This window comes from Sphingobacterium sp. GQ94 (genome assembly GCF_059758715.1).
Genome location: NZ_JCAXEC010000009.1, coordinates 115,344 through 171,141 on the forward strand (window position 1 = coordinate 115,344; position 55,798 = coordinate 171,141).

The 55,798-nt window shown below is 36.6% G+C and carries 51 protein-coding genes (1 of these 51 running past the window's edge); 31 read left to right on the forward strand and 20 right to left on the reverse strand.

Features of this window, described 5'->3' with window-relative positions:
- From hisH to AC6CHH_RS10185, 5 genes are all read left to right on the forward strand, one after another.
- Positions 1-428, forward strand: partial view of an imidazole glycerol phosphate synthase subunit HisH gene (gene hisH / locus AC6CHH_RS10165; RefSeq protein WP_498282423.1) — the 3' portion only. 163 nt of this gene lie to the left of the window's left edge; the window shows 428 of its 591 coding nt (coding positions 164-591); its start codon lies off the left edge, out of view; it ends in the stop codon at positions 426-428.
- Positions 429-442: 14 nt separating this feature from the next.
- A complete protein-coding gene (locus AC6CHH_RS10170) occupies positions 443-1,195 on the forward strand; it encodes a 1-(5-phosphoribosyl)-5-[(5-phosphoribosylamino)methylideneamino]imidazole-4-carboxamide isomerase (protein WP_498282425.1) in 753 nt (250 codons plus the stop codon).
- Positions 1,195-1,950, forward strand: a complete 756-nt coding sequence (gene hisF, locus AC6CHH_RS10175) for an imidazole glycerol phosphate synthase subunit HisF (protein WP_498282427.1) — start codon at positions 1,195-1,197, stop codon at positions 1,948-1,950. The genes AC6CHH_RS10170 and hisF overlap by 1 nt, the downstream gene beginning before the upstream one ends.
- A 13-nt stretch (positions 1,951-1,963) precedes the next feature.
- Positions 1,964-2,551 (forward strand): bifunctional phosphoribosyl-AMP cyclohydrolase/phosphoribosyl-ATP diphosphatase HisIE, encoded by a 588-nt coding sequence (hisIE, locus tag AC6CHH_RS10180; RefSeq protein ID WP_498282429.1) that lies wholly within the window; start codon positions 1,964-1,966, stop codon positions 2,549-2,551.
- 82 nt (positions 2,552-2,633) lie between these two features.
- Positions 2,634-3,548, forward strand: coding sequence for a WD40 repeat domain-containing protein (locus tag AC6CHH_RS10185; RefSeq protein ID WP_498282431.1), 915 nt, complete (start codon positions 2,634-2,636; stop codon positions 3,546-3,548).
- Here AC6CHH_RS10185 and AC6CHH_RS10190 read toward each other — a convergent pair.
- From AC6CHH_RS10190 to dacB, 5 genes are all read right to left on the reverse strand, one after another.
- Positions 3,520-4,359: a TspO-related membrane protein gene (locus AC6CHH_RS10190; protein WP_498282433.1), complete on the reverse strand. Its 840-nt coding sequence runs from the start codon at positions 4,357-4,359 to the stop codon at positions 3,520-3,522. The genes AC6CHH_RS10185 and AC6CHH_RS10190 overlap by 29 nt on opposite strands.
- A 48-nt stretch (positions 4,360-4,407) precedes the next feature.
- A complete protein-coding gene (locus AC6CHH_RS10195) occupies positions 4,408-4,884 on the reverse strand; it encodes a GAF domain-containing protein (RefSeq protein ID WP_498282435.1) in 477 nt (158 codons plus the stop codon).
- Between the two features lie 91 nt (positions 4,885-4,975).
- Positions 4,976-5,560: a Holliday junction branch migration protein RuvA gene (ruvA, locus tag AC6CHH_RS10200; protein ID WP_498282437.1), complete on the reverse strand. Its 585-nt coding sequence runs from the start codon at positions 5,558-5,560 to the stop codon at positions 4,976-4,978.
- 16 nt (positions 5,561-5,576) lie between these two features.
- Positions 5,577-7,859: an NADP-dependent malic enzyme gene (locus AC6CHH_RS10205; protein WP_498282439.1), complete on the reverse strand. Its 2,283-nt coding sequence runs from the start codon at positions 7,857-7,859 to the stop codon at positions 5,577-5,579.
- Positions 7,860-7,904: 45 nt separating this feature from the next.
- Positions 7,905-9,335: a D-alanyl-D-alanine carboxypeptidase/D-alanyl-D-alanine endopeptidase gene (gene dacB / locus AC6CHH_RS10210; RefSeq protein ID WP_498282441.1), complete on the reverse strand. Its 1,431-nt coding sequence runs from the start codon at positions 9,333-9,335 to the stop codon at positions 7,905-7,907.
- A 128-nt stretch (positions 9,336-9,463) separates the two neighbouring features.
- Here dacB and AC6CHH_RS10215 point away from each other — a divergent pair, with 128 nt between their 5' ends.
- Positions 9,464-11,239 carry an aminopeptidase P family protein gene (locus AC6CHH_RS10215; protein ID WP_498282443.1) on the forward strand — a complete coding sequence of 592 codons (1,776 nt, stop codon included), beginning with the start codon at positions 9,464-9,466 and terminating at the stop codon, positions 11,237-11,239.
- A gap of 100 nt (positions 11,240-11,339) precedes the next feature.
- Here AC6CHH_RS10215 and AC6CHH_RS10220 read toward each other — a convergent pair whose 3' ends face one another.
- Genes AC6CHH_RS10220 through AC6CHH_RS10230 form a run of 3 tightly spaced genes read right to left on the reverse strand, consistent with a single transcriptional unit; the run spans position 11,340 to position 17,509 of the window.
- Positions 11,340-13,253: a SusD/RagB family nutrient-binding outer membrane lipoprotein gene (locus tag AC6CHH_RS10220; RefSeq protein WP_498282445.1), complete on the reverse strand. Its 1,914-nt coding sequence runs from the start codon at positions 13,251-13,253 to the stop codon at positions 11,340-11,342.
- A 19-nt stretch (positions 13,254-13,272) separates the two neighbouring features.
- The gene (locus AC6CHH_RS10225; RefSeq protein WP_498282447.1) at positions 13,273-16,296 is read right to left on the reverse strand and encodes a SusC/RagA family TonB-linked outer membrane protein; all 3,024 of its coding nucleotides are present in this window, start codon (positions 16,294-16,296) and stop codon (positions 13,273-13,275) included.
- Positions 16,297-16,351: 55 nt separating this feature from the next.
- Positions 16,352-17,509: an ROK family protein gene (locus tag AC6CHH_RS10230; RefSeq protein ID WP_498282449.1), complete on the reverse strand. Its 1,158-nt coding sequence runs from the start codon at positions 17,507-17,509 to the stop codon at positions 16,352-16,354.
- A 242-nt stretch (positions 17,510-17,751) separates the two neighbouring features.
- Between AC6CHH_RS10230 and AC6CHH_RS10235 the strand changes: the two genes are divergently transcribed.
- The 4 genes from AC6CHH_RS10235 to pnp all read left to right on the forward strand — a co-directional run bounded on the left by AC6CHH_RS10235 (position 17,752) and on the right by pnp (position 23,096).
- Positions 17,752-18,963 (forward strand): acyltransferase family protein, encoded by a 1,212-nt coding sequence (locus AC6CHH_RS10235; RefSeq protein ID WP_498282451.1) that lies wholly within the window; start codon positions 17,752-17,754, stop codon positions 18,961-18,963.
- 122 nt (positions 18,964-19,085) lie between these two features.
- Positions 19,086-19,364 (forward strand): 30S ribosomal protein S15, encoded by a 279-nt coding sequence (gene rpsO, locus AC6CHH_RS10240; RefSeq protein ID WP_498282453.1) that lies wholly within the window; start codon positions 19,086-19,088, stop codon positions 19,362-19,364.
- A 243-nt stretch (positions 19,365-19,607) separates the two neighbouring features.
- Positions 19,608-20,735: a glycoside hydrolase family 88/105 protein gene (locus AC6CHH_RS10245; protein WP_498282455.1), complete on the forward strand. Its 1,128-nt coding sequence runs from the start codon at positions 19,608-19,610 to the stop codon at positions 20,733-20,735.
- Positions 20,736-20,936: 201 nt separating this feature from the next.
- On the forward strand, positions 20,937-23,096 hold the full coding sequence (pnp, locus tag AC6CHH_RS10250; RefSeq protein WP_498282457.1) for a polyribonucleotide nucleotidyltransferase: 2,160 nt from the start codon (positions 20,937-20,939) through the stop codon (positions 23,094-23,096).
- Positions 23,097-23,222: 126 nt separating this feature from the next.
- Here pnp and AC6CHH_RS10255 read toward each other — a convergent pair whose 3' ends face one another.
- Positions 23,223-23,546, reverse strand: a complete 324-nt coding sequence (locus AC6CHH_RS10255; RefSeq protein ID WP_498282459.1) for a DUF493 domain-containing protein — start codon at positions 23,544-23,546, stop codon at positions 23,223-23,225.
- A 320-nt stretch (positions 23,547-23,866) separates the two neighbouring features.
- Here AC6CHH_RS10255 and AC6CHH_RS10260 point away from each other — a divergent pair, with 320 nt between their 5' ends.
- A complete protein-coding gene (locus AC6CHH_RS10260; protein ID WP_498282461.1) occupies positions 23,867-24,895 on the forward strand; it encodes a LacI family DNA-binding transcriptional regulator in 1,029 nt (342 codons plus the stop codon).
- Here the strand turns inward: AC6CHH_RS10260 and AC6CHH_RS10265 are convergent.
- Entirely contained in the window at positions 24,861-25,295 is a 435-nt protein-coding gene (locus AC6CHH_RS10265) for a methionine-R-sulfoxide reductase (RefSeq protein WP_498282525.1), read from the reverse strand. The genes AC6CHH_RS10260 and AC6CHH_RS10265 overlap by 35 nt on opposite strands.
- A gap of 271 nt (positions 25,296-25,566) precedes the next feature.
- Between AC6CHH_RS10265 and AC6CHH_RS10270 the strand changes: the two genes are divergently transcribed.
- Genes AC6CHH_RS10270 through AC6CHH_RS10345 form a run of 16 tightly spaced genes read left to right on the forward strand, consistent with a single transcriptional unit; the run spans position 25,567 to position 42,657 of the window.
- Positions 25,567-26,856, forward strand: coding sequence for a cytochrome c3 family protein (locus AC6CHH_RS10270; protein WP_498282463.1), 1,290 nt, complete (start codon positions 25,567-25,569; stop codon positions 26,854-26,856).
- Positions 26,857-26,894: 38 nt separating this feature from the next.
- Positions 26,895-29,906 (forward strand): TAT-variant-translocated molybdopterin oxidoreductase, encoded by a 3,012-nt coding sequence (locus tag AC6CHH_RS10275; protein ID WP_498282465.1) that lies wholly within the window; start codon positions 26,895-26,897, stop codon positions 29,904-29,906.
- A 27-nt stretch (positions 29,907-29,933) separates the two neighbouring features.
- Complete coding sequence (gene nrfD, locus AC6CHH_RS10280) at positions 29,934-31,415, forward strand: NrfD/PsrC family molybdoenzyme membrane anchor subunit (protein ID WP_498282467.1); 1,482 nt, start codon at positions 29,934-29,936, stop codon at positions 31,413-31,415.
- Between the two features lie 5 nt (positions 31,416-31,420).
- Positions 31,421-31,957: a DUF3341 domain-containing protein gene (locus tag AC6CHH_RS10285; RefSeq protein ID WP_498282469.1), complete on the forward strand. Its 537-nt coding sequence runs from the start codon at positions 31,421-31,423 to the stop codon at positions 31,955-31,957.
- On the forward strand, positions 31,950-32,579 hold the full coding sequence (locus AC6CHH_RS10290; RefSeq protein ID WP_498282471.1) for a c-type cytochrome: 630 nt from the start codon (positions 31,950-31,952) through the stop codon (positions 32,577-32,579). The genes AC6CHH_RS10285 and AC6CHH_RS10290 overlap by 8 nt, the downstream gene beginning before the upstream one ends.
- A gap of 19 nt (positions 32,580-32,598) precedes the next feature.
- Positions 32,599-33,834 (forward strand): quinol:cytochrome C oxidoreductase, encoded by a 1,236-nt coding sequence (locus tag AC6CHH_RS10295; RefSeq protein ID WP_498282473.1) that lies wholly within the window; start codon positions 32,599-32,601, stop codon positions 33,832-33,834.
- Positions 33,835-33,875: 41 nt separating this feature from the next.
- Complete coding sequence (locus AC6CHH_RS10300) at positions 33,876-35,219, forward strand: cytochrome c oxidase subunit II (protein WP_498282475.1); 1,344 nt, start codon at positions 33,876-33,878, stop codon at positions 35,217-35,219.
- Between the two features lie 23 nt (positions 35,220-35,242).
- A complete protein-coding gene (locus tag AC6CHH_RS10305; RefSeq protein ID WP_498282477.1) occupies positions 35,243-37,117 on the forward strand; it encodes a cytochrome c oxidase subunit I in 1,875 nt (624 codons plus the stop codon).
- 42 nt (positions 37,118-37,159) lie between these two features.
- A complete protein-coding gene (locus tag AC6CHH_RS10310) occupies positions 37,160-38,218 on the forward strand; it encodes a COX15/CtaA family protein (RefSeq protein WP_498282479.1) in 1,059 nt (352 codons plus the stop codon).
- Positions 38,219-38,233: 15 nt separating this feature from the next.
- Positions 38,234-39,142 carry a heme o synthase gene (cyoE, locus tag AC6CHH_RS10315; RefSeq protein WP_498282481.1) on the forward strand — a complete coding sequence of 303 codons (909 nt, stop codon included), beginning with the start codon at positions 38,234-38,236 and terminating at the stop codon, positions 39,140-39,142.
- A 2-nt stretch (positions 39,143-39,144) separates the two neighbouring features.
- Positions 39,145-39,747, forward strand: a complete 603-nt coding sequence (locus AC6CHH_RS10320; RefSeq protein WP_498282483.1) for a cytochrome c oxidase subunit 3 — start codon at positions 39,145-39,147, stop codon at positions 39,745-39,747.
- A 9-nt stretch (positions 39,748-39,756) separates the two neighbouring features.
- Positions 39,757-40,494, forward strand: a complete 738-nt coding sequence (locus AC6CHH_RS10325) for a cytochrome c oxidase subunit 3 (protein WP_498282485.1) — start codon at positions 39,757-39,759, stop codon at positions 40,492-40,494.
- 31 nt (positions 40,495-40,525) lie between these two features.
- The gene (locus tag AC6CHH_RS10330) at positions 40,526-40,903 is read left to right on the forward strand and encodes a cytochrome C oxidase subunit IV family protein (RefSeq protein ID WP_498282487.1); all 378 of its coding nucleotides are present in this window, start codon (positions 40,526-40,528) and stop codon (positions 40,901-40,903) included.
- Between the two features lie 11 nt (positions 40,904-40,914).
- The gene (locus tag AC6CHH_RS10335) at positions 40,915-41,637 is read left to right on the forward strand and encodes an SCO family protein (protein WP_498282489.1); all 723 of its coding nucleotides are present in this window, start codon (positions 40,915-40,917) and stop codon (positions 41,635-41,637) included.
- A 2-nt stretch (positions 41,638-41,639) separates the two neighbouring features.
- Positions 41,640-42,182, forward strand: a complete 543-nt coding sequence (locus AC6CHH_RS10340) for a DUF420 domain-containing protein (protein WP_498282491.1) — start codon at positions 41,640-41,642, stop codon at positions 42,180-42,182.
- 13 nt (positions 42,183-42,195) lie between these two features.
- Positions 42,196-42,657 (forward strand): ABC transporter ATPase, encoded by a 462-nt coding sequence (locus AC6CHH_RS10345; RefSeq protein ID WP_498282493.1) that lies wholly within the window; start codon positions 42,196-42,198, stop codon positions 42,655-42,657.
- 80 nt (positions 42,658-42,737) lie between these two features.
- On the opposite strand, the gene AC6CHH_RS10350 is transcribed toward AC6CHH_RS10345, so the two are convergent.
- A complete protein-coding gene (locus AC6CHH_RS10350) occupies positions 42,738-43,133 on the reverse strand; it encodes a DoxX family protein (protein ID WP_498282495.1) in 396 nt (131 codons plus the stop codon).
- Positions 43,134-43,290: 157 nt separating this feature from the next.
- On the opposite strand from AC6CHH_RS10350, the gene metG reads away from it, so the two are divergent.
- Positions 43,291-45,357, forward strand: coding sequence for a methionine--tRNA ligase (metG, locus tag AC6CHH_RS10355; RefSeq protein ID WP_498282497.1), 2,067 nt, complete (start codon positions 43,291-43,293; stop codon positions 45,355-45,357).
- 59 nt (positions 45,358-45,416) lie between these two features.
- Here metG and brnQ read toward each other — a convergent pair whose 3' ends face one another.
- The 5 genes from brnQ to AC6CHH_RS10380 all read right to left on the reverse strand — a co-directional run bounded on the left by brnQ (position 45,417) and on the right by AC6CHH_RS10380 (position 49,554).
- Entirely contained in the window at positions 45,417-46,703 is a 1,287-nt protein-coding gene (brnQ, locus tag AC6CHH_RS10360) for a branched-chain amino acid transport system II carrier protein (RefSeq protein ID WP_498282499.1), read from the reverse strand.
- A 25-nt stretch (positions 46,704-46,728) separates the two neighbouring features.
- On the reverse strand, positions 46,729-47,571 hold the full coding sequence (folP, locus tag AC6CHH_RS10365; RefSeq protein WP_498282501.1) for a dihydropteroate synthase: 843 nt from the start codon (positions 47,569-47,571) through the stop codon (positions 46,729-46,731).
- Positions 47,572-47,636: 65 nt separating this feature from the next.
- The gene (locus tag AC6CHH_RS10370; protein ID WP_498282503.1) at positions 47,637-48,116 is read right to left on the reverse strand and encodes a DUF4920 domain-containing protein; all 480 of its coding nucleotides are present in this window, start codon (positions 48,114-48,116) and stop codon (positions 47,637-47,639) included.
- A gap of 2 nt (positions 48,117-48,118) precedes the next feature.
- Complete coding sequence (locus tag AC6CHH_RS10375) at positions 48,119-48,706, reverse strand: L-threonylcarbamoyladenylate synthase (protein WP_498282505.1); 588 nt, start codon at positions 48,704-48,706, stop codon at positions 48,119-48,121.
- A 20-nt stretch (positions 48,707-48,726) separates the two neighbouring features.
- Positions 48,727-49,554 carry a 2,3,4,5-tetrahydropyridine-2,6-dicarboxylate N-succinyltransferase gene (locus AC6CHH_RS10380; protein WP_498282507.1) on the reverse strand — a complete coding sequence of 276 codons (828 nt, stop codon included), beginning with the start codon at positions 49,552-49,554 and terminating at the stop codon, positions 48,727-48,729.
- A gap of 101 nt (positions 49,555-49,655) precedes the next feature.
- Here AC6CHH_RS10380 and AC6CHH_RS10385 point away from each other — a divergent pair, with 101 nt between their 5' ends.
- Positions 49,656-50,075 (forward strand): RNA-binding S4 domain-containing protein, encoded by a 420-nt coding sequence (locus AC6CHH_RS10385; RefSeq protein ID WP_498282527.1) that lies wholly within the window; start codon positions 49,656-49,658, stop codon positions 50,073-50,075.
- On the opposite strand, the gene AC6CHH_RS10390 is transcribed toward AC6CHH_RS10385, so the two are convergent.
- Positions 50,060-50,410: a hypothetical protein gene (locus AC6CHH_RS10390; RefSeq protein WP_498282509.1), complete on the reverse strand. Its 351-nt coding sequence runs from the start codon at positions 50,408-50,410 to the stop codon at positions 50,060-50,062. The two genes, AC6CHH_RS10385 and AC6CHH_RS10390, sit on opposite strands and share 16 nt — an antisense overlap.
- 102 nt (positions 50,411-50,512) lie before the next feature.
- Between AC6CHH_RS10390 and AC6CHH_RS10395 the strand changes: the two genes are divergently transcribed.
- The gene (locus AC6CHH_RS10395; RefSeq protein WP_498282511.1) at positions 50,513-50,848 is read left to right on the forward strand and encodes a MerR family transcriptional regulator; all 336 of its coding nucleotides are present in this window, start codon (positions 50,513-50,515) and stop codon (positions 50,846-50,848) included.
- 8 nt (positions 50,849-50,856) lie between these two features.
- On the opposite strand, the gene AC6CHH_RS10400 is transcribed toward AC6CHH_RS10395, so the two are convergent.
- The 3 genes from AC6CHH_RS10400 to mutS form a co-directional block, all read right to left on the reverse strand.
- Positions 50,857-51,348 carry a metallophosphoesterase family protein gene (locus AC6CHH_RS10400; RefSeq protein ID WP_498282513.1) on the reverse strand — a complete coding sequence of 164 codons (492 nt, stop codon included), beginning with the start codon at positions 51,346-51,348 and terminating at the stop codon, positions 50,857-50,859.
- Between the two features lies 1 nt (position 51,349).
- Positions 51,350-52,054 carry a tRNA1(Val) (adenine(37)-N6)-methyltransferase gene (locus AC6CHH_RS10405; RefSeq protein ID WP_498282515.1) on the reverse strand — a complete coding sequence of 235 codons (705 nt, stop codon included), beginning with the start codon at positions 52,052-52,054 and terminating at the stop codon, positions 51,350-51,352.
- 137 nt (positions 52,055-52,191) lie between these two features.
- Entirely contained in the window at positions 52,192-54,798 is a 2,607-nt protein-coding gene (mutS, locus tag AC6CHH_RS10410; RefSeq protein ID WP_498282517.1) for a DNA mismatch repair protein MutS, read from the reverse strand.
- Between the two features lie 138 nt (positions 54,799-54,936).
- On the opposite strand from mutS, the gene mtgA reads away from it, so the two are divergent.
- Positions 54,937-55,680 (forward strand): monofunctional biosynthetic peptidoglycan transglycosylase, encoded by a 744-nt coding sequence (gene mtgA, locus AC6CHH_RS10415; protein ID WP_498282519.1) that lies wholly within the window; start codon positions 54,937-54,939, stop codon positions 55,678-55,680.
- Positions 55,681-55,798 lie beyond the last annotated feature (118 nt).

The following is a 55,798-nucleotide window of genomic DNA, read 5'->3' on the forward strand; positions in this document are numbered from 1 at the left end:
AATTGACAGATTCTGGATTGGCAAACCAAATCCTCTCTTTGAAGAAACCGGTTTTAGGAATCTGTGTAGGAATGCAATTGTTAACTGATTTTTCGGAGGAAGGAAATTCCGAATTATTAGGGTTGGTACCATTAAAGACGTTACATTTTGAGGGTAGAGTGAAAGAAAAGGTACCTCATATGGGATGGAATAGTATTCATTTTGAAAATAATTGCCCTCTTTTTAAGGATATTCCTGATAATTCCTATTTTTATTTCGTTCATTCGTATTTTATTGAGCATGCGCTTGATGAAACAATTGCAATATGTAACTATGGATTGCCTTTTTCAGCTGCGATTCACAGAGATAATTTTTGGGCAGTTCAATTTCATCCTGAAAAATCAGGAAAAGTTGGCGAACAATTGTTGTTAAATTTTAATAACTTTTAATTGATTTTAAGAATATGTATATAATACCTGCTATCGATGTATTGGACAAACAGGTTGTCCGTTTAAGAGAAGGAAATTATAATGAGGTTACTCAATACCCTATCTCCCTAGAAGAACAAATCAAAAAATATCATGCTAATGGCACAGATATCGTGCATATCATTGATTTGAATGGAGCTAAAGGCGATTTTAGCAATCAAGAATATCTGTTTGAAATTATAAAAAGAACAGAAATGAAAGTCCAATATGGGGGAGGAGTAAGAAGTATAGAAAAAGTGAAGGAATTAGTTGATGCCGGAGTCTACCGCGTAATTGTCGGCACACAGGCTATTACCAATCCAACATTTTTAGAAGAACTTAGCAAATTAAATGAAGGAAGAACAAAATATGCTGATCATATTGTTATTGCCATTGATGTTCTTGATGAGGTTATTAAATATTCTGGTTGGTTAGAAAGCTCCCCAATCAAATTGATCGAATATATAGATAAATGTTTGGCCTTAGGTTTTTACCGTTTTTTATGTACAGACATTAGCAAAGATGGTAAGTTAGGTGGAGCAGGCGTTGAGCTATATAGTAAGCTTTTGAAACACTCCCCAATTATTAAACTGATTGGCTCAGGTGGAATAAGCTCATTAAAAGATATTGAAGCATTAAAAGAGCTTGGTCAAATGGAATCAGTTGTTGTTGGTAAAGCCATCTATGAAAACCACATTACCATTGAGGAAATTAAAGAATGGAATTTAAAAGCATTAATTAGTTTCTAATGCTAGCAAAACGTATCATTCCTTGTTTAGATGTGAAGGATGGCCGTACGGTTAAAGGTGTCAATTTTGTTGATTTACGAGATGCCGGTGATCCTGTAGAGCTCGCATGGCAGTATTCTGAGCAAGGGGCGGATGAATTGGTTTTTTTAGATATTACAGCGACCCATGAGCGACGTAAAACAACTGTAGATCTTGTGAAAGCTGTAGCTCGTCAAGTTAATATTCCATTTACAATTGGGGGAGGGATTAACGAATTGGCTGATGCGGATATTTTGCTCAATGCAGGTGCTGATAAAATATCTATCAATTCTGCAGCTGTCCGGAATCCTAAACTTTTAGATGAATTCGCGAAAGCTTTTGGAGTTCAATTTGTTGTACTTGCCGTTGATACCAGAGTAGTAAATGGTAAAAATTATGTGCACCTGCGAGGAGGAAGGGACATGACAGACATCCAAACGGAAGATTGGATTTTTGAGGCCCAAGAAAGGGGGGCTGGTGAAATTCTGTTAACTTCAATGGACCATGATGGAACCAAAAACGGTTTTGATATTGGTCTTTTGAAGAAAATTAATGACCATATTCATATTCCTTTAATTGCTTCGGGAGGAGCAGGTGAACAGCAGCATTTTGTGGATGTATTTCAACATGCACATGTTGACGCCGCATTGGCAGCCTCGGTATTTCATTACGGTGAAATTTTAATTCCGGAACTAAAAGAAACACTACAAACTAATGGAATTCCAATTAGGTATTGATAAATAGGTAAAAATGACTATTGATTTTAATAAAAGTGAGGGTTTAGTACCAGTGGTCGTTCAAGACTTCCAAACATTAGAGGTTTTGATGTTAGGTTATATGAATGAGCAAGCTTGGGAAAAAACTCAACAAGAGAATAAGGTAACATTTTATTCGAGAAGTAAGCAAAGGTTGTGGACTAAAGGTGAAGAAAGTGGTAATTTTTTACATGTAGTAAGTACACACATTGATTGTGACCATGATACAATTTTGATCAAGGTAAATCCGGAAGGTCCGACCTGTCATACGGGTAACAGGTCTTGTTTTAATACGGAATTTAATCAAAACTTCTTGTTACAATTGGAAAGAATTGTCCAATATAGAATTGATTTTCCCTCAGAAGAGTCCTATGTAAATAGAATGCGAACCAAAGGTATTAATAAAATTGCTCAAAAAGTTGGTGAGGAAGCTGTAGAGACTGTCATTGCGGCATTAGCTGAAACTCAAATTGATTTTATCAATGAATCTTCAGACCTCCTATTCCATTTAATATTACTGATTAAAGAAAAGGGATTGAGCTTAGAAGATATTGCTAAAAATTTAGAGAGCAGACATCAATAGTTATGTGGTTTAAATGAAATAAAAAGGGAAACAATTTAGTTTCCCTTTTTATTTTGATATCGGTCCGTTATCTTTGGTTAACATGAGCAGTAACCCAATTGATATTACATTAATTTCGACCCTAATAGGGCATCAGAATCCGATATTTACCTTATCCAAACCCCTAAATTCCGCTGTACTATATTCAGCAGGTAATGACAAGGGAGTTGTAGAATGGGATTTAAACACCATGAAGTTCAACCGTATTCTTTGTCAAGTTAATTCCTCTGTATATTCTTTGCTTGCTATACCAGAAAGTAATTTATTGGCAATAGGTATGCGATCTGGAAAGATTATGATTGTAGATCGAGAAACTCAGACTCTGAAGGCACAACTAAGTACGGAGCTCGGCGCTGTTTTTTCCATTCAGTATATGAGCCGTAAAAATGAATTAATTGCGATTGGCGAACAAGGAGTTGCTTATGTATGGAATATGATCACCTATGAGTTGCTTTATAGATTTAAAATAACAGATACCACTGTACGCGTCATTGCATTAAATCCACAGGAATCCATTTTGGCATTTGGAGATAAACAGGGATTTATTCACATCTATTCGACAGAAGATTTTCAGTTAATTGGAAAACAAAAAATACATGAACTTCCTGTCACTAGTTTAATTTTTCATCAAGATCAATTACTCTCAGGTGGAAGGGATGCTAAATTAAATAAATTGAACCCTATGACTCTAAAGGTTATAAAATCCTTAACAGCTCATATGTTTACTCTTTATGGCATTGATCATGTAATTAATCAAGATCTTATCGCGACCGTTAGTAGAGATAAAACATTGAAAATTTGGCGATTGGAGGATTTTAGTTTGGTGAAAAATGTTTCAAGAGATAGAGGATACGATAGCCATATATTATCCATTAATGCTTTATTATGGGATAATCAAAATATCTATACAGTGAGCGATGACAAGACGGTTAAGATATGGAAGGTGGATATTCATTAAGCTCTTTATTGACCATTCTAAATGGTTTACATCTGTAAAAATTATAGAGGGTAAATAAAGCGGATAGCGTAAATACCAGATATAACCAAGGTTTAATATTTGGAAGGTCTAAAAATGTAGGTGAATTCTTCTGAAGGTATACGATGCCATAAATTCCCCAGGTCAATATTGAAGAAACTGCGGGCAAACGGTTTATATAAGAATAAAATAAAGTGAATGCTGAAATACCCAAAAGTATAATAATACTTGCATAAAATAGCATGTTTTGGCTTACAAAACTAGGTAAATGTTGCATCAACGCAATGGGCAGCATAAAAAGCAATACAACCATTAACCAACCTGTGTACATACCAAATGCTAACCGTGTAAAATACCTTGTGTAGGAATATGTGGTTAGTTTTTTAAGTTCCAAGCGTTTATTGATAAGTAGGATACTGATAATGGTTCCAATATTGAATAGAAGTGCAGTTATAATTTGGTTATTTACGGTAAAGACCATGCTCATCCCGCATAGAAACTGATTCCAAATAAATAGGTAGTCGATTTTTGATATTTTGCGAATGGTTTTAAAGCTGCGGTCTGATTTTCCAGTTCCATTATACATCAAGTAGGTTGATAGACTTAAGCTTGCTGCAATAAAAATCCAGATTGTAAAGGTGAAATCAATGGGACTTAAATAGGTTGGGTATTTATTTATTGTCGAACTTATTGATTGCCCAAAGACTCTACGTACATCAATGAGAATAATCCAAGAGAAATTAACACAGGTAATAAGAAAATTTAATAAAGCTAGAGTTCTAATACCGGTCATGGTTATTCGTAATTGGTTTAAGATTGTAATTACGAATATAGTTATTTTCTACGTATTTACGTATACTTCCAGAATCTGTGTTAAATATTTTGAATCGATGTCATCAAACGTGTTTAGTTCGTCGCTGTCAATATCTAAAATTCCGATACAAGCGTTGTTTCTAAAAAAAGGAATAACGATTTCTGATTTTGATTGAGAACTGCAGGCAATATGTCCGGGGAACTTCTCTACATCTTCCACAATGATAGTCTCCCTTTTTGCCCAAGCACTACCACAAACACCTCGATTGTAGGCAATTCTTGTGCAGGCCACTGGTCCTTGAAATGGACCTAATATTAATTCATCCCCTTGAACTAAATAAAAACCTACCCAAAAAAAATTAAATTGTTGTTTGATTGCTGCGCAAACATTTGCCATGTTAGCCACGGCATTTGTCTCACCGGTAAGCAAACCTTTAATTTGTGGGAGCAAAGAGCGATACTGCTCTTCTTTGGTACCCTGAATGATTTGTAGATCCTCTGCCATTGACACCTTTTTTAAAAGCACTAATATACAATATTTTGAAATAGCAAATTGACACCTGTATAAAGCATATTGTTGAAAGTTTCCTTTCTCCTTACAAGCGTTTTAAGGCTGCTTTGATAAGTTGTTCCACACTGAGCTCGGGTTCAATAGCGATAATCGATTGGATGACCTTGTCAGCTTGTGGTTTAGGGAAACCCAACATGATTAATGCGGTCATAGCTTCCTCGATAGAAGATGGCTTACTAATCGCCATTGGCATTAACGCATCAGGGCCTTGTTTTTTTAATTTATCCTGCAGTTCCAAAATAACTCTTTGTGCAGTTTTTGGTCCAATACCTTTAATTTTTTGAATCACACTTACCTGGCCATTTACAATAGCGTGTTGAATTTCCTCTGGGTTGATGGATGATAGCATCATCCTTCCTGTATTTGGACCAATTCCTGATACAGATATAAGATGATGAAACAAATGCCGCTCTGCCTGGGTTGCAAATCCAAAAAGAGTCTGGGAATCTTCCCTGACTTGATGAGATGCATACAGTTTACACTCTTGTTGGTCCTTGATCTGACTATATGTTGTCAAAGAGATATGAAGGTAATAGCCAATCCCACCCACTTCAATAATGACGTGGGTAGGGGCTTTAAATACTAGTTTACCATTAAAATATTCATACATAGTTATAAATGATTAACTATATTTTGTTTGTTTTTTCATGTTCAATCGCATCCACAACAGCAATGGTAACCATATTGACAATTTCGCGAACAGAGCTGTCTAATTGCAAAACATGCACTGGTTTGTTCATGCCTAATAAAATCGGTCCAACAGCTTCAGAATTACCGACCTGTTGTAATAATTTATAAGCTATGTTACCGGATTCTAAATTTGGGAAAACTAACGTATTTGCAGGTTCGCCGCTTAGGGTTGAAAACGGAAAATTGCTCTCTAACATTTCTTTACTAAGTGCAAAATTAGCTTGTATGTCTCCATCAACGACCATGTCAGGATGTTGCTGATGTAAAATTTGAACAGCACCTCGTACCTTATCGGAAACTTCCCCTTCATTAGAGCCAAAGTTTGAATACGATAGCATGGCTATGCGTGGTTTGGTGTTGAAACGCTTAACAGCTGAGTCTAATAAAATCGCAATATCAGCTAGTTCTTGTGAATTTGGATTTGAATTCACTGTTGTATCCCCAAAAAATAAAGGACCTTTGGTGGTCATCATGATGTACATTCCTGCCAAACGACTTCCTGGTTTTGCGCCAATGACTTGTAATGCAGGACGAATAGTTGATGCATAATTACGTGTTAAACCAGAAATCAAAGTATCAGCCTCTCCAAACTCCACCATACTCGCGGCAAAATAGTTCCTGTTGACCATCAATTTATTTGAGTCTAATTTACTGATGCCTTTTCGTTGTCTTTTTTGATAAAGGTGCTCAGCGAATTTCTCGAAACGTTCAGTTTTAATTTCTGACTTCGGATCAATAATCTCCAACCCTTCTAATTCAAAACCATGTTCTTGAATTAGATTTTTAATTTTTTCTTCATCACCAAGTAAGATAGGGAAGGCAATTCCTTCTTCTTTTACTATTTGAGCAGCACGTAATGTTTTATAATTATCCGCCTCGGCAAAGACAACTCGTTTAGGATTTGATTTTGCTTTTGCAGTAATATTTCTAATCAATCGATCATCTTTGCCAATTCGTTTGTACAATTCATCACGGTATAATTCCCAGTCCTCAATTTGAACACGTGCAACGCCAGACTCCATAGCTGCTTTCGCTACAGCAATAGATACTTCAGTAATTAGGCGTGGGTCAGTAGGTTTTGGAATTACATATTCCTTGCTAAAGCGTAAGTTATTTGTATTGTAAGCAATGTACACCTCCTCCGGTACTGGTTGTTTAGCTAATTCTGCAATTGCCTTAACGGCAGCAATTTTCATAGCCTCATTTATCACGGTAGAGCGAACATCTAATGCGCCTCGAAAGATATAAGGAAAGCCGAGTACATTGTTTACTTGATTTGGAAAGTCAGATCGACCAGTTCCCATAATCAAGTCGTCCCTGGTGGCAATAGCTAAATCATAATCAATTTCAGGATTAGGGTTCGCCATTGCTAATACAATAGGATTAGGGGCCATTGATTTTAACATTTCAGGAGTTAAAACATCTGCCTTGGAAAGTCCTATAAACACATCACTTCCATCCACCGCATCGCCTAAAGTATGTAAGTTTTTATCGGTCGCCCATTCTGCTTTTGTTTGCTCTAATGACTCTCTATCCGACCGTATTACACCTTTGCTATCCAACATGACGATATTCTCCTTTTTAGCGCCAACGGCAACATACATCGCCGTACAAGAAATGGCGGCAGCACCAGCCCCATTGACAACTATTTTGACATCGCTAATCTTTTTGTTTTGGATTTCGCAGGCATTGATTAATGCTGCTCCCGAGATAATTGCTGTCCCATGTTGATCATCATGCATCACTGGAATATTCATTTCAGCTTTCAATCGACGTTCAATTTCGAAACATTCCGGAGCTTTAATATCTTCTAGGTTTATCCCTCCAAAAGTTGGTTCTAGTGCTTTTACAATTTTTACGAATTCATCAACATTTTTGGTGTCTAACTCAATATCGAAAACATCGATGTCAGCAAAAATTTTGAAAAGTAATCCTTTACCTTCCATCACCGGCTTTCCTGCCTGTGCTCCAATGTCTCCTAGCCCTAATACGGCTGTTCCATTTGAGATGACAGCTACCAGATTGCCTTTTGCTGTATATTTGTAAGCGTCATCACTATTTTTGGCAATGGCCAAGCAAGGTTCTGCAACCCCTGGCGAATACGCTAGTGATAAGTCTCTTTGTGAACTGTGCGGTTTTGTTGGTACAACGGCGATTTTTCCTGGCCGCCCCATCGAATGGTATTTTAATGCGTCCTTTTTTCTGTTGATGTTACTCATTACAATTTTGGTTAATTCTATTTTTGACCCTTACCCCGTAATGGTCTATTTTAATGCATCTAATAATTTAAACATGTTTTGGCGCATCCTACTGGATGATCCTTGGTAATTGTTAACCAATAGAGCAAAGGTGTATTCGGCTCCCTCACTAGATTTCTGATATCCCGTATATCCTAAAGTTCCTCCAATTGTCCCACTTTTCATTTGGGTGCCATTGATCTTTGGAAGAGAAGTATAAAATTGCTCAAACCAAGGTCTTCCTCTTGCATATTGCATAATTTGGCTCATAGCCTTTGTTGTCACCCTATTTTGAGGAGATAATCCAGATCCATCAAAGATATTGATTTCGCTTGGGCTTATCTTAAGTTTATTTTGCCAGTATTTAGAAAGCAATTTAACAGCTTCTTCAGTCTCAAATTTATTGGCTGTAATTCCGCCAACGACTTTGATCAATGCCTCACCATATAAATTGATACTTTTTTGATTAAACCAGTGAACAATATCGGTTAATTTAGGTGAATGAACCGTCAATATTAACTTACGATCGGCTGGGATTGTCTGTTGATGAGTTGAATGGTTTAATCTTGTTAAAGTTGTAAGGGTGTCCAATACCCTAATTGAATCCTTAAGCAATGAATTAGAGAGATCATTAACTAATGCAAGTGCAGGATCTGGATTGGATATTTCGATTGTTTTTTGAAGATTTGATCCATAGGTCCCCCTTAAATAAATCACCTTGGAGTATGGCGCTGAATAGGCATATACATTATCTCCGGAACCGTGAGTTCCCGTGGTTACTTCATTTATTAATTCGAAATAAGATGGAACTCCGGAGGTGTCCAAAGTTGCTGGTTGGCCTGTTTTTGTTGGAGTAAAATCAACCCCTAATTTGTTCTCTCGCCAATTTAAAGAGGATATTCCTGCACCATAATAATTTCCGATATCAGTCCACATCCATGTTCCTGGTGTTCTATAACCATTGTATAATTTGTCGTCAGCAATTATTTTACCATTAATTTGTTTGATTCCCAGTTTTTGAATTGCCTGTTTCCATTTGTTCAATACTACCTGGGCACTATGTTCAGGATATCTTTCACTACCTAGTGTAGGGTCTCCCGAACCCTCGATGATGATGTCACCATTTAATGTACCTAATGAGTCTATAGTTCCAGAATAATATAAATGGGTATCAAATTTAAAATCTGTGCCTAGGAGATCTAAAGCTGTGATGCTGGTGATCACTTTAAGTGTAGATGCGGTTGGTAACCCTATCTTATTATTTTCTTGAAAAATGGGTTCTCCAGTTTTCGCATTAATTACCGTAAAAGAAGCAATTCCATTTTGTAAGGACGCATCCTCTTTAAAGGACTGGAACGCTGTCTGAATTTTTGACTTTATTCCCTGTGCCTGAATCGACTCAATGCTAAGAATACTAAGCACGGTCATGAAATAAATAATTGAAAAAATTCTATTCATATTTAGCAAATATCGTAATCTAAGGCACAACTCGTACACAAAATATGTAAAATTTCAAATCTATAATAATGTGAGGGCATAAATTACTAGACTTTTCATAACTTGCGAATTATATTAAAAAAAACATAATGAATTACATCGATAAGTTGACTTTCATCCGTCAGTTGATGAAAGAAAAGGGTGTAGATGCCTATATTATTCCATCCTCCGATCCGCATATTAGCGAATATCTACCTGAAAGATATAAATGTATTGCTTGGACTTCTGGTTTTACGGGTTCAGCTGGTACATTAGTCATAACCCAAGATTTTGCAGGTTTGTGGACTGATTCTAGATATTTTGTTCAAGCCAATGAGCAATTAGCTTCAACAGGTTTTGAATTGGTGAAATTAGTAGTGCAAGGAAAAGCAGAATATGTGACCTGGCTGTCTCAACGGTTAACTTCAGGAAATACCGTTGCATTTGATGGGAATCTTGCCTCTGTGGCGGTAGCACAGGCTGTTCAGACTGAATTGTTGCCATTAGGCGTTGTGGTCAATGGAAAAATTGATTTGCTCGATTCCGTTTGGGAGAATAGACCTGAGCTTCCTGTTGAACAGGCTTATTTATTGTCTGAGCTGATTACCGGTCAATCCACCAAAGACAAAATCGATCTGATAAGAGAAAAGTTAAAAGAAAAACATGCGGATGCACATTTCGTCTCCTCATTAGACGATTTGGCTTGGATTCTGAACATTCGTGGGAATGATGTGCCGTGCAATCCTGTTGTGTTGGGATTTTTGTTAATCCAAACAGATCAATGCACCTTATTCATTGAAAAAAGTAAACTCTCTAGTGCGGATGTTTTAAAACTTAATGAAAGCGGAGTGGGTATTGAAGAATATCATCAAGCTTATCAGGCTATTCAGAATTTAGACGCAAAATGCCTTCTATTAGACCCAAAACGGACGTGTTTTGCTATTCACGATGCAGTAAACGATACGGTAAAGATTTTGGAGGATATGAATCCTTCGACAATGCTAAAGGCTGTAAAAAATGCTACGGAAATAGCAAACACTAGGAATGCTATGGTAAAAGACGGAGTTGCTTTAACGAAGTTTTTTAAGTGGTTAGAAGAAAATGTTGCTAAAGGAGAATTGTCTGAAATTTCCATTGCCGAGAAATTACAACACCTTCGTTCTCAATCTCAAGGATTTGTTGATATTTCATTCGACACGATTGCGGGATATAAAGAACATGGAGCGTTACCTCATTATAAAGCAACAGATACCAGCAACTCAATTCTTAAAGAAGAAGGTTTATTGTTGGTCGATTCTGGAGGTCAGTATATCGATGGTACAACCGATATAACTCGAGTTGTATCATTGGGTAACATTCAACAGCATGAACGAGAAGATTATACGCTGGTACTAAAGGGAACCATTGAGGGATCTCAGACCATCTATCCAAAAGGAACCAGAGGATATCAAATTGATGCTATTACTAGAAGACCAATTTGGGAAAACCTTAGAAACTATGGACATGGTACAGGTCATGGTGTTGGATTCTTTTTGAATGTTCATGAAGGACCACATGTATTCAACTCAGCACCAATAGACATTACTATTGAACAAGGTATGATTACCTCGATAGAACCTGGTTTATATAGAGAGGGTTCTTATGGCATTCGAATCGAAAATCTGGTTCTTAGTAACATCATTGAAAGCAATAATTTTGGTGATTTCATGAATTTTGAAACCCTTACAATTTGCTATATTGCCACTGATTTAGTAGATAAAACATTCTTGGATCAAAAGCATGTTGACTGGTTGAATCAATATAATGCTTGGGTTTTTAAACAACTTTCGCCTCATCTTTCAGCAGATGAAAAGACTTGGTTGGAGAATAAAACTAAAGCCATATAACTAATTGAATTTGACTCAATAAATTGTATTGGCTTTAATTCACAAATACCATAAAAAAACTCCCCTGTTATTTTTAACAGGGGAGTTTTTTAGATAGATTTTAGTTCTTTTTTGCCCACCACAATGGTGTTGAAACAGCGTCTTCTCCTCCCAATAAGCTAACCGCTTGGTTATACTTCTCTGGAGAGGCTTCTCTTAAACTTGAAGGATAAGGGATGCGTTGTGGAAAGAAGGTTACTTTATTCGTCATGAAGTTACTTGCATTCAGATCTGCTAGATTTGGAAGCGGATTTTCAATGGCTGGATTTTCAAAGAATGGTAAACCCAATCTTCTATGATCATTCCATGCTTCTAATGGCAACCAAGGCATATTGGCTATATATTTTTGTGTAATGATTTTTGTTAAAGCATCATTCCGCACTGAACCGTTTTTATAAATGGTATTTACTGGATAAGCCATATTTGCAGTTCCAGGGGCACCGGTGTATCCATCAACAAATGTTATATTATGGGAGTTTCCTGGCTCTGTGGTATGCGTGAATTTAACAGAAGTTCCCACTCTGTTGTAATCAGAGGAGTTTAGATAAGCATTAAGATGTTGGGAAACTTTCCAATACTCAAAGTTAGCCTTAATTCCTTCTTCATATGCTAATTGCGCTGTGATACCGGTATTCCATCCCTTGACTGCGGCTTCTGCCAGAAGAAAGTAAGATTCCCAAGCAGCAAAAAAGATGCGTTTGCTTTGACTACCTCTAAAATTTTGGGCTAATCCTGGAACTTTTCCAACTTGAACATTGCGGATTCCGTTGGCGGTGCCTTTTGACCCAAAGTCACCAATTGCTGCTGTACTCCATGTGTTTTTAGTGTCTACAGTAATATCTCCTGATGTACGCTTCATCGTGGCAGTTGTTGTTTTTGCGTCATCTGTCCAAGATGGGTAGTTCGAAAATATACTACTATTAACATCACCTGGAATGAAGAATGTTTTGTAAGCTCTTGGGTCAATACTGTATGGAAGACCATCGAAGAAATATCCCGCTGAGGGATCATTTGTTTTTACAGAGTAGTGTTCTAACATGCGTTTACCAGCATAATTGGCCGGCTTGATGTTGGGATGGAAAGAAGATGTTAATTGTTCATCTGATTTTATTCCACCCAGACCTAAATAAAGATTGTTTAAGGTAGAGGAAAGCACCTGACCATTCCATTCTCGGCTCATTACACCAGATAGGGGATCCCATCCTGGTTTTTCTGCAATGGCAAACATGTCAGCTTCAGTTTTGATGTACTGTCCTTTAGAGGCAGCATCTTCAAATTCAGCTTTCGCTTTAGCCGGATCGACCTCAGAAATTCGCATCGCTAAGCGCATTCGTAGGGAATTCCCATATTTAGTCCACTTATCCGTGCTAAAACCATAAGCATTGTCAAATTTTGCTAAACTACTTGGGACTTCATTTGCTGGGTCTAATTTTGAGGTTGCATCCTTAATTTCAGTCAATAAATACGTGTAAACCTCTTCTACAGAATTATAATCTGGATTATCACCTTTGAACCCATTGATAGGGATAGGTCCAAAATTATCGGAGAGTTCACTCATTAAATAAGCTCTCCAAATTCTGCTGATTTGGACCATATTGTTCACATATTGTTCCGCCTCATTATTTGCAATCCTTTGTTCTCCAATTTCAATTGCTTTATTAACGCTCGAGAGCCATTTACTCGCATATCCTCTGCCCCAATATTCGTTGGACCACCCGTCATTATGTGTGCCCACAGCTATTCCGTTTGATAGATGCTGCCTAGCTGCATTTTTCCAGTACAAAACAAATATACGTTCAGCGATATTTGGATCTTGCTGCGCTCCGATCAAGGCATCATTGAATAAGTATTCAACTTGTATTTGCGTCTCATTCACCTTTAAAGGGTCGACGTTCATCTCTTCGAATTTCGAACAAGATGAAAGGCCTGCCGTTAATGCTAAACAGAACCCTACTTTTGTTAATATATTTTTCATTTTCTTATCTTCCTTTAAATTAAAATCCTAGAGTTAAATTGACAAAGAATGATCTTGATGTTGGTGTAGAGAAGTTCTCAAAACCTGTAGCATTGCTGCTGATCGAGAATACAGACTCAGGATCAATACCGTTCGCATAGCTTTTGATCATCCATGCATTATTTACTGTGAAAGCAATCCTTGCCCGTTGCAAAACCTTACTTTTTAGTACAGATGATGGTAGGTTATAGCTTAACGTTATATTTCTTAAGCGGATATTGGTTGCATCATAAATATTCTGCTCATTGATCCCTAGATTCCCTGAATTAGTAACTTGGTTCCAGTACTGCTGAGGTGTTACCTCTTTGGTGTTTTCACTGTAGCTTTCGCCATTTTGAATGGCTCCACTTACAATAAAATTATCACGGGATCCATTTGGCGCAGTAATTTCTGCCAAACCGTTCCTTTGTAAGTTCAAGTTTGTTCCCGAAAAGAATTCACCACCAAATCTTCCGTCAATCTGGAAACTCAATCCAACATTCTTGTAGGCAAAACTATTGGTCCAGCCAATCAACGCTTTAGGGGCTTGGTTACCCAGTAAAACTGATCCAGTCGCTTGAGGAAGACCCTCTCCGTTTAACAACAATTGACCATTAAGTGGGCTGTTTTCATCTTCAACACGCAGAAATTTTGATCCATAGATATTACCATACAGCTCGTTTTCGACTGCACGAACAGCTAAGTTGTCAAAACCACCTAAATTATAGGTATTAACATCTTCTGTTAGTTCGATGATTTTGTTGGTATTTTTTGAAAAATTTAATGAAGAATTCCAATTCACCCCTGATTCAGATTGTAAAATTTTACCATCAGCAGTAATTTCAATACCTGTGTTTTGAATATTACCCGCATTGATTCTCTCTGCTCTAAATCCGCTCATTGGATCAGTTGGTATATCTATAATTTGATTGGTCGCATTGTTTTTATACCAGGCAAAGTCTAGACCTAAACGACTATTGAATAACCGAGTGTCAAATCCAAATTCAATGGTTTTGATTAATTCATTTACAAGACTTGCATTGAATTTTATATCGTCATAACTTCCTGTCGTATTAGAATTTGGATCTTTACCAACGGAAAAGCTGTTGTATAGACCATATGGTGAAGTATCATTACCCACTTGCGCATAAGAACCTCTAACTTTTAAGAAGTTAATAAAACTTGGCAGGTCTCCTCCATTTTTAGTAATCATATCAGAAAGCACTAAGGATGTGCTGACAGAAGGATAAAAGAATGGTTCTAATAAGGCAGATGACCAATCTTCTCTACCTGTTAAAGAGATAAACCAGTATCCACCATAACTTAGTTCCGCAGTTGCATACAAGGAATTAATTTGTTTTTCACGATGGAGTTGTGAAACAGATGGGTTCCCGATTCCATTGCTTACAGAAAAGAAATTTGGGACTTGAAGTTCACCAGCATTTACGCTTAACATTGTTTCGTTGGATTGCATTATTTGTCCAAATAGCGATCCTGAGATTCCCCATTCACTTCCTCCTAATTGTGCTTTGTTCGCATGTAATGCAAGCGTGTAGTTTTTCTCGGAAAAATTAGATTTGCTATTCGAATAGCGACCTGAAGAAGTTAACGGGCTTCCACTGTAAGTACGGTTGTCAAATTTAGTCGCGTAAGTATCCATTCCTGCACGTGCTTCTACATCTAGCCAATCTGTCAACTTGTATTTGATGTTGGCATTCATTAAATATCGATCTCTAATGTCATTATTTAATTGGTAGTTTGCTAACCAGTAAGGATTTATGCTATTTGTGGTTCCGTACCAATTCATCTTACCCAGATTATTGATTGGATTCTTATAATCCAGAATGTTTAATGATCTTGGCATTGTGAATAAGGTAGAATATGCATTGGAGTTATTCTGCCCTGATGCCGGTCGATTCAATGCATTGTTGTTCATGTATTGAATCTTTACATCGGTAGTCCATCTTTTGTTCTCGCCGAAAGTTGAGGTCACCTTAGACATGAGGTTTAATCGCTCTAAGCTAGAACCAGGGATTTTGCTTTGGTCATTTAAATAGGTTGCCGAAGTGTAAACACTGGTATTATCATATTGTTGTTGAAAGGAAATATTTTGCGTGTGATTTACCCCCGTTTTAAAATAATTCTGGATGTTCTCGTGTGCCCGATATGTTGATCCCATTTCTGGTCCCCAACTAGTTCCGCTAATTGCATCAAAAATACCATCAGAACCTTGTGCAAAAGAATTTTGCAAACTTGGAAGTGTAAATAAAGATTCTATACCTAAGGTAGAAGAATAGGTAATACCAGTCCCTTTTTGTGCCTTTCCTGATTTGGTGGTGATGATAATTGCTCCGTTACCGGCTCTTGAACCATAAAGAGCCGATGCTGCCCCACTTTTTAAAACTGACATGCTTTCAATATCTTCTGGGTTGATATCTCCTAAGCCGTTACCCATATCTGTACCTGGATTCCAAAAATCATTATTTGTTGAACCAATAAAATTATTCATTGGAATACCATCTACTATAATTAAGGGTTGATTGTCACCTGTTAAGGAGTTATTACCACGTAAAGTAATTTTTGTTGACGAGGCTGGTCCAGCTGAGCCCTTAATCACTTGTAGTCCTGAAACCTTACCAACTAATGCATTGGCAACATTGGTTTCTTTGGCATCTGTAAGCTGTTCGGATTTGACTTCTTGGAATGAGTACCCTAAAGATTTACGCTCTTTTTTGATACCCATTGCTGTTACTACTACTTCATCAATGTTTCCTGCATCTTCTTGTAAGGAGACGTTGTGAATTGTAGAATTTACAGTTATCGTTTCGCTAGTGTATCCAATAATGCTAAAACGGATTTTGTCTCCATTTTTAACCTCTATGGAATAATTACCATTTTGATCCGTTTGAGTTGCTTTATTACCTCCGATGAGGGAGACGCTTACTCCAGATAATGCTCCATTTGAACCTGTTACTTTTCCAGTAACGGGTTGTTGTGCAAATAAAGAGGTTATGCATAAAAACATAACTATCGATATACTGCAACATTTTGAGTAAAATTTGGTCATTTGATGATGATTTTTAATTTATAATTTCTGTTTTTTTTCGTTTATATATGCTCTTGTCAGCATTTGCAATGGTGATACATGCTGAACCTAATAATTGAATGTTTTCTGTGTTTGAGAATTCCAGTATTGTATGTTGCGATAACCTCTGTATGCTGAATTCAAAAATGGCGCTTTGGACTTGAGGTAATAATGCATTTTTTGCCTTTGCACCGCGGCCACTAATGACGACCTTTTCTGGATTAATAATATGAATTAGGGTGGCAATTCCTTTGCCTAACATATATCCAATCCGATGTATTGCTTCTAAAGCAAGTTGGTCCCCTTGATTTGCTGCACTTAATAACTGATCACCCGTCACTGTTTGATTTAATTGAAACAGGGGTCGCAACGAAGAATCATCTCCTGACTGCAGTTTTAGAATAGCAAAGTCAACAGCTGCTAGTAGCGATGCTTCTACCTCTAAACAGCCTTTTTTTCCACAAGAACATAATTTGCTGACATTGGATAGTGGAATATGACTAAATTCACCGGCATAGCCGCTATGGCCGCGATATAGTTCATTGCCGAAGATCATACCTAGCCCTACACCCCAATTTAAGTTGATTACCATTACATTCTTTGAATTTCTTCCTTCCCCAAATTGATGTTCTGCAATAGCAATTGCGCTCGAATCATTCTCCACAAAAGTGGGTAAGTTGAATTCTTTCTGAATGTTTGTTTTTAGATCGTAAAATTTAGAATCTGTAGTATAGGATTCGTTCTTGCCGGTATTGCTATCTACAAAACCTGGAATAGTTACTCCAATTCCGTAAATGTTATTTATATCTTCCTCGCCCAACACTTCGTGGATTAATTCAGTTAAGATTGAAAAGGAATTTTCGGCTCGTATGTCTATTTCCCTTGTAATGATTTCTGATTTAAAGGTGTTGTTGAAATTAACTATACCTATTGAGGTGTAAAATTGGTCAATGGCAACACACAGCAATAAAGGAAGGTTGTCAGCGCTAGGAACAAATTGAGCAGCCCTTCTGCCGCCTGTCGATGGGGCCAGACCGTTTTGTTCAACAAGTTTACTCTCCAATAACTTATTAATTGTACTGGTTATATTGGGTACGCTTTTACCGATTGCAGCACTTAATTCTGCAATGGATTGAGGGTTTGAATAATACAAACACTTTAGTATCGATAATTTTAGGTTTTCCAAGTAATAGAGTGTTAATTTAGTGTAAAGTTATATTAAAAAAATTGTAACCTCCAATTACTTTTTAATTTTTTTAATAAGTATACTTATCATTCTTGATTTTTATATCTATGTTTCTCCATTTGAAGGAACAATTGAGCGTCTTATAAGGTTAAATTCGTTGGTGTATAATTTTTTAAGGTGAAAGATGTACCTTAGATTATTGTAAAATTATGAAACAACGATATTATTCTTTAGATGTTTTCAGGGGAGCTACAGTTGCCTTGATGATTATGGTAAACAATCCAGGTACTTGGTCGCATATGTTTTCTCCATTAAAGCATGCTCCTTGGCATGGGTGCACGCCTACAGATTTGGTCTTTCCTTTTTTCTTATTTGCAGTCGGTAATGCGATGTCATTTGTGATTCCTAAGCTACAAATGTCGGGTGATCAAGAATTTTGGAAAAAAATTATTAAACGAACGATTCTAATCTTTTTGATCGGATTAATCTTAAACTGGTTTCCATTTGTACAGTGGACCGAGGAGGGACTTCAATTTAGAGAATGGGTTAGTTCTATTGATCCAAGTAGAGGTGTTAGAATCTTAGGTGTATTACAACGGATAGCTATTGCTTATTTCTTTGCTTCTATTTTGGTCTATTATTTTAAACCGAAAAAGTTAATTCTGATTTCAGGAATCATTCTTATGGCCTATTGGGCTATGTGCGCTTGGCTCGGAACGGCAGATCCTTATTCTTTGGAAGGCTGGTTCGGAACAGATATTGATAAACAAATCTTGGGTGTAGCCCATCTTTATAAGGGCGAGGGTGTTCCCTTCGATCCCGAAGGGTTGGTAAGTACATTACCAGCAGTTGTTCAAGTCGTTTTTGGTTATTTGGCAGGCGTATTCATAAAAAGACAAGGTCAGGTCGAATGGTTATGGACAAGGGTTCCTCAAAGTAATGAGAGTCATTTTAAATTATTGTCGGGTTTATTTGCTACAGGTTTTATTCTTCTACTTTTAGCTTGGTTCTGGTCATTAGGATTTCCAATAAACAAAAAAATCTGGACAAGTTCCTATGTACTTTATACTTCAGGTCTTGGTATATTGTGTTTAAGTACAATGATTTGGTATATAGAGGTACAACAAGTTAAAAACAAAGTAACTCAGTTTTTTGATGTGTTCGGTAAAAATCCATTATTCATTTTTGTTCTAAGTGGCTTGTTACCAAAAACCTTAGCTCTAATTCGAATTCCAAATGGCGTAAATGAACAGGGTCAACAGATTTTCATAACACCATTTAGCTGGTTTTATAAGAATGTTTGTGCAGCAATACCTGGACCCCCTGAATTGGGGTCATTCGCATATTCACTTTGTTTCTTAGCATTTATGTGGGCCATTTGTTATTGGTTAGACCAGAGAAAAATTTATATTAAAGTATAATCCTGAACCCGGGAATTTCAACGGAAGGTAAACAGTTTGAAAATAAAATTTTTATTTCGATTTACAGATACTATCTTTGCAGCTAATTAATTAAATTTTTAACGCTTCAATATTATTCAAGAATGTATTTAAGTAAAGAATACAAAGCTGACATCTTCGCGGAATTTGCGGGTACAGCAGTAAACACTGGTTCTGCAGAAGGACAAGTTGCTTTATTCACTAAAAGAATTGCTCATTTAACTGAGCATTTGAAAAAAAACAGAAAAGACTTTAACACGCAACGTTCTCTACAAAAACTAGTAGGTAAACGTCGTTCATTATTAGCTTACCTGTACAAAAAAGACATCGCAAGATACCGTGCTATTATCAAAGGCTTAGGTTTACGTGATATCATCAAATAAGCTTTTAGTTACATTATTAAAAAGCTCCGTTATCGGGGCTTTTTTTTTGTTACTAAAGTTGATATCAACTTTAGTAACTAAGGATACTTTAAATTCTTTTATTGGAAAGCAACCAGGTAATTGAACTTCCATTTTTCCTTTATAATACCTATATTGATTTTTGAAAACTTTATTTTATTCGATGCTAAACCGAATAATCTATAAGTAGATAATCGATTATTTAATACAGACCAACCTACAAAAATGAATTATTTAAGAGAAAAGTGTCTTTTTTTTACCTTCATGCTTGTTTTTTTGCTTGGAGATTCCCAAGCACAATCAAAATATTTTAAAAAATGGCCAAAAGGCAAATCTCCAGAGGAAATAGGACGATTGTTGTCTGGCCGATTTGTTCAATCACCACATTCTAATTGGGGTAAATCTGGCCCAGCAAATGAAATAACATATCCTGAAACCTGTGCTTGGTATGGAGCGTTGCTTTTTGCGAATATTACTAAAAATGATTTACTATTAAAGGCATTACAAGGGAGGTACGAGGTCGTCTTGTCGACAGAGAAGAGGTTAATCCCAAAAGCGGATCATGTCGACCATACCGTTTTTGGCGCTATTCCCTTGGAATTATATCGACAAACCGATTCTGTTAAATATTTAACCCAGGGTTTGATTTACGCAGATAAGCAATGGACACTTCCTGAAAACCCTCTGCCAGAATTTATCGAATTACATAATCAAGGGTATACATGGCAGACACGTTTATGGATTGACGATATGTTTATGATTTCTGCCATTCAGTCTCAGGCTTACCGGGCTACGGGTAATCAGAAATATATTCATCGAGCTGCTAAAGAAATGGTAATGTATTTGAGTAAATTGCAGAATAAGAATGGATTATTTTATCATGCACCCGATGTTCCTTTTTTTTGGGGTCGTGGGAATGGTTGGTATGCCGCTGGTATGGCCGAGTTGCTACGTTCTTTACCTGTAGAAAATACATATAGGGCAGAAATTTTAGCAGGTTATACAAAAATGATGAACACTTTATTGCATTATCAAGATAATTCGGGGATGTGGAAACAACTACTAGATGAACCTACCTCATGGAACGAGACTTCCGGTACAGCAATGATTACCTATGCAATGGCATTGGGTGTTAAAAACGGTTGGTTGAGTGAAAAGAGGTTTGGTCCTGTTGTGCGGAAAGCTTGGTTAGAGCTTACGAATTATATTAATGAAAATGGCGATGTCCGCGAGGTGTGCGAGGGGACAAACAAAAAAAATGACAAACAATATTATTTAGAGCGAAAACGCTTAATCGGAGATATGCATGGACAGGCTCCTGTTCTTTGGGCTGCTTTCGCGTTATATCAATAATTTTTTTCTTATACTATTCTGGAAAGCGACCTGCCAGTGCTATAGTGTTATCAGCTTGTTGTTAGGGGCACGAGCTGTCGGTTTAATTATTTTTTTTCAATATGTTTAAAACTTAAATTTTATTTACCTTTGAACGATTAAAAAGGTCAAAATAAATTTGATGCATCATAATAGACGCAAATGCATCTCAAAGAAAACACAATGAATTATAACGAAAAGAAAGTAACAATTGAATTAGGTGGCGGATTAGCCCCAATTGAATTGTCAACTGGTAAATTAGCCAAACAGGCTGACGGTTCAGTTGTTTTGAAACAAGGATCAACCATGATACTTGCTACTGTGGTATCATCTAAAGAACCTAAAACAGGTGTAGATTTTCTACCGCTATCAGTTGATTATCAGGAAAAATATGCTTCGACTGGACGTATACCAGGAGGCTTTTTACGTCGCGAAGCAAGACTTTCGGATTACGAAGTTTTGATTTCGCGTTTAATCGATAGGGCTTTACGTCCATTATTTCCAGATACATACCATGCAGATACGCAAGTTATGGTAAGTTTAATATCTGCCGATAAAGAAATCATGCCAGATGCATTAGCAGGTCTTGCCGCCTCGGCAGCAATTGCAGTTTCTGATATACCTTTCAATGGACCAATATCTGAGGTGCGTGTAGCTAAAATTGATGGACAGCTTGTTATAAACCCAACTGTAACTGCATTACAAAATGCAACTTTGGAGTTTATGGTAGCGGGTTCGGCAAGAGATATCGTAATGGTTGAAGGTGAAGCTAAAGAAATTTCAGAACCTGAAATGGTTGAGGCAATTGCTTTTGCACATGAAGCGATAAAGAAACAAGTAGCCGGGCAAATTGAACTAGCCAATTTGGTTGGCGCTCAAAATAAACGTGATTTTAATCATGAACCTTCAAATCCAGAATTAAGAGACGCTATTTTCGCAGCTACTTATGATCAGGTTTATGAGGTTGCTAAATCAGGATCGTCTAAGCATGAACGTTCTGAGAAATTTTCTGAAATTGGTAAAACATTCTTTGATACCCTAGGGGAAGAAATTGACACTGATACAGAATTTTTAATGAAAAAGTATTTTCATGATGTTCAGTACGATGCGGTACGTAATTTAGTTTTGAATGAAGGTATTCGCTTAGATGGCCGTGATGTTCGCACGGTTCGACCTATTTGGTCAGAAGTAGATTATTTACCTGCTGCACACGGATCGGCGGTATTTACACGTGGTGAAACTCAATCTTTAACTTCAGTTACATTAGGTGCGAAAGATGCTGAACAAATGATTGACGGAGCATTTTTCCATGGATACAATAAATTTATTCTTCATTATAATTTTCCTGCATTTTCCACAGGTGAGGTGAGGCCTAATCGTGGACCTGGTCGTCGTGAAGTTGGTCATGGTAACTTGGCTATGCGCTCATTGAAGCAAGTTCTACCTTCGGACGCAGAGAATCCTTATACTATTCGGGTTGTTTCTGATATTCTTGAGTCTAATGGGTCGTCTTCAATGGCAACCGTTTGTGCGGGTACGTTAGCCTTAATGGACGCTGGTGTTAAACTTAAAGCTCCGGTTTCCGGAATTGCAATGGGATTGATTACAGATGAAAAAACTGGAAAATTCGCAATACTTTCGGATATCTTAGGTGATGAAGATCATTTAGGAGATATGGACTTTAAAGTTACAGGTACAGAGAAGGGCATTGTTGGCTGCCAGATGGATTTAAAAATTAATGGTCTTAAGTGGGAAGTTTTAACACAAGCCTTGGATCAAGCAAAAGAGGCTCGCTTACATATCTTAGGTGAGATGGCTAAGACCCTTCAAACTGCTCGTGAAGACTATAAAGCACACGCACCTCGCATTATTCAAATAACCATTGATAAAGAGTTTATTGGTGCTGTAATTGGGCCAGGAGGTAAGATTATTCAAGAAATGCAACGTGAAACTGGAGCAACAATCTCTATTGAAGAAGTAGAAAATAAAGGTGTTGTCCAGATTTTTGCTGATAATAAAGAATCTATTGACGCAGCTTTAACGCGCATCAAGCAAATCATCGCAAAACCTGAGATAGGTGAAATTTATGAAGGTAAAGTGAAAACGATCATGCCTTTTGGCGCATTCGTTGAAATTATGCCGGGTAAGGATGGTTTACTTCATATTTCTGAGATTGATTGGACTCGCTTAGAGACCATGGATGGTGTCTTTAAAGAAGGCGATATTGTAACGGTTAAGTTATTAGATGTGGACAAACAAGGTAAACTGAAGCTTTCGCGTAAAGCGTTATTACCTCGTCCTCCTCGGGAAGACAAACCTAGGGAAGTTGAAAAACCTCAATAGAAATAATTATAAGAAAAAAATGGAATCATACTTGGTTCCATTTTTTTCTTTAAATCAATTTGTAATATATTATTTATAGCTGTAGATTAGATGCCTAATGATTATGGTGTTTAAACTAGTTTCTGTTTAAAGCATCATTACCTCCGGGATCTCGGATACCTTTTTGTAATAATTTATCACCTCATCAGCATCCTTAACGAAGCATTCGACGGAAATTGAAGTATACTTTCCAGCCGATGAGCTCTTTTGTAAAAACTTAACACTTGGGTGTTCAAATAATCCCCTAACTAATTCTATTTTGTTTGAATCTGTTTTTACAATAAATTTAAAAGTATAGACCGAAGGAAAACGTTCTACTTCGATTAATTTTTCTTTGAATGTTTTGTAAAAATCTTGATTATTGCTTTCTTCTATATTTTTTAGATGAATATTATTTTTTAAATCTGTCATATTATCCTTCCTTTTCAGTTTTATTAACAATAAATATACCTAAACATTTTTAATGGAATATTTGTCATGTTTGATTTTCACTTAACAAGATTGTTCAATTTCTCCAGGATCTAAACCAACAAGAGTATTATAAAAAATGTGATTATTTTATAATCTTAAGAATTATTTATCGTTATATTAGTTGTACCTAAAACACTTTTCGATATTTTATTGAATAAACCCTTTTAGTAAAAAATATTATTTTTTTAGCAAATGTTTGCTAAAATTTAGCTAATATTATATATTTAATAAATTTCGCAGAGAATAATTATTAACCTAACATGAGAAAACGTATTTTAATTAGTGACATTGCAAAAAATCTAGGGGTATCCGTAACCACTGTCTCATTCATACTGAATGGGAAAGCTAAAGAAAAGCGAATTAGCGAAGGCCTAACCAAACGGGTTTTGGACTATGTGAAGAAAGTAGGATATAAGCCTAACCAATTAGCGCAGAGTTTGCGAACTGGGCAATCAAAAATTTTAGGTTTAATCGTTGAAGATATTTCCAATCCTTTCTTTTCCAATATTGCTAAATATATTGAAAGAATAGCTTATGATAATGGGTATCATATTATCTATTGCAGCATGGATAATGATGAAACAAAAGCGAAAGAGTTAATTCAATTATTTTACGATAGACAAGTTGATGGATATATTATTACTCCTCCGGAAGGATTAGAGGATACTTTAGCCAATTTAATGAAAAATAATGTGCCGTTGGTCTTATTTGATAGGTATATTCCCCAGTTGGATTCCCATTATGTTGTCTTAGATAATTTTAACGGCGCCTTTGATGCAACCAAACATTTACTTGAAAACCCAAATAATAAGCGCGTTGGTTTTGTTTCCTTATATTCAAATCAAACGCAAATGCGAGATCGCTTGGATGGATATATGAAAGCAATTGATGACTTTCAACAACAAGCTTTCATTAAAAAGATTAAAATAGAAGAAAATGATGAATCTTCCATTGATCAATTACATGAATTTATTAGTGCAAATCACCTAGATGCAGTACTTTTTGCTACTAATTATCTGGCAATTGATGGTTTAAAAGCGGTCAAAAAGTTTAAAATGGATTTGCCTAAAATGGTCGCATTTGATGATCATACTTTATTTAAATTATATGAGCCAGGTATTTCGGTTGTTACACAAGATACTTCTGCAATAGCCAATGAGCTGATTCATACTCTTTTGAATGAAATTAAAGGGAAAAATAAGGAATTACAAAAAATTGTAATTCCTAGTGAACTTCAAATTCGCGGATCATCAGTTATTCCGATGGAATCTTTGGAACGAACTTCATAGAAATGGAATTTACACAATGTCTCGTGTTTTTGGAGGTAAACCCCTCACCTTCAAAAACATGACCAAGGTGTGCCCCACATGATTTACAAAGTATTTCTGTTCTTCTACCGTCCGCATCAGTCACTCTCAAAACTGCTCCTGGAATTTCTTGATCAAAACTTGGCCATCCACAGTGGGATTCAAATTTTGATTCTGAATTATATAATGGGGCATCACATCTTTTACAGATATAGGTTCCATTCTTTTTGTTGTCTAATAAATCTCCTGTAAAAGGTCTCTCTGTTCCTTTTTGTAAAATAACATATTCCTCTTCAGGGGTTAAACTGTTGTATTTTTTATCCTTGTCCATAGTTATATTTGTTTTCTGCGTTTGTGAGTGAACACAAGCGGAGAATGTCATTAATATTAGTAGACTATATAAGACTCTCATAGTGTACTAAGTTACCAAAAAAATCAGTAAGTTTTTTAAGTTAAATGTCAATTTGTTCGGCAAATAAGGCTATAAATGGGCGTTTATTTAGAATGAATATAAATTGATAAATTACGTCATCAAATTGTCAGGGATTCCTTAATAAGTTATACTTTTGTGCATTGTTTTGTACCAGACTGTGTACAACAAGGAGATAGTCAACAATTAATTATTACACATAAAATAGTATAAAGTGCTAAATATGAGAAATATCTCATCCGTTTTGGGAAGACTAGCAAAGTCAATATCGATCAGTTTGGTGTTGTTATTTGCCGTTACTACAACCTCACATGCGCAGGATGCTGCAAATGGTGCCGCGCTATTCAAAGCCAACGCTTGTAATTCATGTCATGCGGTTGGTAAAAAATTGACAGGGCCAGATTTGGCTGGATTATCTGAGCGTCGGGAAGAAGCATGGATTATTAAATGGGTCCATAACCCGCAAGCGATGATTGATTCAGGAGATGAACAAGCTGTGGCTTTGAAGGCTGAATATGCAACAACTATGGCTCCTTATGCCAGCCTATCTGAAGGTGATATTAAGGACATCGTTGCTTTTTTAAAAACAGAAGAAGTTAAGGTTGCTGAGAAAAAAGCAGCTGCAACTGCTGGGAATGGTGGAGGATCAGGAGCAAGCTCTGATGCTAACAATTTGATGATATTCGGTTTGATCGCGTTATTCGTGATTGCTGTAGCCGTCATTATTGCTTTAAACAAAGTCACTAGGACTTTAGAAAACGTTATTGCAAATAACAAAGCTTCCATTGACGAGGCTCAGAAAGATTATGAAGATTCATCTGAAAATAAAGGTCTTAAGTTTGCAAAGGCATTTGTTAAGAACAAGAAACTAGTTTTCTTTGTCGTTTTGATGGTGGTTGGTTTATTGAGTGTGGTAGGTTGGAATACGATGTGGAATGTTGGCGTGCATGAGGGGTATAAACCCGTTCAACCCATTAAGTTTTCACACCAAATTCATGCTGGAGTTAATCAAATCGAGTGTCAATATTGTCACGGAGGCGCATTTAAATCAAAGAATGCTTCAATACCTTCTGCGAATGTTTGTATGAACTGTCACAATACAGTAACTGCATCAGATCATTATGATGGAAACATTTCGCCGGAGATTGCCAAATTATATCGTGCAGTTGATTGGGATCCAGAAAGCAGAACTTATGGAGATAATCCAAAACCAATTGAATGGGTTAGAATTCACAACCTGCCTGACTTTGCTTATTTCAATCACTCGCAACACGTGGTTGTTGCAGGCGTAGAGTGTCAAACCTGTCACGGACCTATCCAAGATATGGAAGAGGTTTATCAATATTCTCCATTGACAATGAAATGGTGTGTTAATTGTCACCAAGAAACCTCAGTGAACACAGACAATGCTTATTATGATCAATTGATCGAAGCACATGAGAAATTGAAAAAGGGAGAAAAAATGACTGCTGCAATGGTCGGTGGATTAGAGTGTGGTAAGTGTCATTATTAATAATTATTTAGAAATACAGAATCTTATATATAGCTTAAATGGAAAGCAATAAAAAATATTGGAAAGGTTTAGAAGAGTTGAATCAGACTCCTGCTTTTGTTAACGCAAGCAAGGGTGAATTTACTGAGCCTATTCCCGTAGAAGATGTGTTAAATGAAGCGGGCTTAAGTACTAAGACACCTCGTCGTGACTTTTTGAAGGCTTTAGGGTTTGGAGTAGGAGCTGTAACATTGGCAGCTTGTAATCGTACTCCTATACATAAGGCTGTTCCTTATGTAATTAAGCCAGAAGAAATTACTCCAGGAATACCTAATTATTACGCTTCTTCTTTTAATGGACAAAGTGTCATCGTCAGAACAAGAGAGGGTAGACCTATATCTTTGGAGGCAAATCCAAATGCGGTTGGTTTAAATCAAGGTACAGATTCATCTACTGCTGCCTCTGTACTTGATCTATACGACATGTCAAAATTGCAAAACCCTCAGATAGGTGACAAAGATGTACAGTGGGATCAATTGGACAAAGCGGTCATTGATGCTTTAAATAAGGCACAATCTTCTGGCAAACAAATTACAATTGTTTCCAATTCAATAAATAGTTCTACAACCTTAGCTGCAATTGCAGCATTCTCAGCGAAATATACTTCTGCACAACATGTTCAAGTTGATGCTGTTTCTTACAGTGGTATTGTTGAGGCAAACAGAACTTCATTTGGAAAGGCTGTTATTCCTTCATATCATTTCGATAAAGCACAGGTTGTCGTTTCCGTTGCTGCCGATTTCTTAGGAACTTGGTTGGCTGGAGAAGAGCATACACAAGATTATATTAAAAATCGTGATTATAAATCCCTTAAGGGAGGTAAAATGTCACGTCATATTCAGTTTGAATCTGGCCTGTCGATGACGGGTACAAATGCTGATGTACGTATTGCAATTAAACCCTCAGAAGAAGGTGCCGTTTTAATTGGGTTGTACAACGCAATCACTGGTCAAACTTTAGCTGGTGCGACTACGAATGCAAAAGCTAAAACTGCAATTGCATTAACGGCCAAAGAATTACTTAATTCTAAAGGTCAGTCGGTTGTTATCTCTGGTTCAAATGATATCAACGCACAATTGTTGACAAATGCTATAAATACTGCATTAGGTGCCTATGGATCTATTATCGATTTAGATAATTATTCTAAACAGCATCTTGGTTCCGATATCGCGTTCCAGCAATTCTTAACAGCTGCAAAAGCTGGCCAAGTTGGTGTAGCTTTGTTTTTAAACAGTAATCCGGCATATGATTATTTCAATGCAGATGACATTAAAAACGCTTTAACAAAAATTGACTATTCTGTTTCATTTGCAGATCGCGCGGATGAAACGGCTTCTGAAGTGAAAGCGATTGCTCCTAATTGCTCTTTCTTAGAAGCATGGGGTGACGCCTCGGCTAAAGAGGGCTTGTTTACCGTTGTTCAACCTACAATTAACCCGGTCTATAACACACGTCAAGCTGAATTAAGCTTGTTAGTTTGGGCAGATGTTAAAAAATCGATTTACGATTTTGTAAAGGAAAATTGGGAAACTAATATATTACCTGGAACTGGTAAAGTTTGGAAAGATGTATTACAACAGGGATTTGTTTATAAAGGCACCTTAACAGGCTCTTCATATGCAGCCAACGTTGATGTAAATGCAGTCGCAAATGCTATTGTTAAAGATAGTAAGCGTGTAGCCGGTGAGATAGAACTTAAGTTATACGAATCTACGGGTTTAAGGGATGGACGTTATGCTAATAATGCTTATTTGCAAGAATTACCTGATCCTGTTTCAAAAGTAACTTGGGATAACTATGCTGCAATTAATCCTGCAGATGCTGAGGAGTTTGGAATTAAGGAAACTGGAAAAGTTACCGTTGAGGCAAACGGTTACAAAGTTGATCTTCCTGTTATTTTACAACCTGGTCAAGCTAGAGGAACTGTATCAGTCGCTGTAGGGTATGGACGGACTAAAGTGGGTAAGGCTGGTAATAATGTTGGTGTAAATGCTTATCCTTTTGCTTCATTAGTAAATGGTACCGTACAATTTACATCTAAAGCTACCCTTACTAAAGCAGCAGGTGTATATGAATTAGCACAAACACAAACACATCATACGATTGAGGGACGTAATATCGTTCGCGAAACCTCTTTTGCTAAATATCAAAAAGATCCAAATTCTGAATCTGGTCGTTTTTCAGATAAACATCAGACGTATGATTTATGGAACAAATTTGAACAACCTGGTCATCGCTGGGTTATGGCAATTGACTTAAACGCTTGTACTGGTTGTGGTTCGTGTATTGTTGCATGTAATGTTGAAAATAATGTTCCAGTTGTAGGACGTGATGAGGTTCGTCGACGTCGTGAAATGCATTGGTTACGTATTGATCGTTATTACACCCTTAATACAGGTGAAGGTCAATTGACCAAAGAAAAGGAAATTGCCAATTTAGAGGGTTACGATTATGAGGATGTTACGGTGGTTCATCAACCTATGTTATGTCAACATTGTGAACACGCACCTTGTGAAACTGTTTGTCCAGTATTGGCAACGGTTCACTCCTCTGAAGGTCTGAATCATATGGCATATAATCGTTGTTTCGGTACGCGTTACTGTGCTAACAACTGTCCATATAAAGTTCGTCGTTTCAACTGGTTTAACTACTGGAATGATTCACGTTTTGATAATTATTTGAACAATGAATTTACACAGTTAGTATTGAATCCCGATGTAACTACTCGTTCTCGTGGAGTTATGGAGAAATGTTCGATGTGTATCCAACGTATTCAAGCTGGTAAATTACAAGCAAAAATAGAAAACCGGAAAATTAAGGACGGTGATGTAAAAATGGCTTGTCAGTCGGCTTGTTCAGCTAATGCAATTATATTTGGTGATGCTAATGATCCAGAATCAGAAGTTTCTAAAGCACTTCGTAATGAACGTATTTACTATGTACTTGAAGAGATTAACGTACAACCAAATATTGGTTATATGACCAAAGTAAGAAACACATTTGAAGCATAATTTTTTCTATACTGAAATAAAATAACTATGTCATCGCATAACGAATCAATATTAAGAGAACCATTAATAACCGGCAAGGATATCACGTATGCCAAGATTACTGATGATATCTTACTTCCGGTTGAAAATAAACCAAACAAGGCCTGGTGGATCGGATTTACGGTTGCCGTACTTGGTGCCTTGTTATGGGTAGTGAGTGTTGGGTATACCTTTTGGACAGGTATCGGCGCTTGGGGATTGAATAAAACAGTTGGTTGGGCTTGGGACATCACCGACTTTGTGTGGTGGGTTGGTATCGGTCATGCTGGTACTTTAATCTCAGCCGTATTATTGTTGTTCCGTCAAAACTGGCGTAATTCAATCAATAGATCTGCAGAGGCCATGACGATCTTTGCGGTAATCTGTGCAGCTACCTATGTAGTTGCTCACATGGGACGTCCTTGGCTAGCATATTGGATTTTTCCACTTCCAAATCAATTTGGATCATTATGGGTTAACTTTAACTCGCCTTTAGTTTGGGATGCCTTTGCAATTTCAACATATTTTACTGTTTCATTGGTATTTTGGTACTGTGGTCTTTTACCTGATATTGCATCAGTTCGTGACCGCGCAAATGGCTTAAAACGGAGGATTTATTCCATCATGTCTTTTGGATGGAACGGATCAGTTAAGACTTGGCAACGTTTTGAAATCGTTTCCTTGATTTTATCCGGGATTTCTACTCCGCTTGTACTTTCTGTGCATACAATTGTATCAATGGACTTTGCAACTTCAGTAATTCCGGGATGGCATACCACGATTTTCCCTCCATACTTTGTTGCCGGAGCGATCTTCTCGGGTTTTGCCATGGTACAAACCTTATTGTTAATCCTACGTAAGGTGATGAATTTTGAGAACTACATTACCATGTTTCATATTGAATCCATGAATAAGATTATTCTAACAACAGGATCGATAGTTGGTATTGCTTATTTAACGGAGCTTTTCATTGCTTGGTATTCTGGTTCAGAATATGAGATGTATGCTTTTGAAAACCGTATTGCAGGACCATACGCGTGGGCATATTGGACGATGATGACCTGTAATGTTATTTCGCCTCAATTATTTTGGTTCAAAAAGATTCGTACAAGTATTCCAATCTCTTGGATTCTGTCGATTGTTGTAAACATAGGTATGTGGTTTGAGCGGTTCGTAATTATTGTTACCTCTCTTCATCGTGATTATCTGCCATCTTCTTGGGCTATGTTCTATCCTACCTGGGTTGATGTTGGTATTTTTGTTGGATCAATTGGTCTTTTCTTTACCTTATTCTTATTGTTCCTTCGTTTCTTACCAGGTATTGCTATTGCAGAGGTGAAATTGCTATTAAAACGTGCAAGTTTGCAACACAAAACTAAACTGGTTGAAGAAGGAGCTTTCCCTGAGGATCAAGTAGAGTACTTCAAGAACTCATTGAATAAATATGATTCTGTCACGGAAGAAGATATTAAAGCACTAGATCAAAAATAACAGCAATGAATAATACAAAATATATACTAGGTAGTTTTGCTGATCCTGATGACATGATGCATGGGATTGACAAATTGCAAGAGAATAATATAAGCATTTATGATTGTTTTACACCTATGCCAATTCATGGTATTGAAGCAAAACTAGGTGTTAAACCTTCACGTTTGCCAATAGCAGCCTTTCTATTTGGAGCTACTGGTACGATATTAGGATTCAGTTTATTATTCTTTACAATGGCCTATGATTGGCCAATGAATATTGGGGGTAAACCTTCTTTTTCAATTCCGAATTTTGTTCCAGTTACTTTTGAGGTAACGATATTAATTTGTGCTCTGGGTATGGTAGCGACATTCTTTTTTCGCAATCACTTATTCCCAGGTCGTGCTCCGCGCGTAATGGATTTTAGAGCTACGGATGATCGTTTTATCATTGCAATTGATGCTCATGAAAATGCAGATCATACGCTTATCGATAATCTATTGAAAGATGCTGGAGCTGTTGAAGTTAAATACAATGAAAGAAAATATGTTAGTTATGAATAAGAAGAATTTTCTTGGAACTGTATGTGTGGCTATCGCTTTAACAGCGGTTGTATCAGCCTGTGGGGATGGCACTACGCGTAGTGCTGGTTGGGAATTCTCGCGCAATATGTACGATCCAATTGCTTTTAATCCGGATCAACCGAATAATAATTTTAAAGACAAAAAAACAGCTCAAACTCCTCCCAAGGGCACTAACCCAATAGGATTTGATCGTTTTGAATATGGTTCCTCTGTTGAGGAATATCAAAGAGCTGGTTTGGAACTTAAGAGTCCTTTGATCGTTAATCAAGCAAATTTAGCACAAGGGCAAGCTCTTTTTCTTACTTACTGTGCTGTTTGTCACGGTCCTGAAGGAGCTGGAGATGGTTCGATTACAAAAGATAGAGAGGTTGAAGATTCAAGAGGTAAACGTGCCTTGGAAAATTTCCCTCCGCCGCCATCGTTTCATCAGTCTGTTGGTACCCCTTCATCAAGAGGAGGTCTAATGTCTGAGCTTTCAGATGGGAAAATTTACCACACCATTACTTATGGATATAATGCGATGGGTTCACACGCATCGCAGTTAACACCAGATGAACGTTGGAAAGTGGTTATGTATGTTCATGAATTACAAAAAAAATAATCTAACAACGATATTATAAATGGGAACTCACAATCATCATCACGATTATAATTTCAGCGAACAATTTCAGTTCACCGGTATCGCTAAAGTATTGAGTCTAGTTGCTATCGTTGTAGGGATAGCTGCAATAGCTTTAGGCTTACTATCCAGTGACCATATAATGGTTGAGCGGACATATGCCAATTTATTATTGATGGGTTATTACTTTACCTGTGTATGTGCTGCTGGAGCATTTTTTGTTGCTTTGCAAATGGTTACTCAATCTGGTTGGTCAGCTGGTTTACTCCGTATACCACATGCCATGGCTAGTATTTTACCTTTAGCGTCTATTTTACTTTTAGTGATTGTAGGCTTAGGTCTTACTACACATAATCTTTATCATCATTGGCATGCTGAAGGATTAACCGATCCTAATAGCCCTAAGTATGATGCATTAATTGCCGGAAAAGAAGCCTTTTTAAATGTACCTGGCTATTTAATCCGTCAAATATTGTTCATGGGTAGCTACAGTATTTTCGCTTTCATCTTAGCAAAGCTTTCCTATAATGAAGATTTAGCGGGAGGATTGAACTCCTATAAAAAGAGCTTTAAATTATCAGCTATATTTTTAGTTATTTTTGGTTTCACTACTCCGATTTGGTCATTCGATACAATTATGTCCCTAGAGGCGCATTGGTTCTCAACTATGTTTGGTTGGTATAATTTTGCCGCTATGTTTGTAAGTGGACTTGCCGTTATCGTTGTTGTCTTAGTTTTGGTTAAGAAGGCCGGTTATATGGCATGGGTTAACGAAAATCATTTACATGATTTGGGTAATTTATTGCTTGGATTCTCAATTTTTTGGACTTACGTTTGGTTTGCTCAATTCATGTTAATTTGGTATTCAAACATTCCTGAAGAAACCGTATATTTTTACAAGCGTTGGGAACCCGAGTACAAGCCATGGTTTTGGTTAAACATTATTATTAACTTTGTGGCTCCTTTGCTATTGTTAGTTGACCGTGATGCCAAACGTAAACTCAATGTTATGTTATTTGTAGCGATATTATTGCTATTGGGTCATTGGTTGGATTATTATATTATGATTATGCCTGGCACTGTTGAGGCCAATAGAGGCTTTGGTTTTGTTGAAATTGGAACTGCGATAGGTTTTGTAGGTTTATTTACTTTCCTAGTTTTGTCTAAATTAAGTAAACATGGCCTTGCACCGAAGAATCATCCATTTTTGGATGAGAGTTTACATCACCAAATTTAATAGTGATTAAGTTTAAATAACGTTCAAACGTCTTATAAGAAATGAAGTTTAAAATACATAACAGATTTAAGTCCTTGATTGGAGGCTTATTGGCTATTAACTTGTTATTTGTCGCACCAGCTTTAGCTTCAATTCAGGATTCTACTGCTACGGCTGTTCCTTCGGAGCAAACTACAGCGGCTCCTGTTGATGCAACCACGGTTGTTGCCGATTCTTCGGCAGGTGTTTCGGCAACTACCCAAGATTCTGCTAAGGTTTCTGCACCTGCTGCGGATTCAAAAGTAAGTGCTGCTCCTAGTAATGTAAAGCAAGAAAAGGTAGTTGATCCACAGGTTTATAAAAATCTAATTTACTACATCTTACTTTTCTTAGTTGTATGTACTGTAATCGCAGTAATTGGAAAAGTGAGCTCTATTTATGTTCTTACAAAGAAAGTAAATGGTAAATATAATCCATTAACCAGTAACACAATACAAGCTGCTTTATTGCTTGTATTTCTAGTATCTTTTCTTGCATTTGTCTATTATGGATATGCAGTTTGGGGAAGTTGGTCGTGGCGTGATGCTGTAACTTTACATGGTTTGGAAATTGATAGAATGTTTATCATCACCACGGTTATTATTACAGTTGTTTTGGTTTTAGTTCACATTTTATTATTAGGCTTTGCTTTCTTTTATAGAATGCGCGCTAAACGAAAAGCGTATTATTATCCTCATAATGACGCTATCGAAAGACTTTGGACTATTGTGCCTGCGGTTGTTTTAACTATTCTTGTCTTATTTGGTTTCTTTACTTGGAGATCGATTACTAACATTCCAGAAGAACTTCAAAAATCTGCAATTCAGATTGAGGTATTAGGAGAGCAATTTATGTGGAACGTTCGTTATCCTGGTAACGATGGAGAAATTGGAAAACGTAACTATAAATTAACAACTCCTCTAAACTCTTATGGTATCGATTTCAATGATAAGAATTCATGGGATGATATCAAAGGTAGTGATATTGTGATTCCAGTAAATAAAGCAGTTCGTTTCCATATCCTATCAAAGGATATTATTCATTCATTCTATATTCCAGATTTCCGTGTGCAAATTAACGCGGTACCTGGTATGACTAATTATTTTCAATTTACGCCAACTGTAACGACACAGGAAATGCGTGATCGTATGAATGATCCGCAATATGATTATGTGATGCTTTGTGCTAAAATTTGTGGTGAATCCCATTATAACATGCAAAAGAAAGTTGTTGTTGTTACAGAGGCTGAATATAAAGATTGGTTGAGCAAACAAGCTAAATACTTTACTGAAGATTTGCAAAAGGAATTTGCTCAAACCACTGACAACACTACTCAAGAGCAATCTATTGCTGCATCATTAAATTAATATAACAGAGAATTAAATAGAATATGTCAACTACAGTTATATCGCACGACGCATCTCATCACGATTCTCATGATCATCATCATGAGTCATTTTTGACGAAGTATATCTTTAGTCAAGATCACAAGATGATTGCAAAGCAGTTTTTGATCACTGGTATTATCATGGCTGTTTTTGCCATGATCCTGTCGATCTTATTCCGTATCCAACTTGCATGGCCTGATTCAGAATTTCCTATTTTGGAAGTTTTCCTGGGAAAATGGGCAGAAGGTGGTCGAATACGACCTGACTTCTTCCTATCGTTGGTGACTATCCATGGAACCATGATGGTGTTTTTTGTTTTAACAGCGGGCCTTTCAGGAACATTTAGTAATTTACTTATTCCCTACCAATTAGGAGCCCGAGATATGGCTTCTCCTTTGATGAATATGTTATCTTATTGGTTCTTCTTTATTGCCTGTGTTATCATGGTAGCATCTTTCTTTGTTGAAAGCGGACCGGCTTCTGCTGGATGGACCATTTACCCTCCGTTATCGGCGGTTCCTAAAGCAATTTCTGGCTCTGGTTTGGGAATGACCCTTTGGTTAATTAGTATGACATTGTTCATAGCCTCACAAGTTATGGGGGGTATAAATTATATTTCCACCGTTTTGAACTTACGTACCAAAGGAATGGATTTATGGAAAATGCCTCTTACTATTTGGGCGTTCTTTTTAACGGCTATAGTAGGCTTACTGTCGTTCCCTGTATTGGTTTCTGCGGTAGTCTTGCTATTTTTTGACCGTTCAGTTGGCACATCATTTTATCTATCAGATCTAGTTGTTCAGGGTACGATCCTACCTAATGAGGGCGGTTCTCCAATTTTATTTCAACATTTGTTCTGGTTCTTAGGTCACCCTGAAGTATATATTGTAGTTATGCCTGCACTAGGTATTACCTCTGAGGTTATTTCGACAAATTCCCGTAAACCTATTTTTGGTTACCATGCCATGGTTTATTCGCTAGTTGGGATTACTGTTCTTTCCTTTATTGTATGGGGTCACCATATGTTTGTGACAGGAATGAGCCCTTTCCTTGGAGGTGTGTTTATGATAACAACGTTAATTATTGCCGTTCCTTCAGCTGTTAAGGCATTTAATTATATTGCAACATTATGGAGAGGTAATATCAGGTTTACCCCAGCTATGATGTTTGCTATAGGTATGGTTTCATTCTTTGTCTCTGGTGGTTTAACTGGATTATATTTAGGTAATGCTGCATTAGACATTAATTTACATGACACGTACTTTGTGGTAGCTCACTTCCATTTGGTAATGGGTTCTGCTTCAATTTTTGGAATGTTATGTGGTGTATATCACTGGTATCCTAAAATGTTTGGACGTCTAATGGACGAGCGCTTGGGATATTTCCATTTTTGGTTGACCTTTATTGGTGCTTATTTAGTATTCTTCCCTATGCACTTTATGGGTATTGATGGTGTTCCACGTCGTTATTATGCTTTCACTGAATTTCCATTCATGGAAAAATGGGTTTCGGTTAACTTGTTAATTACTTGGGCTGCAATTGTATCAGCACTTGGTCAAGTAGCGTTTATTTGGAACTTCTTCTCATCAATTTGGTGTGGAAAACGTGCTCCACAAAACCCTTGGAATTCTAATACACTAGAATGGACTACACCAGTAGAACATATTCACGGTAACTGGCCTGGAGAAATCCCTTCGGTATACCGTTGGCCTTATGACTACAGTAAGCCAGGGCACGAATCAGATTTTATTCCGCAAACAGTACCTTTCTCTCAAACAATGAGTTCTAATTTATTACACGATTGGGAAAATAATGAAGAAGGTATTGAAGCTCAAAAAGCTTGGGATAAAGAACATAATAGAGTAACAGAAGGGTAGGTTTTCCTACCCCTTAAAATAAATTGTAAAGAGATAAGATCCATGTATCCAGTTGCTGAAAAGCGTTTTATTCGGATAAGCAAGATCACGATTTTCGTTCTTTTCTTAGTAATTGCAGCAGGAGGGATTGTCCGGAGTACAGGTTCAGGAATGGGCTGTCCGGATTGGCCGAAATGTTTCAATAGAATTATTCCACCTACGGATGCTTCTCAATTACCTCTTGGGTATGAGCAAGAATACGTACAAGGAAGGGTAAAAAAGAATTTGCGTTTCGCGAATATGATTCAGTTTTTTGGTTATTCAGATTTAGCTGATCAAATTCGACACGATAAATCTATACTTATTCATGAGGAATTCAATGCTGCAAAAACTTGGACGGAATATGTTAATCGTCTTGCCGGTGTTGCAGCAGGTTTCTGCCTCTTGTTTACATTGCTTTACTCCTTTACATACTGGAAGAAGAAAAAAGCCATAGTAATATGGAGCGTTCTTAATCTTATTGTTGTTGTGATACAAGCCTGGTTAGGTTCAATTGTTGTATCCACTAACCTGACTCCTTGGATCATTACGGTTCATATGTTATTGGCATTGGTGATCGTTTGTATCAGTATACAAACTTATCATTTGGCAATTACTTTCCGTGATCAAGGAATGTTAAAGAACTCACAGTCTACTTTTAAATGGCTCACATTACTTTCATTATTCATATTGGTAATACAAGTTGTTTATGGTACTGAGGTCAGGGAAACGATTGACCATTTAAATCAACAAAATATTCAACGTAGTGACTGGATTGACTCGATAGGTAGTTCGTATGTAATGCATCGCCTACTTTCCTATTTAACTTTAGCAATCTCTATATTTTTCTACTATAAAATTAGGAGATCCACATTGTTTGGAAGTATTCAATACAATTTAACACTAATTTCACTGGTGTTGGTCGGTGTTCAAATGCTAATAGGAATTATTTTGGCTAGATATAGTGTTCCAGCTTTTGCTCAGACACTGCATCTAATTGTTGCTAGTTTATTGGTTGCTACTCAATATTATTTATTATTAACATTGAGTACACCAAAGGTTGGAAAATTATCACCTGTTTAGGGAAAAATATTGAATATGAAGGAGTTTATCTCAGATTTTAACAAACTTGTCAAACTACGTTTGAATTTGACAGTTGTTTTTTCTGCCTCTATAGCTTTTTTAATTGGAGCTAATCAACAAGGGGATATTATCTGGTTTAATTGGGCATTGCTAACCTTCGGAGGTTTTTTAGTTACGGGTGCCGCAAATGGCTTTAATGAAATTATTGAGCGTGATTTAGACAAGCTAATGAAACGTACTGAAGATAGACCTTTACCAGCAGGGAGAATGACTACAGGGCAGGCTTTGATATTAAGTGTGTTTATGGGAATTTTTGGAACACTGGTTTTAATTCAGCTAAATTTTGTTGCTGGTTTACTCTCTGTCTTCTCAATTTTTTTATATGCTTTCGTTTACACTCCACTTAAGCAAAAGTCTCCGATAGCAGTATGGGTTGGTGCAATACCTGGGGCTTTACCTCCTTTGATTGGATATTTTGCAGCTTTTCAACCCGAAGGTTTCGGTTTGGCTTATGCGCAGGTAAGTGAACAGGCTATTGTTATTACACCATTTGTGTTATTTGGAATTCAGTTTTTCTGGCAATTTCCTCACTTTTGGGCTATAGCATGGGTTTCAGATGATGATTACAAACGAGCAGGTTTTAGGTTGCTACCAACAACTAAGAAGGATAATATTTCAGCATGGTTTATTTTTGTATCATGCATTTTGATGATTCCGATCGGATTTTTGCCAATGTACTTCGGAATAGGCGGATGGGTGTTCACGGGTGTTTCGCTTTTGGGCGGTTTGTGGTTCACTTATTACGGATATCAACACTTAATAAAAAAAGAGATTAATACAGCGAAGAAAATTATGTTTACTTCGTTTATATATTTACCAGTGACACAATTGGTGTTATTATTTGATTTTATACCTTTTAAATAACAATGGAATTAAATATTGCAATGGATAAGCAAAAGTTGATGAATGAGAACCTACTAAGATCTAGGAAAGCGAAGAAATTTAATCTTTTGCTTGGCATGATTGGTATGTTCATGATGTTTGCTGCTTGGTCCAGCGGATTTATTGTTTATACTGCGAGTGGGGTAGACAAGGGGATTAAAACCATATTACCTCATGCTATGATTTTCAGCACTGCTGTAATTGTGCTAAGTAGTATTACTATGCATTTTGCATATCAAGCGGCAAAGGCAAATCAAACTAAAAAGCAGATTGTATTGCTAATTCTCACTATTTTATTGGGAGTTGCATTTTTTGTTTTTCAGTTCCAATCTTGGACGGTTTTGTTTGACCGAGGTATTACCTTTGTCAACACGAATGCATCACAATCTTTTGTGTACGCATTTATAGGCCTGCACCTAGCTCACATTATTGCCGGAATCTTGGTGCTGGCTAGAAGTTTATTTGGAGCAATTAAGGGGATCCCTAACTCCAATAATGTTTTCCGGATGGAACTTGCCACAATTTTTTGGCATTTTCTAGATCTATTATGGATATATATTTATGTTTTCTTACTTTTGAATCAATAACAGTAAACAATGAGTACAACAGTATCGCAATTGGATAAGGTAAAAGAAGGACCATGGAATGGTGGAAAATCACCTTGGAACTTAGAGTATGGAAAAATCATGATGTGGTTTTTCCTTGTGTCAGATGCATTTACATTTTCTGCATTTTTGGTTTATTATGGTGCACAGAAATTTGCCCAACCTACATGGATTGACGCGGATAAAGTATTCCAATCTATACCAGGCATCGCTGAAAGTGGGCAACCTTTAGTGTTTGTAGGTATAATGACCTTTATTTTAATTATGTCTTCAGTTACGATGGTTTTAGCCGTAGACGCAGGACATCGTAATTCAAAAAAAGAAGTCATAAAATGGATGACTTGGACTGTACTCGGGGGACTTTGTTTCTTGGGCTGTCAAGCAACGGAATGGAGTCACTTGCATCATCAGGGGTTTTGGTTCGGTCGTAATCCTGCCACTGGTATTACAGATGCTAACGGTATTGTTGAAGCATTACAACCTTATTTCACCAACGATATATCTTATACTGCGGCGCTTCAGTTTTCGAATCTGTTCTTCACAATTACGGGATTTCACGGCTTCCACGTATCTATTGGTGTGCTGTTGAACATCATCGTGTTATCGATGACCATGAATAATACATTTGAGAGAAGAGGAACTTACTTAATGATTGAAAAAGTTGGGCTTTATTGGCACTTTGTAGATCTAGTTTGGGTGTTTGTATTTACATTCTTCTACTTGGTTTAATTTTTTGTACACTTTTTAATTAACACACGACATGAGTAATCACGATCATATAGCAAGCCAAGACGCACACGCACATGGAGAAGGCATGGACAAAAAACGAATTTGGGCTGTATTTTTTGTTCTTCTATTATTAACTGCTTTAGAATTTTTTATCGCTTTGGGTTTAGTTCACCATTGGGGAGTTCTTCAGAAAGGAATGCTTGTTAATGTAATTTATATAACCTTAACGTTAGTAAAGGCTTACTATATTGTTGCATTTTTTATGCACTTAAAATTTGAAAAATCAAGTTTTATCGTCACTTGTAGTATTGTATTTTTCTTCATCATTTTCTTCATCATTCTTTTAATGGTTGAAGGGGAATTTTTGAATGGAGCATTTACACATCAACCTACTTATCCACATAAATAACATTAATTTAAATGAGTAAGAATACTCGTTCGAAGAATATATCGAAATTAATTATCCTGGCACTTGTTTTATTTGTGCCAGGATTTTTGTATATAATGGTCAATAGAATGGGATCTAACGAGTATGTTAAATTACCTGTTTTTGGTGAAAAACATCTTTCTGGTAAAACAAATCGTGTAATGGGAAGAGAAATCCCGGATACTATTTTTCATCAACTCGGTCCAATCGAGTTTACCAATTTTGACGGTAAACCGAAAGTATTTTTGGGTGCTGATACCGTTATTACTATTGCTCATTTGTTTTATACAAAAGATAAAGGTCTGTCCAAGCAACTGTTTCATGATATGCGAACAGTTTCTAATCGGTTTAAAACAAATTATAACATCCAATTCTTTTCAATATCAGTCGACTCTATGGACACCCAGGAAAACATTGATGATTACATTTCTGAATTTAAAGAAGAGATGAATCCCAATTGGTTTGTTGTGAATAATTCGAATGTTGATATTTTGAAATACGCGAGAGAACGTATGTTGATAGAGGCGATGGCTGTTGAGCATGAAAAATCAAAGTTTATAATTAGTAACCGTTTTATTCTAATTGACTCCAAGGGGAGAATTCGCGGATTTTATGATATAGGTCTTCGATCTGAAATCGACAGATTAGAAGATGAAATTAAAGTTCAAGTTGTAGAGGAGATTCGTAACAACCCTCAGAAAATTCAAAAAAAATAATTATGACAATGACGAAAGAAGAAAAGAAGTATAAGGTATTAATTTGGACTTTATCTGTTATTATTCCTTTGGCTGTTGCTGCATTATTTGGTGTCAATTTAACGAAAATGGGTTATGATATTCAACCTCTCAGTTTTCTTCCGCCAATTTATGCCACTATTAATGGACTGACTGCTGTTATTCTGGTCATTGCTGTCTCAGCTATCAAGAAAGGTAATGTGCTTCTTCATGAGCGTTTGGTTAAATTATGTATGGTTTTATCCTCCTTATTCCTCGTCATGTATCTAGCTTACCATATGACCTCCGAGTCAACGAAGTTTGGTGATGATGGATCCATCCGTTATCTCTATTATTTCATATTGATTACGCATATCGTGTTATCCGTTGTTATTATTCCACTGGTATTGTTTACTTTTGTTAGAGGGATTGCTGGAGCTTATGAACGTCATAAGAAACTTGCTAGAATAACGTACCCTCTATGGCTGTATGTAGCTGTTACTGGAGTAGTAGTCTATTTAATGATATCACCCTATTATGCACATTAATTAGTAGTTGATCATGAATAAAGTCTGGATTTATCAAGCAAACCGTTTTTTTACACAACCCGAATTACAATTGGCTCAGAGTAGATTGGACGATTTTATTCGAGAATGGACAGCGCACGGTAGCCAACTATCAGCGAAAGTTGACGTGTTGTATAACCTATTTGTCGTTTTAAGTGTTGATGAAAGAGCCGCTCAGGTGACCGGTTGTTCCATTGACAAGTCAGTTCGAATACTTAAGGATCTAGGTGCTGAATTGCAGATTGACTTGTTCAACCGTATGTTGATCTCTTATAAAGATAATCAAGGAAATCTTCAATTGGTTTCTCGCGATGTTTTTGAGGCACTTTGTCTGGAAGGAGTGGTAAATGAAAATACAATTGTGTTTAACAATATGGTTCAAACCGAAAATGAATTTGACACCAAATGGGAAGTTCCTTTAAAGGACAGTTGGCACGCTAAATTATTTTTAAAATAAGGTATTGTATTTACAGTATAGTATGCAATAAAAAAGCTTCCTTCAATGCAAGGAAGCTTTTTTATTTTAAGATATTCGATTTATTTTTTATCCACACTTATTTTTCCAGGACCCATCAAAGCGAAAGCTACAAAAACGGCTAAAAATTCTATTGCATGGGAGGCTACTGAGAGGCTATCTCCACTACTTATGTGATTCAGGGCAGCAACAACCATTGTTATTGCGAGTAAAGCGGCAGTTGGTCTTGTCCAAAGTCCCAATATAAAGAATAATGAACCAACGGTTTCAACTAGCCCCGCTATAAAACCAAATGTAGTTGGCATAAAACTAATCCCTAAGTTTTGCATTGAATTTCCTACTGCAGTCCAGGTCTCAGTTCCGCCCATTAGTTTTCCAAGACCATGGAAGGCCAACATACAACCACCAATGACAACCCGAACAATGAGTAATCCGATGTCTATTTTTGAATATCGCATATTTTTATCCTAATTAAATCTTGATCCTAAGATACTGAAATTTCCAATATACTATAGAAATTCATGATTTTACATCAATGCTTAGCAGATTATTGCAAATAGCTGTATCTTTGTTTCAGAGCTGATTGGCTTGTTTTAACATTAATTTTCTTTCACATTGGATATTTTTAATAAACAACGTTACACCATAACATCTGCATTACCGTATGCGAATGGTCCTTTACATATTGGTCACCTTGCTGGGGCATACATTCCAGCAGATATTTTTGTTCGTTTCCTTCGCCTAAATCATAAAGATGTAGTGTATGTTTGTGGTTCGGATGAACACGGTGCCGCAATCACGATCAAAGCAAAAAAAGAAGGGGTTCAACCTCAACAAATTATTGATAAGTATAATCAACAGATTAAGGAGAGTTTTGAACAATTCGGAATTTCATTTGATATTTATCATCGTACCTCGGAGAAAATTCATCACGAATTATCTCAAGAATTCTTTTTAAACCTGTATGAAAAAGGAGAATTTATCGAACGTTTTTCTGAGCAGTATTTTGATGAAGAATACCAACAATTTCTAGCAGATCGTTATATCGTTGGAACTTGCCCTCATTGTCATAATGAAGGAGCTTACGGAGATCAATGTGAAAAATGTGGTACTTCTTTAAATCCAACTGACCTTATTAATCCTAAATCTACCTTAAGTGGAAAATCGCCAATTTTAAAAGAAACTAAACATTGGTATCTGCCATTAGATAAATATCAACCATGGCTAGAAAAATGGATTATTGATGAAAAGAAAGATGTCCTTAAATCTAATGTTTTTGGCCAGTGTCAATCGTGGTTAAAATCTGGTTTGCAACCACGCTCAATGACACGTGATTTAGATTGGGGAGTTGATGTTCCTTTGCAAGAAGCACAAGGAAAGAAATTATATGTTTGGTTAGATGCTCCAATTGGTTATATCTCTGCTACCAAACAATGGGCAATAGATGAAGGAAAGGATTGGGAACTTTATTGGAAAACTCAACAGAACCCGAAGGATAATTCCACATTAATTCATTTTATTGGAAAAGATAATATCGTTTTTCACTGCATTATCTTTCCGGCGATTCTTCATGCGCACGGAGAGTATATCCTTCCGGAAAATGTGCCGGCTAATGAATTTCTAAACTTAGAAGGTGATAAACTTTCTACTTCAAGAAACCATGCGGTATGGTTACACGAATATTTGGATGAATTTCCAGAGAAACAGGATGAGTTAAGATACATGTTAATCTCCATTTTGCCCGAGACTTCCGATAGTGAATTTACATGGAAAGATTTCCAAGCCCGTGTAAATAATGAGCTTGTGGCTATTTTTGGGAATTTTATTAATCGTGTAATGGTTCTATCACATAAATATTTTCAAGGAAATGTATCTTTAGGTTCGTCACTAAATCAAAGCGATTTAACCTTGTTGGATGAATTGTCGCAATTTCCTGAACTTATTAAACAATCCCTGTCTCAATACAGATTCCGTGAGGCATTAGCTCATTTTATGAATGCTGCGAGATTGGGGAATAAATATTTGGCTGATCAGGAACCCTGGAAAGTTTATAAAGATGATCCAGACCGTGTAAAAACTGTTCTTTTTGTCGCTGGCCAAATTGTTGCAAATTTAGCGGTTATGGGACAACCTTTCTTACCTTTTACAAGCAAGAAGATTTTTGAAATGTTGAAACTCGAACCTAAAAGTTGGGATGATGCTGGAAAATCTGATTTATTACCTTCTAATCATATTCTAGGGCAAACACAGATGCTTTTTGAAAAAATTACTGACGAACAAGTTGAATTTCAGCTGGAAAAATTAGCCAACGCTCGACAAGTAAATGCACTGGCTGTTCCTAAGGTCTCACAAAAAACAAATATAAGTTTTGATGATTTTGGAAAATTAGACATTCGGATAGGAAAAATTCTTAATGCTGAGAAAGTGGCGAAAACGAAAAAGCTTTTGAAACTAACGGTTGACACTGGGCTTGATAAACGTATTGTAGTATCTGGAATTGCTGAACATTTTACACCTGAACAAATTATAGGAAAACAGGTGTCCATTTTAATCAATCTTGAACCCCGCGAGATAAAAGGGATACAATCTCAGGGTATGATTCTGATGGCAGAGGATGCGGATGGAAGGTTGGATTTTGTAAACCCGATATCGGATATTTCAGCTGGAAGTATCGTTAGATAACCGTTTAAAAGAGGAAGTATTTTACTTCCTTTTTTAATGAACTAATTAGATCGGTAAGACTAATTATTCTCGCTCAGTTGTTTTTTATCCTTGGCTTTGGCGATCACACAAAACAAGATAAACAGTAGGGTTGATGGTATTACCCAGCCTAGCTCATATTTAAAGAGTGGGATATTGTTAAGATGATCAATATATTCTTTCTTAAGTAAATTTAAATGTTTTAAAAGAGAGAAGGTAGCAATAACAGTTGAGGCTATCAAGGCAGCCACGTAAGGTTGTCTTTCTTTTACAATTGAACCAAATAGCACCGTAAATAACACTAAGGTTATGACGATTGGATAAACAAAACTCAATATCGGATAAGCGAAAGTGATAATGTTTTCAACGCCTGAAACAGATAAAATACACGATACAATACAACAAAGGGTAACCAATAACTTGTAACTAAGCTTTCCGCGTGTTAATTTCGAGAAAAACATGCCAACGGCTGAGACAAGAGCTATCGCTGTGGTTAAACAAGCAAGGGCTATGCTAAGTGCAATTGCCATCATTCCATAAGGCCCTAAAATAGATTGTGATATATGGATTAGTAATTCTGAGCGTTTGATAGAAGAATCTTGAATAGCGGAGGTCGCCCCTAAAAAAATTAATCCGCCGTACACAATAAACAAACAAATTGCAGAAAGCAAACCGGCAGAAATAACAACCTGGCTTCTTAATTTTATTGTGTTATAACTTTTAACTTTAGCAGCTGCAATAATAATAGAAGCAAATATCACAGAGGCCAATACATCTAGCGTTTGATATCCTTCTACGAAACCTAAAGTAAAGGATTCACTTGCACTTAATTCGGTAGAATTGAATGTTAATCCAGAGGTAACTATACCTATTCCGATTAGTGAAACTAATAGGATCAATAATAAGGGGGTAAGAATATTTCCGATAATATCAACAACCTTCGACGGAGAAATAGTAAGTAACCAAGTGATGATAAAAAAAATAAGAGAGGTCCAAATCGGTTCAGGATTATCAAAGTTTGGGTAAATTCCAACTTCAAAAGTTGTTGCTGCTGTCCTTGGAATTGCAATTAAGGGACCAATGCAAAGCATAATTACAGTTCCTAGTACTGGTGCAATGAATTTATTTATCCGCGCCCCAAGATCATTAAATGATTCTCCTGAATTAACAACTGCCAATATCCCTAAGAAGGGGAGTAGAATCCCTGTTAAGCCAAAGGCTAAAATAGTTATCCAAACCTGGTCTCCAATCTGGATACCAATATATGGTGGTAACAGTAAATTACCAGCTCCAAAGAACATTGCAAATAATGCAAATCCAATGGTCATGATGTCTCGTTTTTTCTTCAAAACTTTAACTATAGAAAATATCAATCAGTTGTTTGGCTTCTTTTACATCGTGAACACGTAGTATTTGTACGCCTCTTTCCAGAAGTAAGGTGTTTAATGCGATGGTTCCACTAAGGACTTGGTCAGCAGATTTTCCGATTTTTTTATAGATCATTGACTTCCTGGAGATTCCTCCCAAGACAGGTAATTTGAAAAAATGAAGTTCATTTACCCTGAAGAGTAATTCATAATTTTGATCAATTGTCTTTGAAAATCCATATCCAGGATCTAGGATAATGTCTTTCACACCCAAATCGCGCAATTTTGCTATTGAATGGCCTAAATTGACAGCGATATCTTCGACTACATCCTGATAATCTGTAAATTGCTGCATAGTCTCCGGGGTTCCTCTCATATGCATAAGTATATAAGGAACTTGTAATTCAGCTACTGTCTCAAACATTTTATCATCTAGGGTGCCTCCAGAAATATCATTGATTATGTGAACCCCAGCTTGAACTGCTGCTTGCGCTACTTCCGCGCGATAGGTATCAATTGAAAGCGTGGTTTGTGGAAATCGTTTTTTGATTAATTCAATAACTGGAATTGCTCTATCGATTTCCTGTGCGGCGGAGATTTCTTTGGCGCCTGGTCTACTGGAATAAGGCCCTATATCTATTATGTCGGCTCCTTCATTAATTAACTTCTCTGCGTGAATTAAAGATAATTCGACTGTATTGTGCTGGCCTCCATCAAAGAATGAGTCTGGGGTTAAATTCAAAATACCCATTATCTTTGGCACTTCAAATGTCATCAAACGACCTGAAAGATTGATGCTTTGACAAGCAGCAGATTGGAATAGGGACATATTTGTGATATTAAAAATAAGGCTGTAAATGAATATTTACAGCCTGCAAATTAAGTCTTTTGTTTTTAGTTTACAACTAAAACGCCGTCAGCAACAACGGATATGTCAATTTTTGGTTCTATAATTTTAGCAATTTCTTCCTTGCTTTTGCCCATGTCCTCAGCGTAATGTTTTTGCCATTCAACACTACTTTCTTTAACCTTCGCTTTGCCTTGAATAACAACTTTTTTCCCTATTAGATCTTGTGGTACAAAGTAGGCGTAATCTGTAAACCTGACCATAATTGGTTGTTGATTTCCTTCTCGTTTGAGTGTGAGAAAACATCCTTTTTTCTTACAAACTTGGACAACCTGACCTTCTATTTTGCCAGTAAAAGCGTCTGATTTTTTTAAGGATTTCTCTAGTTGTTTCACTGAAATAGATCCATTTTTGTCTATGCTCTTACCATAAAAAACTCCTGTTTTTGCAGGTTCAATTGTTTGTTGTGCTAGTGAAAAGCTAATAAAAGCAAATAGACATAAACACAAAGAGATTAATTTTTTCATAATTATTTTCTTATAAATTCAAATTTACCACTAGGGTCTATTTTAATGATGCTTGAGGCTTTTGAGCTTCTTGGATCATGTTGACCAAATTTCACTACATAATCTACACGCTCTAGAATTTCGGTAGATATTTCATCGAAGTTCCCTGGGGATTTCTCTCCACTAATATTTGCTGATGTAGACACGATAGGTTTTCGAAACCTTTGCAGTAATTGTTCACAGAAAGGATGTTTTACGATACGAATACCAATACTCCCATCGCTGGCAGTGACATTTTCAGCTAAATTTTTTGCGTTCGAATATATAATAGTAATAGGATTCTCACTAACTTCTATGAGTTGATAAGCAACCTCGGGTACCTCCCTAACATAACTATCAATCCTGTTTTCATTGGGAAGTAAGACGATCATACTTTTATCCTTCTGTCTTCCTTTGATAGAAATTATTTTTTCTACAGCTTCTGGATTTGTCGCATCACAACCTATTCCCCATATAGTGTCTGTCGGATATAAAATTATACCGCCTTCTTTGAGTGTTTTTAAGGCCTGATTTAAATCCTCTTGATCTATTTTCTGGATAAATCCTTGCATCTATTTTATTCTAACAACGATTAAACAGCTACATTATGCTCACGTAAGGCATTGTTCAATGACGTTTTTTTGTCTGTTGATTCTTTTCTTTTCCCTATGATTAAAGCACATGGGACTTGATATTCTCCAGCGGGAAACTTTTTGGTATAAGATCCAGGGATTACCACCGAGCGCGCCGGTACATAACCTTGGTATTCCACCGGTTCGGCTCCTGATACATCAATGATTTTAGTTGATGCTGTCAGGACGACATTTGCTCCTAATACCGCTTCTTGTTCCACGCGAATTCCTTCTACTACGATTGCGCGAGATCCAACAAAGACATTATCCTCTATAATTACCGGGGCGGCCTGTACAGGTTCTAATACACCACCGATACCAACCCCACCACTTAAGTGTACGTTTTTTCCAATTTGAGCACATGAGCCTACGGTTGCCCAGGTGTCGACCATTGTGCCTTGATCAACGTAGGCACCTATGTTTACATATGAAGGCATCATGATGACACCGTTGGCTAAATAAGCCCCATAACGAGCTGAAGCACCAGGTACCACGCGAACACCAATTGATTTGTAATTTGTTTTTAATTTCATTTTATCATGGTAAACGAAAGGATCATTTTTGATTTCTTTCATTCCACGAATTGGAAAATAGAGAATTACAGCTTTTTTAATCCAGTCATTTACATGCCAACGATCTCCAATAGGTTCAGCTACACGAATTTCTCCGTTGTCTAACATCTGAATTACGAAAGCAATCGCTTCAAAATATTCTTTGTATTCTAACAATTGTCTATTTTCCCAAGCTTCTTCAACTAGTTTTTTAATTGTATTAATCTCAGTCTTCATTTTATTCTTTTATAAATTACTTCAACACAAATATGGAAATTTTTAATGAGAACTGTGTAACTCTAATGGCAAAATCAGGAAGATATGCCTATTTTTGCTATATGGCAGATCCAATTGAGAAATTACGTATAGACAAATATTTATGGGCTATTCGAATCTTCAAGACTCGAAGTTTAGCTACTGAGGCTTGTCGTGCCGGAAAGGTGAAATTAAACGGACAAAATATTAAACCATCCTATCTCGTGAAAGTAGGGGAGATTTACACCGTTCAAAAAGGGATTGAAAGAAAGGTTATTTTTGTGTCTGGCCTTTTAGAGCGTAGAGTCGATGCTAAAACGGCAGTTCAATTCTATGAAGACCGTACACCTTTGGAGGAGACCTATGGGTTCAAATCTGCATTTCAGGCACCTATACTTAAACGTGATAGAGGGACTGGACGCCCTACCAAAAGAGATCGCCGCGAAATTGATGATTTAAAGACTGATTGGTGGGAAGATCAGCAAGATCAAGATGAACAATAGCGAATGAAACTGTATAGTTTTCTGTTTTTTAAATAGCCTAAATCCTTCTCATGAATATGGGCTTCTCTTTCAAAAGAAATATTGAGATAGGCTAAGGTAAAATTCTTGTATTGAATAAACCGGATAAAAAATTCTACCACATACCAAATGTAAAAGGGGATAATCAGTAATTCAACAGCTTGAAGGATATGGATGGATTCATGATTAACAAGCACTTTATTATACTTGTCAGATTTATATCTAAGGAAAATAAAAGGAAAAATCGTAATGGCTTGCGCTTTTCCGATCGAGAATAAGCGAGTCCAAAACTTGCTAACGACAACCTTTCCTATCATAATTGGTAAATATAGGGAATCGCAATAACTTTAAGATAGTTACGATTTTTTGAAATTGAAAATTGATTGTATATTTGTTTAGTTCACCAACATCGAAAGCTCATGCCTTATAAAGAAAGAGATATTAATAAGCTATACTATACCATGGGTGAGGTCACCGAAATGTTCGATGTTAATGCATCGCAGATTCGATTTTATGAACGTGAATTTGAGATTCTTCAACCTAAAAAAAATAAAAAAGGGAATCGTCTATTTACGCAGAACGATATCTCCAATCTAAAAATCATCTTTAATCTTGTGAAAGAAAAAGGTTACACGCTGCAAGGTGCACGTGATTTTTTACGGAGCAACAAGAACGAGGCCAAGGAAAACCAACGCGTAATCGATTCTCTAGAAAAACTAAAAGGGTTTCTAATTGGGGTACGAGATAGCCTGTAAACTTAGTATCAACGTTCTGCTAATTCAATAATTTCTAAATTTTCGATTTTATCTGCATTAATCTCAAACCGCATTAGTGTTCTAACATGGTGCCATCCTTGTTTGCCTGCAGCTCCCGGATTTAAGTGCAACAAGTTTAATTTTGGATCATATTGTACCTTTAGAATATGAGAATGTCCACAAATAAATAATTTGGGTGGATTATCTTGGATTTCCGCCTTAATTAGCGGACTATATTTCCCGGGATACCCCCCTATATGTGTCATCCATACATCAACCATCTCACAATTAAATCGTAAGTTTTCAGGATAAAGTAATCTAATCTGAGGAGCATCTATATTCCCAAAAACACCTTTGAGTGGTTTGAAATTTGCCAACGATTCAATGACCTCCAAGGAACCAAAATCTCCAGCATGCCAGATTTCATCACAATCCTTAAAGTACGTGAAGATTGCGTGATCGAGGTAACTGTGTGTATCGGATAATAAACCTATTTTCATATCAATAAGCTAAAAAATAGGGTTTTAATAAAGTTTTATAGTCTTCGCTATATACCGCCCTGTTTTGATAGATAATAAATTCGTTATGATTTATTTCTTTTTCGGTCCTTTCAAAACTTAGAATATAACGGATTACCTGTGAATCTTCAAATGAACGAATTTCAGTTTTAGCAGTTAAATATAGGTTGTTTTTCATGGACTCTTGGATGAGTAAATCTAACAATTCATTTGAGACAATTATTTGAAATACCCCTTGTTTTGTCAAATGGTTATTTGCAAAAGAAAGTAATCCTTTAAAAAAAATATCATCTGTATGTTTGGCTATTTTTTTTCTTGGGTCTGGATTATGTAATGTATTCAAATAAAATGGGGGATTTGATACGATCAAATCAAACATCTGCTGAGTCTTAAAATGAAATATGTCGCTATGAATTAATGTTAACCTTTCCTTAAAAGGGGAATTAATAAAGTTTTCTTTAGCGGTCTGGGCGGCGAGGTGGTCGATCTCGACCGCCCAGACCTTTGCATCAGTAAATCGTTGAGCCAGCATAAGGGAAATAACTCCTGTGCCAGTACCTACATCTAGAATATATTCTGGATGTTGAGATGTTGTCATGGCTCCTAAAAGAACGCCATCAGTATTAATCCGCATGGCACAATTTTTTTGATCAACTGAAAACTGTTTGAACTGGAAAATATTTCCCATAGTATTATTTTACTGCTTTTTTATAATCGCCTAAGAGTAAGACGTCCTGTCTTTCAAAAGTGCTAAACCAAATATTATCTGTATTATCTCCTGAGAGAGCAAGTTCGATTAATATTAATGATAATGCGGATATTGAGTTAATTCTTCAATAATCTTTGGATTTCATCTAATTTCATCAATGCCTCAACCGGAGTTAATTGGTTCACATCAAGATTATTCAGCATATCTCTAATTTTTTCTAACACAGGGTCATCAATAGAAAACATTTGCAATTGGTATGCTTGTTTCTGAATCTTTCGCATGCTATCTTTTATTTTTTCTCCGCCAGTTCGTTCTTGCTCAAGTCGTTTTAAGATTTCATTGGCTCTTGCCAGTAATTTGGGAGGCATTCCAGCAAGTTTAGCCACATGGATACCAAAGCTATGTTCGGATCCTCCTGGAACCAACTTCCGTAAGAAAATAACCTTATTATTCACCTCTTTAACACTGACATTGAAATTTTTTATCCGAGTTAGCGAAGTACTCAATTCGTTTAATTCATGGTAATGTGTCGCAAATAGAGTTTTTGCTTTACATGATGGATGGTTGTGTAAATACTCGGCAATAGCCCAAGCGATGGAGATTCCATCGTAGGTGCTGGTTCCACGACCAATCTCATCCAATAAAATTAGGCTACGATCTGAAATATTATTCATAATACTCGCCGTTTCATTCATTTCTACCATAAAGGTTGATTCTCCAGAAGAGAGATTATCAGAAGCACCCACTCGGGTGAATATCTTATCAACAATTCCTAGGGTTGCTTCTTTAGCTGGGACAAATGACCCAATTTGAGCCATTAGCACAATGAGGCCGGTTTGTCTTAGTAAAGCAGATTTTCCTGCCATGTTTGGACCTGTAATAATAATGATCTGCTGCCCTTCTGGATCTAGTAAAGTATCATTGGTGATGTAGTCTTCAGCAATTGGTAATATTTTCTCAATTACTGGATGACGCCCACCCTTTATTTCTATAATTTTACCAGCATTTATCTGCGGTTTAACATAGAAGTTCTTCTCAGCTATTTGTGCAAAATTTAAAAGCACATCTAATTTTGCGATTAGTTGTGAATTGAGTTGGATTGGCTTGATATATGCAGAAATCTCCAAAAGTAATTCACCATAAATTCTGTTTTCAATAATTTGGATTTTCTCTTCCGCTCCAAGAATTTGATCCTCGTATTCTTTTAGTTCTTGTGTGATGTAACGTTCGGCATTAACCAAGGTTTGTTTACGAATCCATGCCTGTGGAACTTTGTCTTTGTGTGTGTTTGTTACCTCCAAATAATAGCCAAAGACATTATTGAAAGCTATCTTCAAGGTGGTAATCCCCGTTGCTTCAGCTTCTCGTCGTTGAATTTCTAATAGATAACCTTTTCCTCCGAATGCAATCTTTCGCAGTTGATCAAGGTCAGAGTCTACTCCCTCTGCAATCACATTTCCTTTGTTCAAGGAAACTGGCGCATCTTCTTTTAAAGTTTGTTCAATTTTATTACGGATAGCAAGACATAGGTCAAATTGTTCAGATATTGCATTTAAAGAATGAGATTCTTGAGAAATACTAAGGGCCTTTATCTCTTCAACAGCACATAAAGCGCGCTTTAATTGTACAACCTCTCTCGGATTAGCTTTTTGTAATCCAATTTTACTGATTAATCTTTCTAGGTCCCCGATTTTTTTGATCTCTTGGATTAATTTTTCGCGAAGAGAAGGATTAGTGTAAAAATGTTCAACAATTTGAAGCCTTTCCTTGATGTTTTTTTCATGTTTAAGAGGCATGATAATCCAACGTTTTAATAAACGTGCTCCCATAGGAGAGGCAGTTTCGTCCAAAACATCCGATAAGGTGGTGGCATTTTCATTGCTTGAGTGGATTAATTCCAGATTGCGAATTGTGAATCTGTCTAACCACATATGACCATCTTCTTCAATTCTCGAAATATTTGAAATATGTTGAAGGTTTCGGTGCTCAGTTTCGTTCAAATAATGGAGAGCAACTCCAGCGGCTAGAATACCCGTAAGCATTTTCTCAATACCGTACCCTTTCATTGACTTGACCTGAAAATGTTTTAATAAAATCTCATTCGCATAATCCCCCGTATACGGCCATTCATCTAAGGTATAGGTATAGTATGAGCTTCCAAATTGCTCTGTAAATACTTTATGTTGTTTCTTTTGTAATATAACCTCCGTTGGTTTGAAACCTTGTAATAATTTATCAATATAGTCTGCTGTACCTTGTGCTACTAGAAATTCCCCTGTAGAAATATCTAAAAATGAGACTCCTACGACTAATTTATCAATAAAGATAGAGGCTAAATAGTTATTACTTTTTTGATTAACGATGTTGTCGCTGTAGGATACACCAGGGGTTATCAGCTCAGTAACGCCACGTTTGACAATTGTTTTTGTTTGTTTTGGATCTTCTAATTGATCACATATGGCAACCCTTTGCCCCGCTCGAACAAGTTTTGGTAAGTAAGTCTCTAAGGAATGATGTGGGAAACCTGCAAGCGCAGTTTCAGACTCAGAACCATTTCCCCGTTTTGTTAATACAATACCTAGGATTTTAGCAGCTTTAACGGCATCTTCTCCAAAGGTTTCATAAAAATCACCAACTCTAAACAACAACAAAGCACCTGGATATTTTGCTTTAATTGTATTGTATTGCTGCATTAAAGGGGTTTGCTTTTTTTCTTTTGCCAAGGTATTGTTATTTTTGAGTAAGTTGTAAAAATAGCAGAAATGTCGATATTTACCAAACAAAGGATTTGGACTAAAAAACCTTGAAATTTGCTGGAAAATTGAATTCTACGGGGTATGTTTGCATAAAATTTCTCATTAATGGCCATAAAACGTACGCATTATCGAAAGAAAAGGAAAATTCAAAAGTCTAATTTCTTGCTCTTGTATGTAAAGAAAATATTTCCTTTTTTTTTAAAGGGAATTGTCGGATTTATTGTACTGACCATGCTTTGGGTACTTGCGCTGAAATTTACGGACCCACCTATAACCTATCTCATGTTGAAGCGTGGTTTTGAGAGGAAGGCTGAAGGAAAGAATTGGAAAATAGATCGAGAATGGTTAGACTATGATGATTTATCGAATAATTTGAAACGAGCAGCATTGGCTGCTGAAGATGCTAATTTTATGAACCATAGTGGGTTTGACACCCAAGCGATAAAAGAAGCATTTAAAAAAAATAAATCCGGTAAGCCCTTACGCGGAGGAAGTTCGATTAGTCAGCAAACAGCAAAAAATGTTTTTTTATGGCCAGGAAGATCTTGGCTTAGAAAAGGATTGGAAACTTATTTTACTGTTTTGATTGAGCTGTTTTGGAGTAAAAAGCGAATATTAGAAGTCTATTTGAATGTTATAGAGATGGGACAAGGAGTTTATGGGGCGGAGGCTGCCGCAAAATATTATTTTAGAAAATCGGCCAAAAGCTTAACTAAAAAGGAAGCCGCCTTAATAATTGTGATTTTGCCGAGTCCGCAAAAATGGGATGCAAGACGACCCTCGAATTATGTGAATCGACGAGCAAACCAGATTGTAAGGCAATTGAATTATTATAAAATTCCAGAATAGATTATGTGTACTTTTTTTTATGTTCTTTCCGTATTTTACCACACAGAAGAGGACAAAGAGGCCGTATCAAAACGTAAAAGTTAGATACGGTTTCTTTTTTTGTAATAGCCCCCTTCTT

Excerpts from the sequence above, each read along its gene's own strand:
- AC6CHH_RS10170 (WP_498282425.1), top strand. The coding sequence starts at position 443 with ATGTATATAATACCTGCTATCGATGTATTGGACAAACAGGTTGTCCGT.
- hisF (WP_498282427.1), top strand. The coding sequence starts at position 1,195 with ATGCTAGCAAAACGTATCATTCCTTGTTTAGATGTGAAGGATGGCCGT.
- hisIE (WP_498282429.1), top strand. The coding sequence starts at position 1,964 with ATGACTATTGATTTTAATAAAAGTGAGGGTTTAGTACCAGTGGTCGTT.
- AC6CHH_RS10185 (WP_498282431.1), top strand. The coding sequence starts at position 2,634 with ATGAGCAGTAACCCAATTGATATTACATTAATTTCGACCCTAATAGGG.
- AC6CHH_RS10190 (WP_498282433.1), bottom strand. The coding sequence starts at position 4,359 with ATGACCGGTATTAGAACTCTAGCTTTATTAAATTTTCTTATTACCTGT.
- AC6CHH_RS10195 (WP_498282435.1), bottom strand. The coding sequence starts at position 4,884 with ATGGCAGAGGATCTACAAATCATTCAGGGTACCAAAGAAGAGCAGTAT.
- ruvA (WP_498282437.1), bottom strand. The coding sequence starts at position 5,560 with ATGTATGAATATTTTAATGGTAAACTAGTATTTAAAGCCCCTACCCAC.
- AC6CHH_RS10205 (WP_498282439.1), bottom strand. The coding sequence starts at position 7,859 with ATGAGTAACATCAACAGAAAAAAGGACGCATTAAAATACCATTCGATG.
- dacB (WP_498282441.1), bottom strand. The coding sequence starts at position 9,335 with ATGAATAGAATTTTTTCAATTATTTATTTCATGACCGTGCTTAGTATT.
- AC6CHH_RS10215 (WP_498282443.1), top strand. The coding sequence starts at position 9,464 with ATGAATTACATCGATAAGTTGACTTTCATCCGTCAGTTGATGAAAGAA.
- AC6CHH_RS10220 (WP_498282445.1), bottom strand. The coding sequence starts at position 13,253 with ATGAAAAATATATTAACAAAAGTAGGGTTCTGTTTAGCATTAACGGCA.
- AC6CHH_RS10225 (WP_498282447.1), bottom strand. The coding sequence starts at position 16,296 with ATGTTTTTATGCATAACCTCTTTATTTGCACAACAACCCGTTACTGGA.
- AC6CHH_RS10235 (WP_498282451.1), top strand. The coding sequence starts at position 17,752 with ATGAAACAACGATATTATTCTTTAGATGTTTTCAGGGGAGCTACAGTT.
- rpsO (WP_498282453.1), top strand. The coding sequence starts at position 19,086 with ATGTATTTAAGTAAAGAATACAAAGCTGACATCTTCGCGGAATTTGCG.
- AC6CHH_RS10245 (WP_498282455.1), top strand. The coding sequence starts at position 19,608 with ATGAATTATTTAAGAGAAAAGTGTCTTTTTTTTACCTTCATGCTTGTT.
- pnp (WP_498282457.1), top strand. The coding sequence starts at position 20,937 with ATGAATTATAACGAAAAGAAAGTAACAATTGAATTAGGTGGCGGATTA.
- AC6CHH_RS10255 (WP_498282459.1), bottom strand. The coding sequence starts at position 23,546 with ATGACAGATTTAAAAAATAATATTCATCTAAAAAATATAGAAGAAAGC.
- AC6CHH_RS10260 (WP_498282461.1), top strand. The coding sequence starts at position 23,867 with ATGAGAAAACGTATTTTAATTAGTGACATTGCAAAAAATCTAGGGGTA.
- AC6CHH_RS10265 (WP_498282525.1), bottom strand. The coding sequence starts at position 25,295 with ATGACATTCTCCGCTTGTGTTCACTCACAAACGCAGAAAACAAATATA.
- AC6CHH_RS10270 (WP_498282463.1), top strand. The coding sequence starts at position 25,567 with ATGAGAAATATCTCATCCGTTTTGGGAAGACTAGCAAAGTCAATATCG.
- AC6CHH_RS10275 (WP_498282465.1), top strand. The coding sequence starts at position 26,895 with ATGGAAAGCAATAAAAAATATTGGAAAGGTTTAGAAGAGTTGAATCAG.
- nrfD (WP_498282467.1), top strand. The coding sequence starts at position 29,934 with ATGTCATCGCATAACGAATCAATATTAAGAGAACCATTAATAACCGGC.
- AC6CHH_RS10285 (WP_498282469.1), top strand. The coding sequence starts at position 31,421 with ATGAATAATACAAAATATATACTAGGTAGTTTTGCTGATCCTGATGAC.
- AC6CHH_RS10290 (WP_498282471.1), top strand. The coding sequence starts at position 31,950 with ATGAATAAGAAGAATTTTCTTGGAACTGTATGTGTGGCTATCGCTTTA.
- AC6CHH_RS10295 (WP_498282473.1), top strand. The coding sequence starts at position 32,599 with ATGGGAACTCACAATCATCATCACGATTATAATTTCAGCGAACAATTT.
- AC6CHH_RS10300 (WP_498282475.1), top strand. The coding sequence starts at position 33,876 with ATGAAGTTTAAAATACATAACAGATTTAAGTCCTTGATTGGAGGCTTA.
- AC6CHH_RS10305 (WP_498282477.1), top strand. The coding sequence starts at position 35,243 with ATGTCAACTACAGTTATATCGCACGACGCATCTCATCACGATTCTCAT.
- AC6CHH_RS10310 (WP_498282479.1), top strand. The coding sequence starts at position 37,160 with ATGTATCCAGTTGCTGAAAAGCGTTTTATTCGGATAAGCAAGATCACG.
- cyoE (WP_498282481.1), top strand. The coding sequence starts at position 38,234 with ATGAAGGAGTTTATCTCAGATTTTAACAAACTTGTCAAACTACGTTTG.
- AC6CHH_RS10320 (WP_498282483.1), top strand. The coding sequence starts at position 39,145 with ATGGAATTAAATATTGCAATGGATAAGCAAAAGTTGATGAATGAGAAC.
- AC6CHH_RS10325 (WP_498282485.1), top strand. The coding sequence starts at position 39,757 with ATGAGTACAACAGTATCGCAATTGGATAAGGTAAAAGAAGGACCATGG.
- AC6CHH_RS10330 (WP_498282487.1), top strand. The coding sequence starts at position 40,526 with ATGAGTAATCACGATCATATAGCAAGCCAAGACGCACACGCACATGGA.
- AC6CHH_RS10335 (WP_498282489.1), top strand. The coding sequence starts at position 40,915 with ATGAGTAAGAATACTCGTTCGAAGAATATATCGAAATTAATTATCCTG.
- AC6CHH_RS10340 (WP_498282491.1), top strand. The coding sequence starts at position 41,640 with ATGACAATGACGAAAGAAGAAAAGAAGTATAAGGTATTAATTTGGACT.
- AC6CHH_RS10345 (WP_498282493.1), top strand. The coding sequence starts at position 42,196 with ATGAATAAAGTCTGGATTTATCAAGCAAACCGTTTTTTTACACAACCC.
- AC6CHH_RS10350 (WP_498282495.1), bottom strand. The coding sequence starts at position 43,133 with ATGCGATATTCAAAAATAGACATCGGATTACTCATTGTTCGGGTTGTC.
- brnQ (WP_498282499.1), bottom strand. The coding sequence starts at position 46,703 with ATGACCATTGGATTTGCATTATTTGCAATGTTCTTTGGAGCTGGTAAT.
- folP (WP_498282501.1), bottom strand. The coding sequence starts at position 47,571 with ATGTCCCTATTCCAATCTGCTGCTTGTCAAAGCATCAATCTTTCAGGT.
- AC6CHH_RS10370 (WP_498282503.1), bottom strand. The coding sequence starts at position 48,116 with ATGAAAAAATTAATCTCTTTGTGTTTATGTCTATTTGCTTTTATTAGC.
- AC6CHH_RS10375 (WP_498282505.1), bottom strand. The coding sequence starts at position 48,706 with ATGCAAGGATTTATCCAGAAAATAGATCAAGAGGATTTAAATCAGGCC.
- AC6CHH_RS10380 (WP_498282507.1), bottom strand. The coding sequence starts at position 49,554 with ATGAAGACTGAGATTAATACAATTAAAAAACTAGTTGAAGAAGCTTGG.
- AC6CHH_RS10385 (WP_498282527.1), top strand. The coding sequence starts at position 49,656 with ATGGCAGATCCAATTGAGAAATTACGTATAGACAAATATTTATGGGCT.
- AC6CHH_RS10390 (WP_498282509.1), bottom strand. The coding sequence starts at position 50,410 with ATGATAGGAAAGGTTGTCGTTAGCAAGTTTTGGACTCGCTTATTCTCG.
- AC6CHH_RS10395 (WP_498282511.1), top strand. The coding sequence starts at position 50,513 with ATGCCTTATAAAGAAAGAGATATTAATAAGCTATACTATACCATGGGT.
- AC6CHH_RS10400 (WP_498282513.1), bottom strand. The coding sequence starts at position 51,348 with ATGAAAATAGGTTTATTATCCGATACACACAGTTACCTCGATCACGCA.
- AC6CHH_RS10405 (WP_498282515.1), bottom strand. The coding sequence starts at position 52,054 with ATGGGAAATATTTTCCAGTTCAAACAGTTTTCAGTTGATCAAAAAAAT.
- mtgA (WP_498282519.1), top strand. The coding sequence starts at position 54,937 with ATGGCCATAAAACGTACGCATTATCGAAAGAAAAGGAAAATTCAAAAG.